This window comes from Synechococcus sp. L2F (assembly GCF_024345695.1).
Taxonomy (GTDB): domain Bacteria; phylum Cyanobacteriota; class Cyanobacteriia; order PCC-6307; family Cyanobiaceae; genus MW101C3.
Genome location: NZ_JAGQBP010000001.1, coordinates 722,870 through 777,745, shown reverse-complemented (window position 1 = coordinate 777,745; position 54,876 = coordinate 722,870). Strand labels below are relative to the sequence as shown.

57 protein-coding genes and 1 tRNA gene (1 of these 58 running past the window's edge) are annotated in these 54,876 nt (G+C 68.7%); 39 read left to right on the top strand and 19 right to left on the bottom strand.

Translation table 11 applies throughout. The features are described from left to right. Positions 1-13: 13 nt before the first annotated feature. Positions 14-1,243: a lycopene beta cyclase gene (gene crtL, locus KBZ19_RS03880; RefSeq protein ID WP_255100047.1), complete on the bottom strand. Its 1,230-nt coding sequence runs from the start codon at positions 1,241-1,243 to the stop codon at positions 14-16. Further along, complete coding sequence (gene gyrA, locus KBZ19_RS03875; protein WP_255099831.1) at positions 1,240-3,927, bottom strand: DNA gyrase subunit A; 2,688 nt, start codon at positions 3,925-3,927, stop codon at positions 1,240-1,242. The genes crtL and gyrA overlap by 4 nt, the downstream gene beginning before the upstream one ends. A gap of 96 nt (positions 3,928-4,023) precedes the next feature. On the opposite strand from gyrA, the gene KBZ19_RS03870 reads away from it, so the two are divergent. The 7 genes from KBZ19_RS03870 to rsmD all read left to right on the top strand — a co-directional run bounded on the left by KBZ19_RS03870 (position 4,024) and on the right by rsmD (position 10,506). Then, complete coding sequence (locus KBZ19_RS03870) at positions 4,024-5,178, top strand: homocysteine biosynthesis protein (RefSeq protein WP_255099830.1); 1,155 nt, start codon at positions 4,024-4,026, stop codon at positions 5,176-5,178. A 108-nt stretch (positions 5,179-5,286) separates the two neighbouring features. Continuing rightward, entirely contained in the window at positions 5,287-6,123 is an 837-nt protein-coding gene (locus tag KBZ19_RS03865; RefSeq protein ID WP_255099829.1) for a CAAD domain-containing protein, read from the top strand. A gap of 85 nt (positions 6,124-6,208) precedes the next feature. Further along, on the top strand, positions 6,209-7,372 hold the full coding sequence (locus KBZ19_RS03860; protein ID WP_094510264.1) for a GuaB3 family IMP dehydrogenase-related protein: 1,164 nt from the start codon (positions 6,209-6,211) through the stop codon (positions 7,370-7,372). 246 nt (positions 7,373-7,618) lie between these two features. After that, the gene (gene trxA, locus KBZ19_RS03855; RefSeq protein WP_094510265.1) at positions 7,619-7,942 is read left to right on the top strand and encodes a thioredoxin; all 324 of its coding nucleotides are present in this window, start codon (positions 7,619-7,621) and stop codon (positions 7,940-7,942) included. A 26-nt stretch (positions 7,943-7,968) separates the two neighbouring features. Then, the gene (locus tag KBZ19_RS03850; RefSeq protein WP_255099828.1) at positions 7,969-9,123 is read left to right on the top strand and encodes an LOG family protein; all 1,155 of its coding nucleotides are present in this window, start codon (positions 7,969-7,971) and stop codon (positions 9,121-9,123) included. Positions 9,124-9,259: 136 nt separating this feature from the next. Continuing rightward, positions 9,260-9,889 (top strand): imidazole glycerol phosphate synthase subunit HisH, encoded by a 630-nt coding sequence (gene hisH, locus KBZ19_RS03845; protein ID WP_255099826.1) that lies wholly within the window; start codon positions 9,260-9,262, stop codon positions 9,887-9,889. Then, the gene (gene rsmD, locus KBZ19_RS03840) at positions 9,886-10,506 is read left to right on the top strand and encodes a 16S rRNA (guanine(966)-N(2))-methyltransferase RsmD (RefSeq protein WP_255099825.1); all 621 of its coding nucleotides are present in this window, start codon (positions 9,886-9,888) and stop codon (positions 10,504-10,506) included. Before hisH ends, rsmD begins: the two co-directional genes overlap by 4 nt. A gap of 138 nt (positions 10,507-10,644) precedes the next feature. On the opposite strand, the gene petG is transcribed toward rsmD, so the two are convergent. Beyond that, a complete protein-coding gene (gene petG / locus KBZ19_RS03835; protein ID WP_006041770.1) occupies positions 10,645-10,758 on the bottom strand; it encodes a cytochrome b6-f complex subunit V in 114 nt (37 codons plus the stop codon). Positions 10,759-10,832: 74 nt separating this feature from the next. Here petG and KBZ19_RS03830 point away from each other — a divergent pair, with 74 nt between their 5' ends. From KBZ19_RS03830 to KBZ19_RS03765, 14 genes are all read left to right on the top strand, one after another. Beyond that, positions 10,833-11,240 carry a cytochrome c gene (locus KBZ19_RS03830; RefSeq protein ID WP_233132697.1) on the top strand — a complete coding sequence of 136 codons (408 nt, stop codon included), beginning with the start codon at positions 10,833-10,835 and terminating at the stop codon, positions 11,238-11,240. Further along, positions 11,237-12,109, top strand: a complete 873-nt coding sequence (locus KBZ19_RS03825) for an RNA methyltransferase (protein ID WP_255099824.1) — start codon at positions 11,237-11,239, stop codon at positions 12,107-12,109. The genes KBZ19_RS03830 and KBZ19_RS03825 overlap by 4 nt, the downstream gene beginning before the upstream one ends. A 27-nt stretch (positions 12,110-12,136) precedes the next feature. Next, positions 12,137-13,222 (top strand): serine hydrolase, encoded by a 1,086-nt coding sequence (locus KBZ19_RS03820; RefSeq protein WP_255100046.1) that lies wholly within the window; start codon positions 12,137-12,139, stop codon positions 13,220-13,222. Continuing rightward, entirely contained in the window at positions 13,219-14,814 is a 1,596-nt protein-coding gene (locus tag KBZ19_RS03815; RefSeq protein WP_255099823.1) for a DUF3370 domain-containing protein, read from the top strand. The genes KBZ19_RS03820 and KBZ19_RS03815 overlap by 4 nt, the downstream gene beginning before the upstream one ends. Beyond that, the gene (gene bchI, locus KBZ19_RS03810) at positions 14,811-15,899 is read left to right on the top strand and encodes a magnesium chelatase ATPase subunit I (protein ID WP_094510271.1); all 1,089 of its coding nucleotides are present in this window, start codon (positions 14,811-14,813) and stop codon (positions 15,897-15,899) included. The genes KBZ19_RS03815 and bchI overlap by 4 nt, the downstream gene beginning before the upstream one ends. A gap of 45 nt (positions 15,900-15,944) precedes the next feature. Continuing rightward, positions 15,945-16,406 carry a crossover junction endodeoxyribonuclease RuvC gene (ruvC, locus tag KBZ19_RS03805; RefSeq protein WP_094510272.1) on the top strand — a complete coding sequence of 154 codons (462 nt, stop codon included), beginning with the start codon at positions 15,945-15,947 and terminating at the stop codon, positions 16,404-16,406. Then, positions 16,403-17,065: a 5-formyltetrahydrofolate cyclo-ligase gene (locus KBZ19_RS03800; RefSeq protein ID WP_255099821.1), complete on the top strand. Its 663-nt coding sequence runs from the start codon at positions 16,403-16,405 to the stop codon at positions 17,063-17,065. Before ruvC ends, KBZ19_RS03800 begins: the two co-directional genes overlap by 4 nt. A 129-nt stretch (positions 17,066-17,194) precedes the next feature. Further along, a complete protein-coding gene (locus KBZ19_RS03795; RefSeq protein ID WP_255100045.1) occupies positions 17,195-17,413 on the top strand; it encodes a hypothetical protein in 219 nt (72 codons plus the stop codon). A gap of 70 nt (positions 17,414-17,483) precedes the next feature. Continuing rightward, complete coding sequence (locus KBZ19_RS03790; RefSeq protein WP_255099820.1) at positions 17,484-17,990, top strand: hypothetical protein; 507 nt, start codon at positions 17,484-17,486, stop codon at positions 17,988-17,990. Further along, positions 17,987-18,442 carry a SufE family protein gene (locus KBZ19_RS03785; protein ID WP_255099819.1) on the top strand — a complete coding sequence of 152 codons (456 nt, stop codon included), beginning with the start codon at positions 17,987-17,989 and terminating at the stop codon, positions 18,440-18,442. The genes KBZ19_RS03790 and KBZ19_RS03785 overlap by 4 nt, the downstream gene beginning before the upstream one ends. Before the next feature lie 79 nt (positions 18,443-18,521). Beyond that, positions 18,522-19,826: a homoserine dehydrogenase gene (locus KBZ19_RS03780; RefSeq protein ID WP_255099818.1), complete on the top strand. Its 1,305-nt coding sequence runs from the start codon at positions 18,522-18,524 to the stop codon at positions 19,824-19,826. Positions 19,827-19,972: 146 nt separating this feature from the next. Further along, on the top strand, positions 19,973-20,284 hold the full coding sequence (locus KBZ19_RS03775; protein WP_399220085.1) for a hypothetical protein: 312 nt from the start codon (positions 19,973-19,975) through the stop codon (positions 20,282-20,284). Continuing rightward, positions 20,265-21,905 carry an ABC transporter substrate-binding protein gene (locus tag KBZ19_RS03770; RefSeq protein ID WP_399220084.1) on the top strand — a complete coding sequence of 547 codons (1,641 nt, stop codon included), beginning with the start codon at positions 20,265-20,267 and terminating at the stop codon, positions 21,903-21,905. The genes KBZ19_RS03775 and KBZ19_RS03770 overlap by 20 nt, the downstream gene beginning before the upstream one ends. After that, complete coding sequence (locus tag KBZ19_RS03765) at positions 21,902-22,921, top strand: ABC transporter permease (protein WP_255099817.1); 1,020 nt, start codon at positions 21,902-21,904, stop codon at positions 22,919-22,921. The genes KBZ19_RS03770 and KBZ19_RS03765 overlap by 4 nt, the downstream gene beginning before the upstream one ends. 95 nt (positions 22,922-23,016) lie before the next feature. Here KBZ19_RS03765 and KBZ19_RS03760 read toward each other — a convergent pair whose 3' ends face one another. Further along, complete coding sequence (locus KBZ19_RS03760; RefSeq protein WP_255099816.1) at positions 23,017-24,567, bottom strand: alpha/beta hydrolase; 1,551 nt, start codon at positions 24,565-24,567, stop codon at positions 23,017-23,019. Positions 24,568-24,665: 98 nt separating this feature from the next. Between KBZ19_RS03760 and KBZ19_RS03755 the strand changes: the two genes are divergently transcribed. Further along, positions 24,666-25,829: an MFS transporter gene (locus KBZ19_RS03755; protein ID WP_255099815.1), complete on the top strand. Its 1,164-nt coding sequence runs from the start codon at positions 24,666-24,668 to the stop codon at positions 25,827-25,829. Here KBZ19_RS03755 and KBZ19_RS03750 read toward each other — a convergent pair. Continuing rightward, positions 25,785-26,123, bottom strand: coding sequence for a hypothetical protein (locus KBZ19_RS03750; RefSeq protein ID WP_255099813.1), 339 nt, complete (start codon positions 26,121-26,123; stop codon positions 25,785-25,787). The genes KBZ19_RS03755 and KBZ19_RS03750 overlap by 45 nt on opposite strands. A gap of 133 nt (positions 26,124-26,256) precedes the next feature. Continuing rightward, positions 26,257-27,348: a redox-regulated ATPase YchF gene (ychF, locus tag KBZ19_RS03745; RefSeq protein ID WP_094510279.1), complete on the bottom strand. Its 1,092-nt coding sequence runs from the start codon at positions 27,346-27,348 to the stop codon at positions 26,257-26,259. A gap of 208 nt (positions 27,349-27,556) precedes the next feature. On the opposite strand from ychF, the gene KBZ19_RS03740 reads away from it, so the two are divergent. Next, on the top strand, positions 27,557-28,633 hold the full coding sequence (locus KBZ19_RS03740; protein ID WP_315856314.1) for an efflux RND transporter periplasmic adaptor subunit: 1,077 nt from the start codon (positions 27,557-27,559) through the stop codon (positions 28,631-28,633). A gap of 46 nt (positions 28,634-28,679) precedes the next feature. On the opposite strand, the gene wecB is transcribed toward KBZ19_RS03740, so the two are convergent. Beyond that, entirely contained in the window at positions 28,680-29,810 is a 1,131-nt protein-coding gene (wecB, locus tag KBZ19_RS03735; RefSeq protein WP_255099812.1) for a non-hydrolyzing UDP-N-acetylglucosamine 2-epimerase, read from the bottom strand. A gap of 128 nt (positions 29,811-29,938) precedes the next feature. On the opposite strand from wecB, the gene KBZ19_RS03730 reads away from it, so the two are divergent. Then, positions 29,939-31,108: a type IV pilus twitching motility protein PilT gene (locus KBZ19_RS03730; protein ID WP_255099811.1), complete on the top strand. Its 1,170-nt coding sequence runs from the start codon at positions 29,939-29,941 to the stop codon at positions 31,106-31,108. Between the two features lie 41 nt (positions 31,109-31,149). Here the strand turns inward: KBZ19_RS03730 and KBZ19_RS03725 are convergent, their stop codons facing one another. Both KBZ19_RS03725 and tsaD read right to left on the bottom strand, forming a co-directional pair. Continuing rightward, positions 31,150-31,389, bottom strand: a complete 240-nt coding sequence (locus KBZ19_RS03725) for a hypothetical protein (RefSeq protein WP_094510282.1) — start codon at positions 31,387-31,389, stop codon at positions 31,150-31,152. 38 nt (positions 31,390-31,427) lie between these two features. Beyond that, entirely contained in the window at positions 31,428-32,525 is a 1,098-nt protein-coding gene (gene tsaD / locus KBZ19_RS03720) for a tRNA (adenosine(37)-N6)-threonylcarbamoyltransferase complex transferase subunit TsaD (RefSeq protein WP_255099810.1), read from the bottom strand. Between the two features lie 76 nt (positions 32,526-32,601). On the opposite strand from tsaD, the gene KBZ19_RS03715 reads away from it, so the two are divergent. After that, the gene (locus tag KBZ19_RS03715; protein ID WP_094510284.1) at positions 32,602-33,081 is read left to right on the top strand and encodes a Photosystem I reaction center subunit III; all 480 of its coding nucleotides are present in this window, start codon (positions 32,602-32,604) and stop codon (positions 33,079-33,081) included. Between the two features lie 49 nt (positions 33,082-33,130). Next, entirely contained in the window at positions 33,131-33,247 is a 117-nt protein-coding gene (gene psaJ / locus KBZ19_RS03710; RefSeq protein ID WP_011935127.1) for a photosystem I reaction center subunit IX, read from the top strand. A 92-nt stretch (positions 33,248-33,339) separates the two neighbouring features. On the opposite strand, the gene gmk is transcribed toward psaJ, so the two are convergent. Continuing rightward, the gene (gene gmk / locus KBZ19_RS03705) at positions 33,340-33,924 is read right to left on the bottom strand and encodes a guanylate kinase (RefSeq protein WP_255099809.1); all 585 of its coding nucleotides are present in this window, start codon (positions 33,922-33,924) and stop codon (positions 33,340-33,342) included. A gap of 104 nt (positions 33,925-34,028) precedes the next feature. Between gmk and KBZ19_RS03700 the strand changes: the two genes are divergently transcribed. Continuing rightward, positions 34,029-35,741, top strand: a complete 1,713-nt coding sequence (locus tag KBZ19_RS03700; protein WP_255099808.1) for an NFACT family protein — start codon at positions 34,029-34,031, stop codon at positions 35,739-35,741. Beyond that, on the top strand, positions 35,738-36,526 hold the full coding sequence (tatC, locus tag KBZ19_RS03695) for a twin-arginine translocase subunit TatC (RefSeq protein ID WP_255099807.1): 789 nt from the start codon (positions 35,738-35,740) through the stop codon (positions 36,524-36,526). The genes KBZ19_RS03700 and tatC overlap by 4 nt, the downstream gene beginning before the upstream one ends. Positions 36,527-36,534: 8 nt before the next feature. Here tatC and KBZ19_RS03690 read toward each other — a convergent pair whose 3' ends face one another. Continuing rightward, positions 36,535-36,936 carry a DUF3067 family protein gene (locus KBZ19_RS03690; RefSeq protein WP_094510445.1) on the bottom strand — a complete coding sequence of 134 codons (402 nt, stop codon included), beginning with the start codon at positions 36,934-36,936 and terminating at the stop codon, positions 36,535-36,537. Between the two features lie 99 nt (positions 36,937-37,035). Here KBZ19_RS03690 and petC point away from each other — a divergent pair, with 99 nt between their 5' ends. The 4 genes from petC to cobM all read left to right on the top strand — a co-directional run bounded on the left by petC (position 37,036) and on the right by cobM (position 40,345). Next, positions 37,036-37,572, top strand: a complete 537-nt coding sequence (petC, locus tag KBZ19_RS03685) for a cytochrome b6-f complex iron-sulfur subunit (RefSeq protein WP_094510288.1) — start codon at positions 37,036-37,038, stop codon at positions 37,570-37,572. A gap of 44 nt (positions 37,573-37,616) precedes the next feature. Further along, positions 37,617-38,549, top strand: coding sequence for a cytochrome f (petA, locus tag KBZ19_RS03680; RefSeq protein ID WP_255099804.1), 933 nt, complete (start codon positions 37,617-37,619; stop codon positions 38,547-38,549). A 63-nt stretch (positions 38,550-38,612) separates the two neighbouring features. After that, entirely contained in the window at positions 38,613-39,476 is an 864-nt protein-coding gene (gene lgt / locus KBZ19_RS03675; protein ID WP_255100043.1) for a prolipoprotein diacylglyceryl transferase, read from the top strand. Further along, entirely contained in the window at positions 39,473-40,345 is an 873-nt protein-coding gene (gene cobM, locus KBZ19_RS03670; protein ID WP_255099803.1) for a precorrin-4 C(11)-methyltransferase, read from the top strand. The genes lgt and cobM overlap by 4 nt, the downstream gene beginning before the upstream one ends. On the opposite strand, the gene KBZ19_RS03665 is transcribed toward cobM, so the two are convergent. Both KBZ19_RS03665 and KBZ19_RS03660 read right to left on the bottom strand, forming a co-directional pair. Then, a complete protein-coding gene (locus KBZ19_RS03665; protein WP_255099802.1) occupies positions 40,288-41,784 on the bottom strand; it encodes an FAD-dependent oxidoreductase in 1,497 nt (498 codons plus the stop codon). The two genes, cobM and KBZ19_RS03665, sit on opposite strands and share 58 nt — an antisense overlap. A 79-nt stretch (positions 41,785-41,863) precedes the next feature. Beyond that, the gene (locus tag KBZ19_RS03660) at positions 41,864-42,730 is read right to left on the bottom strand and encodes a DMT family transporter (RefSeq protein WP_255099801.1); all 867 of its coding nucleotides are present in this window, start codon (positions 42,728-42,730) and stop codon (positions 41,864-41,866) included. A gap of 80 nt (positions 42,731-42,810) precedes the next feature. Between KBZ19_RS03660 and KBZ19_RS03655 the strand changes: the two genes are divergently transcribed. Beyond that, positions 42,811-42,882: transfer RNA gene (locus KBZ19_RS03655), tRNA-Val, on the top strand. Between the two features lie 74 nt (positions 42,883-42,956). Here the strand turns inward: KBZ19_RS03655 and KBZ19_RS03650 are convergent. Continuing rightward, on the bottom strand, positions 42,957-43,376 hold the full coding sequence (locus tag KBZ19_RS03650) for a tellurite resistance TerB family protein (RefSeq protein ID WP_255099800.1): 420 nt from the start codon (positions 43,374-43,376) through the stop codon (positions 42,957-42,959). A gap of 171 nt (positions 43,377-43,547) precedes the next feature. Further along, positions 43,548-45,248, bottom strand: coding sequence for a Ppx/GppA phosphatase family protein (locus KBZ19_RS03645; protein WP_255099799.1), 1,701 nt, complete (start codon positions 45,246-45,248; stop codon positions 43,548-43,550). A 75-nt stretch (positions 45,249-45,323) separates the two neighbouring features. On the opposite strand from KBZ19_RS03645, the gene KBZ19_RS03640 reads away from it, so the two are divergent. Both KBZ19_RS03640 and KBZ19_RS03635 read left to right on the top strand, forming a co-directional pair. Beyond that, on the top strand, positions 45,324-46,205 hold the full coding sequence (locus KBZ19_RS03640; RefSeq protein ID WP_255099798.1) for a 4-hydroxybenzoate polyprenyltransferase: 882 nt from the start codon (positions 45,324-45,326) through the stop codon (positions 46,203-46,205). Next, positions 46,202-47,161 carry an LD-carboxypeptidase gene (locus KBZ19_RS03635; RefSeq protein ID WP_255099796.1) on the top strand — a complete coding sequence of 320 codons (960 nt, stop codon included), beginning with the start codon at positions 46,202-46,204 and terminating at the stop codon, positions 47,159-47,161. Before KBZ19_RS03640 ends, KBZ19_RS03635 begins: the two co-directional genes overlap by 4 nt. Here the strand turns inward: KBZ19_RS03635 and ispD are convergent. Further along, positions 47,145-47,831 carry a 2-C-methyl-D-erythritol 4-phosphate cytidylyltransferase gene (ispD, locus tag KBZ19_RS03630; protein ID WP_255099795.1) on the bottom strand — a complete coding sequence of 229 codons (687 nt, stop codon included), beginning with the start codon at positions 47,829-47,831 and terminating at the stop codon, positions 47,145-47,147. The genes KBZ19_RS03635 and ispD overlap by 17 nt on opposite strands. Positions 47,832-47,907: 76 nt before the next feature. On the opposite strand from ispD, the gene KBZ19_RS03625 reads away from it, so the two are divergent. From KBZ19_RS03625 to fabG, 3 genes are read left to right on the top strand one after another with little or no spacing between them, the layout of a single operon-like run. Beyond that, the gene (locus KBZ19_RS03625; RefSeq protein ID WP_255099794.1) at positions 47,908-48,789 is read left to right on the top strand and encodes a glycosyltransferase family 9 protein; all 882 of its coding nucleotides are present in this window, start codon (positions 47,908-47,910) and stop codon (positions 48,787-48,789) included. 39 nt (positions 48,790-48,828) lie between these two features. Continuing rightward, positions 48,829-49,959 carry a TrkA family potassium uptake protein gene (locus KBZ19_RS03620; protein ID WP_094510298.1) on the top strand — a complete coding sequence of 377 codons (1,131 nt, stop codon included), beginning with the start codon at positions 48,829-48,831 and terminating at the stop codon, positions 49,957-49,959. 46 nt (positions 49,960-50,005) lie between these two features. Next, positions 50,006-50,764: a 3-oxoacyl-[acyl-carrier-protein] reductase gene (gene fabG, locus KBZ19_RS03615; RefSeq protein WP_198948193.1), complete on the top strand. Its 759-nt coding sequence runs from the start codon at positions 50,006-50,008 to the stop codon at positions 50,762-50,764. Positions 50,765-50,779: 15 nt separating this feature from the next. On the opposite strand, the gene KBZ19_RS03610 is transcribed toward fabG, so the two are convergent. After that, entirely contained in the window at positions 50,780-51,019 is a 240-nt protein-coding gene (locus KBZ19_RS03610; RefSeq protein WP_144036866.1) for a hypothetical protein, read from the bottom strand. A 159-nt stretch (positions 51,020-51,178) separates the two neighbouring features. On the opposite strand from KBZ19_RS03610, the gene groL reads away from it, so the two are divergent. After that, entirely contained in the window at positions 51,179-52,843 is a 1,665-nt protein-coding gene (groL, locus tag KBZ19_RS03605) for a chaperonin GroEL (protein WP_255099791.1), read from the top strand. Positions 52,844-52,880: 37 nt separating this feature from the next. Here the strand turns inward: groL and KBZ19_RS03600 are convergent, their stop codons facing one another. Together KBZ19_RS03600 and KBZ19_RS03595 are read right to left on the bottom strand one after the other, a co-directional pair. After that, positions 52,881-53,630, bottom strand: coding sequence for an N-acetylmannosamine-6-phosphate 2-epimerase (locus KBZ19_RS03600; RefSeq protein WP_255099790.1), 750 nt, complete (start codon positions 53,628-53,630; stop codon positions 52,881-52,883). Positions 53,631-53,687: 57 nt separating this feature from the next. After that, positions 53,688-54,876 carry the 3' portion of a hypothetical protein gene (locus tag KBZ19_RS03595; RefSeq protein WP_255099789.1) on the bottom strand. Its footprint extends 752 nt past the window's final position, so only the last 1,189 of its 1,941 coding nucleotides appear in the window; its start codon lies beyond the right edge, outside the window; it ends in the stop codon at positions 53,688-53,690.

Genomic DNA, 54,876 nt, shown 5'->3' with positions numbered 1-54,876 from the left:
CAGCCCAGCAGTTTCAGCCCGCCAGCGCCCGCCAGGCCAGGGCCAGCTCCTTGCCCTGCGGCAGCATCAGGCCGAGCCGAACATCGCTGGGGGCCTGCCCGAACAGGCCCAGCATCGCCTGCACCAGCTGCGGCACGGTGAGGGTGTTGGCCAGAAAACCGGTCCACTGCGGCTGGGGCAGATGGAAGAAGGTGTCGAAGAAGTGGCAGAGCTCCGCGTGCGAGAAGCGCATCAGCTTTTCGAGCCCGAAACGGTAGATCGCCTGCTTGCGCACCAGCTCGGCAGACCAGAGCGTCTGCCAGGCCTGCTGCGCCACTTCGCGTGAGGAGGTGGTGTGGTTGGCCAGGCCGGCGGCAATCGCGGCCGCCAGGCAGGGGGCGCGGCGCAGCAGCCCCCCCACCATGTAGCCCGAGGCGGGGTGCACCATGCTGGCGGCCCCACCGAAACCCACCACCTGCTGGGTCAGATCCGGCAGCGGCAGAGTCATCGGGAACAGGCAACGCTCCGTTTCCCGCACCTGCTCCACCCTGATGCCCCGGTGGGCCAGCCGTTGGTGCAGACGCCGCTCCAGCAGGTCGAACGAGAGCGGCGGGGCGAGGGCGAGGGAGGTTTCCTCCACGAAGAACTCCCCCTGCCCCAGGTCCATCGCGTAGAGGAAGGTGGGCGGCTCCAGCCGCTCCTCTGCCTTGAGGTGATCGTTGCGGTAATCCATCAGCACGAACTGCCCTTCCGCCACAGGGTCGGCGGAGAAGCGGCCCACGAGGCCGAAGGCGGCCTGCTGGGCGACCGGGCCGCGCTCGGGGCGGCGGACGAACACCGGCGCATGGCCACTGGCATCCACCACCAGCCGGGCCGTCAGGCTGGTGCCCTCGGCGGTGGTGACCGCCGAGCTGTGGGACTCATGGCGGATGGCCGTCGCCTGGCCGCGATGCCAGCGGAGTTGTCCGGCGCAGGCCTCGAGCCAGTGCCGCTGCAGCCGCTGGCGATCGAAGAGGCCGTAGTCGTGATGCAGGGCCAGGGGGCCCGCCCCGAAATCGGCCACGCAATCCGACCAGCGATGCCCGAGCAGATCGCCGAGGCCGAGGGCATCGAGTTCCCGGCCCCAGATGCCATAGGTGTTCTGCCAGGGGCTGAGCGGATCGGTGGCGACCAGGGCCTCCACCTCCAGCCCCTGGCGGCACAGTTCGGCGCCGATGGCCAGAGCGGCCGGGCCGGAGCCGATCAGCAGGACGTCGGCGCTCAGCTGTCTCCCTCGCCGGTCAGTTCCGCGGCTTCATCGGTGCGTTCCATGGGTTCGCCGGTGGGCGCCACGCTTTCGGCGGTGAGGGCCAGGGTGTCGCTGACAGGCTCCAGCGTTTCGCTGCCGTCGTCTTCGGCGGCAGGCGGCACCAGCACCACTTCCGTGAGCCGGTCGCCGGCATCGAGCCGCTGCAGCTTCACCCCCGTGGCGGCGCGGGACTGCTGCGGAATGGCGTCGGAGGGCATCCGCACGATCACCCCCTTTTCGCTGACCAGCATCAGCTCTTCGCCGGAGCCGAGCACCTTGAGGCCCACGAGTACATCACCATCGCGACGGAACTTGATCGCGCGCAGCCCCAGACCGGCGCGCCGCTGCAGGCGGAACTGGTTCACCGGGACCCGCTTGCCCAGGCCACTGGCGGAGGCCACCAGCACCCAGGGTCCTTCGCTCACCGCCACTTCGGCGTCGGCATCCCCATCGGCTTCGTCGCCGTCCTCCTCCGCGCTGCTGCTGGCGATGCGGTCGGCCAGCTCGGCCGGCAGCACATCCATGCTCACCAGTTCGTCGCCGGCGCGCAGTGCCATCGCCCGCACGCCGCGGGCGGTGCGGCCCAGCGGACGCAGTTCCCCGTCGGTGAGGCGGAAGTGGATCGTCATGCCCCTGAGCGAGCCGATCAGCACGCTGTCGCCCGGCAGGGCCAGACGCACCCAGCGCAGGGCGTCGCCTTCCTCCAGCCCGATCGCGATCAAGCCATTGGATCGGATGTTGGCGAAGGCCGAAAGACGGGTGCGCTTGATATAGCCGCCGCTGGTGAGCATCAGCAGCTGCACGTTGTCTTCGAAGGCGCTGACCGCGAGCAGCGTGGTGATCTGCTCTTCCCGTGGAATCGGCAGCAACTGCACCACGGGGGTTCCCTTGGCAGCGCGGCTGCCCACCGGGATGCGATAGGCGGGCACGGCATACACCACGCCCCGGTCGCTGAACAGCAGCAGGGTGTCATGGTCGTTGCAACTGATGAACAGCCGCACCGCTTCTTCTCCCTGACTGCGGGTGCCGGCCTTGCCACGGGTGCCGCGGCTGGTGGCCTCGAATTCGCTCACCGGCATGCGCTTGAGGTAGCCGTTCTCGGTGAGTAACACCACCGAGCGCTCATTGGCGATCAGGTCGATGTCCTCGAGGCCGCCTTCGAGATCGAGGATCTCGGTGCGACGGGGGGAGTCGTAGCGGGCACGGATCTTGCCGATCTCCTCCCGGATCAGGCCCAGCACCCGTTCACGCCGGCCAAGGATGTCCTTGTAGTCGGTGATCTTGGCCACCAGATCCTCGTGCTCGAGCCGGATCTTGTCGGCTTCCAGCGCGGTGAGCCGGCGCAGCTGCATCTGCAGGATGGCGTCCGCCTGGATCTCGCTGAGGCCGTGGCGCTCCTGCAGCTGTTGCCGTGCTGTGGCGGTGTCGGCGGCGGCGCGGATCAGGGCGATGATCGGATCGAGCTGCTCGAGCGCCAGCAGCAGGCCCAGTAGGATGTGGTCGCGCTCTTCGGCCTTGCGCAGCAGATAACGGGTGCGCCGCTCGATCGTTTCGATGCGGAAATCGAGGAACACCTGCAGCATCCGCCGCAGGGTGAGCAGGATCGGCTCCCCATTCACCAGCGCCAGCATGTGAGCGGAGAAATTGCACTGCAGCGGCGTGAGCTTGAACAGGTTGTTCAACACCACCTGCGGATAGGCATCACGCCGCAGTTCGATCACGATGCGCATGCCATCGCGATCGCTTTCGTCGCGGATGTCGGAGATTCCTTCGAGCTTCTTGTCGTTCACCATCTCGGCGATGCGCTCGATCATCGCCGCCTTGTTGGTTTGATAAGGAAGCTCAGTGATGATCACCGCATCCCGATCTGGCCGACCGGGGACTTCAAGTGTTTCGATCGCCGCGACACCGCGCATGGTGATCGATCCTCGGCCTGTGAGATAGGTTTCACGGATTCCGCTGCGGCCGAGAATCTGGCCGCCGGTGGGGAAATCCGGGCCGGGAATGATCGCCATCAGCGAGCGATCGTCCACCTCGGGATTGTCGATCAGGGCCAGCAGCCCATCGATCAATTCCGTGAGGTTGTGGGGCGGAATGTTGGTGGCCATGCCCACCGCGATCCCTGAGGACCCATTGAGCAGCAGATGAGGAACCCGCGCCGGCATCACGGTGGGTTCCTGCTGTGATCCATCGAAGTTGTCGATGAAATCGACCGTTTCCGCCTCGATGTCCTCCAGCAGGCTGTCAGTGGTGAGGGCCTGCAGCCGCGATTCCGTGTACCGCATGGCCGCCGGTGGGTCGTTGTCGACCGAACCGAAGTTGCCGTGCCCATCAATCAGGGGCATGCGCATGGAGAAGTCCTGGGCCATGCGCACCAGGGCGTCGTACACGGCGGTGTCGCCGTGGGGGTGGTATTTGCCGAGCACTTCGCCCACCACACGGGCGCATTTCCGGTAAGGCCTGTCGCTGGTGAGGCCGAGTTCGTACATCGCATAGAGAATGCGTCGATGCACCGGCTTGAGGCCATCGCGGGCATCGGGCAACGCCCGACCCACGATCACGCTCATCGCATACTCCAGATAGGAGCGCGACATTTCGTTTCGCAGGTCGGTTTGGATGATCCGCCCGTCGGACTCGCCGGGTCCTGTTGGGTCCGCCATCTCTCACCACTTATCCGTGAGCCACTTTAATCGAGGCCCAGCCGCCTTGTTCGGTTCCGGTTTCCAACGCCCTCCTCAGCCTTGATCCGGCCGCCGATGTCCCTGGCTCCCCGCAGCGAAGCCGATCTCCAGCAGCGCCAGCGCAGCGGTGATCTGCGCGTGCTTGCTGCCGCCGATTTCCGGGTGCTGGTGGCGACAGGCGGCCTGGAAGCGGCCTACGCCGCCACCGACGTGGTGGTGGCCGCCAATGCGGAGTTCACCGACCAGGCCACGTTGCAGCTCAGCCTCGGGCCGGTGGATCCGCCTCTGCGCATCCGTGAGGCCCGGCTCGACGGGGTGCTCGCCCAGGGGGCGGGTGGCACCGCGGGCCTGTGTCTGCCGATCGGCGGCGGGCTGGGCGAACCGCTGCGCCAGGGGGGCGCCCAGGTGCTGGACGCCCTGCTGGCCGGCCTTGAACTGGAGCTGACACTCACCGGTGAGGCCACCGCCTCCCACCCGCGCCGTGAATACCGGGGCCGCCTCTCGCTGGAGCGCCTGGGCGGCGCACGCCTGCTCCTGCATCGCGCCATCGCCGAAAACGGGGTGGTGGCGGTGAGCAGCGCAGAGGGGGTGGTGCGGAGCCCGTACGGACCCTTGCTCGGTCCCTACGGCAACGCCCTGTACAGCAGTTCGGGCAGCAGCAGCATCGGGCTCACCATGCCCTCACTGGCCTGGCTCGGTCCGGGCTCGCCCGTGCTGGTGGCGGGGGCGGTGGGCTGGGTGATCGGGGCCGGCCATGGGCATCAGCCCGGAACGCGGCGGCTGCCCAGCGGGCATGCGCGCACTCCCGGGGCGGTCGCGGCCGTGAGCGTCGACCTGCACGGGCTGCGGCCCGAATGGATCCGCGCCTGTTTCTTCGAGGGACACGGCAGTGCCCTGATGGTGCCGATCGCCGTTCCCGTGCCCCTGCTCGATCTCGCCGTGGCCCGCCGGGCGTCGATCGGCGACGACCATCTGGAAGCGCCCGTGCTTGATTTCTCGATCCCGCGCCGTATTCGCCCCGGGTTCGGTTTTGTGCCCTACAGCCACTTGCTGGCGGGCAAGATCCAGGTGGATGGTCGCCGCATCCCCTGCGCGCCGGCCCACAGCCCGCGCCTGGCCCGGGAGATCGGCACCTGCCTGATCGAGCTGCTGCGGCAGGGACGCTTCCCGCTGCGCGGCCCGCTGGAGCCGCTGTCGGCGCGCCCGGGCCTGATCCCTCTGGAGGGCTGATCGCCCTGCCAGGGGCTGCTGTGCCGGCCTGCTGCAACGGTCTGCCGAAGCGAGGCCTCGCCCTGCCGGAAGCGCCGTAGGCTCCCGGTGCGGTTTTTCTGGCAGTCGATGACCGAGCCTTCCGCTTCCTCCAACGCGCCGTTCCTTCCCGGTGAGCAACCGTCGGCGCACGAGCCCGTCGGGGAGGTCGCCGCTCCCATGCCCACCAGCGGGGAGCACGGCGTTGCCGACCCCGCTGATCTGCCCCCAGCCGACCCCGCCGCTGTCGTTGGCGCGGATGCTGATGCCGCGCCCATGTGGCACTCGGCCCCGGAGCCGATGCTGCAGCCTGAACCGCTGACCCAGCCTGTGGCGGCAGTGGAAGCTGAAGTCTCGCCTCTCCTGCCCACGGGCGCGCCCGTGGATTCGGAGGTTGGCTCCCAGCCGGCTCCGGTTGATGCGTCGCCAGCTGCAGACCCGGTGAACGCTGCCGCGTTTGCTGCAGCACCTACTGGAGCAGGTGGCCAAGCCTCTGCCGAACCGCCTGCCACGCCCGCCGAGCTCCTGCCGGAGCCCACACCAGCCCCCACCCCTGAACCCGCTGTGGCGGCCACCGTGCATGTGCCGGCCGCACCGGACACCGCTGAGGGCGGTGGCGAATGGGACCTGCTGCTGGCCAAGCTGCGCGAATGGATCGGCAGCGGACGCCTCCAGCAGATGCTGGTGCAGTACCAGGGGCCCTTGCGTGCGGTTGCTCTGGCGCTTGCCCTGGTGCTGGTGCTGCGCCTCTACGGCGCCGTGATCGGCGCGATCGACAGCCTGCCCCTGCTGCCGGGTCTGCTGGAGCTGGCCGGGGTGATCTGGCTGAGCCGCTTTGCGGCCACCCGCCTGGTGCGCAGCAGCGACCGTCAGGAACTGATCGCGTCGCTGGAGCAGCGTTGGCGGGCATTCCGCGGCAACGACTGAGGCCGCCCGTCGGGCTGGGCCGTGCCGGATCTGGAGGCTGACAGGCCTGTTGATAGCTTGGCCCGACTGCGACGACCATCCACCGGTGACCATTCAGTTAGGCGGGAAGCGCACCGTCCGTCGTGCCTACGGGATCGACGAGATCGCTCTGGTTCCCGGAGGTCGCACGGTCGACCCGGAGGTCACCGACAGCCGCTGGAGCCTCGGAGGCATCGACCGTGAGATTCCGATCATCGCCAGCGCGATGGACGGGGTGGTGGATGTGGCGATGGCCGTTGAGCTCTCCCGCCTCGGCTCACTGGGGGTGCTCAACCTCGAAGGCGTCCAGACCCGCTACGAAGACCCCAACCCTGCGCTCGACCGCATTGCGGCGGTGGGCAAAGAGGATTTCGTTCCCCTGATGCAGGAGCTGTACAGCCAGCCCGTGCAGGAAGAGTTGATCCGTCGGCGCATCGCCGAGATCCGCGAACAGGGCGGTATCGCCGCAGTCAGTGCCACCCCTGCGGCAGCGCTGCGCTTCGGCAAGGCTGTGGCGGAAGCCGGTGCTGATCTCTTCTTCGTGCAGGCCACGGTGGTGTCCACCGAGCACATCGGCCCGGAGGGCCGCGAGCGGCTCGATCTCGCCACCCTCTGCCGCGACATGGGCGTGCCGGTGGTGATCGGCAACTGCGTCACCTACGACGTGGCCCTGGAGCTGATGCGCGCCGGTGCCGCCGGGGTGCTGGTGGGCATCGGCCCCGGTGCCGCCTGCACCTCCCGCGGGGTGCTCGGGGTGGGCATCCCCCAGGCCACCGCTGTCGCCGACTGCGCCGCCGCCCGCGACGATTACGAGCGGGAAACCGGGCGCCGTGTGCCGGTGATCGCCGACGGCGGCATCGTCACGGGCGGCGACATCTGCAAGTGCATCGCCTGCGGAGCCGATGCCGTGATGATCGGCTCGCCGATCGCGAGGGCGGCCGAAGCACCGGGCCGCGGCTTCCATTGGGGCATGGCCACACCGAGCCCGGTGCTGCCCCGCGGCACCCGCATCAGCGTCGGCACCACGGGCAGCCTCGAGAAGATCCTGCGTGGCCCCGCCAGCCTCGATGACGGCACCCAGAATCTGCTGGGCGCGCTCAAGACATCGATGGGCACCCTGGGCGCCCGCACCCTGCGTGAGATGCAGCAGGTGGAGGTGGTGGTCGCCCCTTCCCTGCTCACCGAAGGCAAGGTGTACCAGAAGGCCCAGCAGCTGGGCATGGGCAAGTAGAGCCCTTTTAGAGCCCTTTCGCATTGCCCGATTCGCTGCGGACTTTCCGGCGGTTTTCCAGCAATGAGACGCCGCTGGACAGGCCGAGACGGGGGCTAGTCTCGTGCCGTGGGGGCTACGGCTCGCACACTCCTCACACCACCCCGCCCGGCGCGTCCGGGCATTTTCTCTTCCAACGTTCGGTGGCGGTTCCGGGAATGATGCCAAGGCCGTTGCTACATTGGCAAAACCTTGTCCCTCCCTCGAATGTCCAGCGCCACTGCCGTCACCGACGCCTCTTTTGAGCTGGATGTGCTCAAGAGTGATGTGCCCGTGCTGGTGGACTTCTGGGCTCCCTGGTGTGGTCCCTGCCGCATGGTCGCCCCGATCGTCGATGAAATCGCCAAGGAATTCGAGGGCCGTATCAAGGTCTTCAAGCTCAACACCGACGAAAACCCCAACGTCGCCAGCCAGTACGGCATTCGCAGCATTCCCACCCTGATGGTCTTCAAGGGTGGTGTGAAAGTCGACACCGTCGTTGGTGCCGTGCCGAAGAACACCCTCTCCGGCACCATCACCAAATACCTCTGAGTTCTCCCCTCGCCCCTCCCGGCGTGTTGTCGCAGCCTGCCTCCGCCGCCACGCCGGATCCACGTCCTTCGCTCTCCACGGCGGCGGAACGCTCAGTCGGCTCCATTCCGCCGCCCTTCAGTGTCGGCCAGCCAGAGGCAGAGAGAGCGTGGGAGCATCAAGCCCCAGAGCTCAGCAACCACCCCCAGCGGCTGCTGATCGATCGGTCGATCGCCACCTTGATGCGGATCGCCGGTAGCGGCGCCGATGGGGAAGATTGGGGGCTGATCAGTGGCACGCTTCAGGACATCCAGCAGGCGCTGCAGATGTTCGAGCAGCACCGGCGCACCCGCAAGGTCACGGTCTTCGGCTCAGCCCGCACCGTCCCGGGCACCGCTTGCTACAGGCTCAGCGAAGAATTGGCCGGCCGTGCCATCGCGGCAGGTTTCGATGTGATCACCGGCGCTGGTGCCGGTGTGATGGAGGCGGCCAATCGTGGTGCCGGCAGCGAGCACGGTTTCGGCCTGAACGTGCAGTTGCCGTTCGAGCAGCAGCCCAATCCCTACATCGCCGGTCGTAGCGATCGCCTGGTCGACTTCCGCTACTTCTTCACCCGCAAGCTTTTCTTCCTGCGCGAGTGCGATGCGCTGGTGGTGCTGCCGGGAGGTTTCGGCACGCTTGATGAATTGTTCGAGTCGCTGACGCTCATCCAGACCGGCCGCATTGCTCCGATTCCCGTGGTGCTGCTGGCCCCTCCCGGTGATCCCTTCTGGACCAACTGGCAGCACACGGTCCGCCACGACCTGATCGATCGTGGGCTGGTGAGTGAGGCGGATGCTGCCCTCTTCTGCGAAGCCAGCAGCGCCGCCGAGGCAATGGCGCAGATTTGCCGCTTCTACCGCGTGTTTCATACAGCCAGGCTGGTGGATGATCGCCTTGAGCTGCTGCTGCACGCCCCGCTCACGCCTGCGCAGCTGGCCGTGCTGAACCAGCGTTTCGCCGATCTGGTGGACAGCGGGCAGATCGAGCACGATGAAGTCTGCGATCTTTCCGATCAGCTCCGCCCTTCGCTGCGCTTCGATTTCAACGACCGCAAGGTGGGCCGGCTCTATCAGCTGATCGAGCATCTCAACGGTCTCGACATTCAGGGCGCGCCGGAACCGCACCACCCAGAACAACGTCGCTGTACCTTCACTTCCTGATGGCCCTTCTTCTCTTTCTTCCTCCCCCAGTTCTTCTGCCGGGGGCACATCGGCTGCTGACTGATCCCCTGCAGCTTCTGCTGCTCAGGACACAGCTGCCGGCGTTTCGCTCGCCTTCACCGGAGAGTCCGCTGCCATGAGCCGGATCGGATTGATCGATTACGGCATGGGCAACCTCCATTCCGTGCGCCGCGCGATCGAGCGCCTCGGTGCCGAGGTGGTGCCCGTGCAGGACGCTGCCGCGATGCAGGCCTGCCATGCCTTGATCCTGCCGGGCGTGGGCGCGTTCGACCCCGCCATGCAGCGGCTGGAGCAGGCGGATCTGATCGAACCGCTCAAAGGTTGGTGTGGCTCCGGTGGACGCCTGCTGGGGATCTGCCTGGGGCTGCAGTTGCTGTTCGAGAGCAGTGAGGAGGGGGAGCGCGAGGGCCTGGGTCTGCTGGCCGGACGGGTGCGGGCCCTGCCGCGCACGCCCGATCACCCGATTCCTCACATGGGCTGGGCGCCGCTGCTGCCGGGCGCGCCATCACCGCTGCTGCCAGCGGACCAGCCGCCTGCCTGGGTCTACTTCGTGCATTCCTTCGCCGCCGATCCCTCGGAGGCCGCCTGCATCACCGCCCAGGTGGACTACGGCGATGCCCGGGTCACGGCCGCGGTCTGGCAGCAGAACGTGGCGGCCTGTCAGTTCCACCCGGAGAAATCCGGGCCGGTGGGTCAGCGTCTATTGCGCCGCTGGCTGGGCTGGGTGGAGAACGCCGCCGCATGACCCTGCGGATCAGTGGCGGCCGCCGGCTGATCAGCCCAGCGGGCTTGGCGGCCAGACCCACCACCTCGCGGGTGCGGCTGGCGGTGATGAATCTGCTCAGCGCCAGGCTGGAGGGGGCGCGCTGGCTCGATCTCTGCTGCGGCAGTGGGGTGATGAGCTGCGAGGCGCTGCAGCGCGGTGTGGCGGCGGTGGTGGCGGTGGATCAGGACCGGGCGATGGCGGCCACGGCCCGGACCAACCTGGAAACGGTGCGTGCGGGGCTGAGGCGGCCGGTGACGGTGGAGGTGCTCTGCCGGCCGTTGCCGCGCTGGCTGGAGGGTGGTGGCGCCTGCCGTACGGCTGGCGGGCCGTTCGATCTGATCTATGTGGATCCGCCCTACGGCGCGGGGCTGCACCAGCCGATCGCGGCAGCCGTGCTTCAGCACAGTTGGATGGCCGCTGGCGGGTTGTTGGTCTGGGAGTGCGGTAGCGGCCGTGTGCCTGAAGCACCGCCCGGCTGGGAGCTGAGCCAGCAACGCCGCTACGGCAGCTCGGAAGTGGTGGTGCTGAGGCCCCTTAGCCAGCAAGAGAGCCCCGCAGAATCCTCAATGGAACAGGGTCCAGCGGAGCGCCTTTGAGGGGCTGCGAGTGGTGGCCTGGGAGTCCCGGACCCGCTGGCCTCCTGAGCCAGTGGTCTGATCACCTGCTGGCCTCATGACCAGCTTGAAGGATGTTCAGGACGCCCCAGTCGCTTGGTTCAGGCAAGCAGCGCCGGTTCAGCCGCCGAGGGCGCTGCCACGGCGGTACTGGTTCCAGGCCGCCACGAACAACCCCAACAGGGTGACGGGAATCAGGCCCAGCACGATGCCGCAGAGCAGGGGTTCGATCATGGAGAGCCAGCCACACAGAAGTGACGCAATTGTTTCACGTCTGCGGCAGTGTGGTGGGAGCAGCGTGGCGTTCCTTGACAGGTGATCTGACCCCGACAACGGCTCCTGAGGGGGCAGCGGAGGCCACCTTTCGCCGTCAGGGTCTGATCACAGCGATGGCGCTGATGGCGGCTGCTGCCTGCGCGCTGCTGGCCCTGGGGCTGCTCCCCTCCATCCAGGGCGACCCCTACACCCGCCAGACCCTGGATCTGGTCGGCTCGGCCGATCGCGGCAGCCGGCTGTTCCTGATCAACTGCGCCGGTTGTCATGGCATTGCCGGCCAGGGGCTGGTGGGCCCGAGCCTGCATGGCGTCACCCAGCGCAAGAACGACCGCCGGCTCGTGCAGCAGGTGGTGAGCGGCCGCACTCCGCCCATGCCCCGTTTTCAGCCTGATCCCCAGGCCATGGCCGACCTGATCGCCCATCTCCACGCACTGGCGTGACGGCCCCTGCGCCCGCTCCCTGCCCACCGGTGGTGGTGTTGGTGGAACCTGCTGGGCCTCTGAATGTGGGCAGCGCTGCCCGCCTCTGCGCCAATTTCGGCATCGTCGAGCTGCGCCTGGTGGCGCCCCGCTGCGATCACCTCGGCGATGAAGCCCGCCGCATGGCCGTGCATGCCCAGCCGCTGCTGGAGCGGGCCGTTGTGTTTCCCGCTCTGGCCGCCGCCATCGCCGATTGTCGCCGCGTCGTGGCCGCCAGTGGCCGGCCGGAGGCGGCACCGGTGGCCGTGGTGGACCCGCCCGAGGCTTTTGCCTGGCTGGCGGCGGGTGACGGAGAAGGCGATGGCGACGGGGCCTCAAGTGCGGCCCGCGGCCCCGGCGGCTCCCGTGGTCCCGACAGCCCTGGCCGCCCCCACAGCCCTGCGGATGCCCCTGGCCCGGCGACGGTGCCGAAGGTGGCTGCCCTCGTGTTCGGCCGCGAAGACCGGGGACTGAGCAATGACGAACTCCTGCAGGCCGGACGGGTGCTGCGCATCGCCGCCGATCCCGGCTACACCTCGCTCAACCTGTCCCATGCGCTGGCCATCGTGTTGCACGAGTGGCACCGGTTCCACGCCCGCCCGCCTGGTCCAGGCCCCGGGCCCATCACGGTGCTGCCCACACCGGCGCGCCGCGCCGACTTGGAGGCTGCGCTGGCTGATGCCCAGGCGCTACTGCTGGAGGTGGGCTTTCTGCTGCCGCACACGGCCCATGCCCGCATGGCCAAGGTGCGAGGCCTGCTGCAGCGGGCCCAGCTCGATGCCGATGAAGTGGCCATGGTGCGCGGCATGGTCCGGCAGCTGCGCTGGGCCACCGATCGCCGGACCCCTTAACGTCCTGCCAACCCTTTTCGTTTGTCTGTGCGCTCGGGCCGCCCCCCCCGATCCGGATCCACCGGCTGGTTCCAGCCCCTGGCTCTGGTGCTGCGATTGCTGGTGATGGGCGTCGGTCTCGGCGTCATCACTGGCACGGTGCTGAAACAGCTCGCCCCCCGGATGGCCCAAGGGGCGATGGACACGCCGCGCATGGGAGCTGCCACCACGCCGGTGTCGCCCCTGCAGCAGGGCATCCCGCTGGGCAGTTTCGAACCGCGCAAGGAGCTCACGGCTCTCAGCACCCGCTGGAAGGCCCTGGCGGCGGCCCAGAAGGACCTCAAGGTGGGAGGGTTCCTGCTGGTGCTTGATGACGGCCGCTTCGCCCAGCTGAATCCCGATACGCCCCTGCCTGCCGCCAGCTCGATCAAGACCCCGATCCTGCTGGCGGCGCTTGAGGACCTCGACCGCGGCAAGTTGCGCTGGGGCGAACCCCTGCCACTCACCAAGGAGGTGGTGGGCGGTGGTGCCGGCTGGATGGCCAATCGTCCGCTCGGCACCCGTTTCCCCTTCTACGAAGCGGCCACCGAGATGATCCGCGTCAGCGATAACAGCGCCACCAACCTGCTGATCAAACGGGTGGGCGGGAAGCTGGCCATCAATGCCCGCTTCCAGGCGCTTGGCCTTCCTGCCACCGTGGTGAACAACTGGCTTCCCGATCTGGAGGGCACCAACACCACGAGCCCCCACGACCTCGCCCGTTCCATCGCCCTGGTGGATACCGGCGCCAAGCTCAGTCCACGGGCACGGGATCACTTCCGCACGATTCTGGGCACCTCACGCACCAATACCCTCCTGCCCGCCGGGGTGCTCAAGGGGATCGGTGGCGATTCCAGCGACCCCGACAGCGAACTGCTCGCCCGCGGCATCACCGTGCTCAACAAGACCGGCGACATCGGCATCGCCTACTCCGATGCCGGACTGATCGAACTGCCCAACGGTCAGCGGGCCGTGGCGGCCTTCATGGTCAAGGGCCCTTTCAACGATCCCCGCTCCACCGATCTGATCCGGGCGATGGCCGCGGCCATGAGCGAAACCCTGATCGGCCGTTCCCCTGCTCCCACCCCGCGATGAATCCGCAAGCTCCCCGCAACCGCCGCTGTCGGTGGCTGAGCTCCCTGCTGCCAGCTGTTGCCGGTGGCGTCCTGGCGCTGGGCGCGAGTGGCGGGGCCGCCGCCGCCGATCCGCTGACCACTCTGGCAGCCACTCCCGCGGCCAAGCCGGCAGCGAATCCAGCGGCCGCTGCGGGGCCCACCAAGCCAGCTGCGGCGCCTGCCCCTGCTCCCGCCCCCGCTGCGGCTCCCACCACCGTGCTGCGGCCCCAGCAGGTGCGGCCGCTGCCCGGAAAGCTGGATCAGGTGCCGTTGATCAATGACAACAACCCCGAGCTGATCACGGCGCCCGGCATCCTGCTCTCCACCTTCGATGGGGCCGCCACCCTGGGCGGACAGCCTCTCGGTGTGCCGGCGGCTCACCTCAACCGTCCCCTGAAGGGCCGCTTCGACCTGTTCAGCCACCACGTCTACGCAGGGCGGCCCGAAACCGTGGATTCCACCCTCTGGCTGGGGGTGGTGGCGGCACCCAGCGGCCCGCGGCCGGTGCGGCTGCAGTTGATCAGCGGTTCCACGGCGCTGTCGCAGGCCACCGACCCGAAGCAGGCGGACGCCCCCTTCCTGCCCCTGCCGGCTCTGGTTCCCCACGACGGCACCTCCGCGTTTTCCGGCCCGGGCAGCCGGGTGGCGGCTGAACTGCTGCAGCAGCGCCGCAGCCCTGAGATTCCGGCCCAATGGCAGCTGCCGGCCGGAGAACTCACCACCCTGGTGGCAGTGCCGATCCCGGTGCGCGGCCTCGACCCCCTGCTCAACGGCCGCAACCTGCAGCTGCGGCTGGTGAGCGACGGGCCGGTGCAGGTCGCCACCCTGGCCGCTTTCGGCGGTGACCAGCCCCCATCGGACGCCACCTGGCTGGAGCTGTTGCGGGGCGGGCTCAGCCCCAAGGAGCACCAGCCCACTCCGCGCGGCGCCAAGGGGCGGATCATCTATTCACGGGTCAGTGGCGTGCAGCTGGGCAGCCGTTGGACCGGCACGCTCACCGATCCCGGCAGCCCGGTGCTGTCGGTGCGCAGCGCCCCGGTGTCGTGGCCGATCGCCGGGCTGGAGCTGGGCACCCTTGGCACCGGCCAGGTGCAGACCGCCGAGCTCGATCCCTTCTATCCCGGCACTGCCTGGGCCGCCCACGGCAACTACGGCGTCGAGTACGACCTGCGCCTGCCGCTGCGGAACGACAGCGACCAGCCGAGCGTGCTTTCGCTGGCGCTGGAGTCGCCCCGCAAGACGGACAAGCCGCTGGGGGGGTTGAGCTTCAACGCCACCGAGGCCCGGCCGGTGATGTTCCGCGGCACCGTGGAGGTGAGTGGCCTCGACGATCCTCAGGGCCGGCGGATGGGCCGGCGCTGGTTCCACCTGGTGCAGCGCCAGGGGCAGCAGGGGCCTGAGCTGGGCCGCGTTCGGCTCCAACCTGGAGAGCGGCGGGAGCTGCGCGTGCGCTTGGTCTACCCGGCTGATGCCACCCCACCCCAGGTGCTCACCCTGCTGCCGGTGCCCGCCGCTCCGGCGGAAACCTCAGCTGTGAAACAATCCGAACCCGTGCCGAGCTGTCGTCCGTGAGTCAGACCCGCAAGCGCAGGGTGTTCCCCTTCACCGCCATCGTCGGCCAGGAGGAGATGAAGCTCGCCCTGCTGCTGAACGTGATCGATCCCCGCATCGGCGGCGTGATGATCATGGGCGACCGGGGCACGGGCAAGTCGACCACCATCCGCGCTCTGGCCGATCTGCTGCCAGCCATCCCGGTGGTGGCCGGCGACCCCTACAACAGCTCTCCCACCGACCCCGACCTGCAGAGCAGCGAGGTGCGCGCGCGGGCCGAATCCGGCGAGACCCTGCCGGTGGAACCTCGCCAGGTGCCGATGGTGGACCTGCCGCTGGGTGCCACCGAAGACCGTCTCTGCGGCACGATCGACATCGAGAAAGCCCTCAGCGAGGGCATCCGGGCGTTTGAGCCGGGCCTGCTGGCCAAGGCCAACCGCGGTCTGCTCTACGTCGATGAGGTGAACCTGCTCGACGACCACCTGGTGGACGTGCTGCTCGACTCGGCCGCCTCGGGCTGGAACACGGTGGAACGGGAAGGCGTGAGCGTGCGGCACCCGGCGCGTTTCGTGCTGATCGGCTCCGGCAACCCGGAGGAAGGGGAGCTGCGGCCCCAGCTGCTTGATCGCTTCGGCATGAGCGTGGAGGTGCGCACCGTGCGCGATCCCGAGCTGCGCGTGCAGGTGGTCGACCAACGCACCGGCTTTGATGCCGACCCCGAGGCCTTCAGTGCCCAGGTGCAGGACGTTCAGGAGGCCCTGCAGGCCAGGGTGGTGGAGGCCCAGAACCGGTTGCCGTCGGTGGTGATCGACGACGACCTGCGGGTGCGCATCTCGGCGGTGTGCGGCGAACTGGATGTGGATGGTCTGCGCGGCGACATCGTCACCAACCGGGCGGCCCGGGCCCTGGCCGCCTTTGAGCACCGCAACGAGGTCACCGACGACGATGTGGCCCGGGTGGTGGCCTGCTGCCTGCGCCATCGCCTGCGCAAGGATCCACTCGAGCAGATCGACACAGGCGATCGGGTGATCAAGGTGTTCTGCAAGGTGTTTGAGCGGCCTGAGCCAAGCGACCGCAACGGTTTCGAACTGGCCCTGGCGGCCTGAGCCTGTCGGCTGCTCAACTCCCGCAGGGCGCGGATAATTCGCCCCATGCGCATCCTCGGTATCGATCCTGGTCTCGCCCGTGTCGGCTACGGCGTGATCGAGTCCGGCCCGCCCCAGCGGATGCTCGACTGCGGCATGATCCAGACCCTTCCCGGCCGCTCTGATGGCGCGCGGATGGTTGAGATCGCCCGTGACCTGCGCTGGCTGGTGCGGCGCTGGCGCCCGGAGCTGGCGTCGGTGGAGAAATTCTTCTTCTACCGCTCCAGCACCACGATCTCGGTGGTGCAGGCCCGGGGCGTGGTGATCATGACCCTGGCGCGGCTGCAGGTGCCGGTGGTGGAGTTTCCGCCGATGCAGGTGAAGCTGGCGCTCACCGGTTCGGGCCATGCCGGCAAGGAGGAGGTGCTCGACGCCGTGATGCGCGAACTGTCGCTGGATCACCCCCCACGCCCCGACGACGCTGCCGATGCCCTAGCTGTGGCGCTCACTGGCTGGTTTCAGCGGTGAAGCAGCCCGCTGCCGGTGATGCTTCTCCCGCTGACGCTGTGGCCGGTGGGGCAGGTGCCGACAAGGCAGCCCTGCGGAGCCACTGGCGGCAGCAGCGCTTGGCCCTGCTGATGGAGGCGCACCCTGCCCTGCAACAACAGGCCGTTGCGGCGCTGGCTCCCTGGCTGGATCGCCCGCAGCGGTTGGGGCTCTACTGGCCCCTCCGCGGCGAAGCTGACCTGAGGCCGCTTCAGGAGCTGGGATCGGCTTCGCTCGCCCTGCCGGGGGTGCGGCCGGCAGCGGGCCTGGAAGGAGACCCGGCCGCAGGAGCGTCGGGGAGGGGCGCCGCCGCACTTCATTACGTCGCCTGGAACCCGGGCGCGCTGCTGCTCCCTGATCACTGCGGCATCCCGGCCCCACAGGGGCCCAGCCTCGAGCCCAGCGCCCTGGGCCTGCTGCTGGTGCCGGCGCTGGCCTTCGACCGCCGCGGCTTCCGGCTGGGTTCGGGCGGCGGCTGGTACGACCGCTTGCGGCAGCACCCGGCCTGGCGCTCCGTGCCGGCTGTGATCGTGGCGCCCTACGGCTGTCTGGTGGAGGCCCTGCCCACCGACCCCTGGGACATTCCCTTCGACGGATGGCTGAGCGAGCGGGGCCTGGAATGGTTGCAACCTGTTGAGTGATGACCACCCCAGCCCGCCTGACGGGGCTGCATTTGCCAGGATCCCCGCAGTTGAAGCCTTCCTGTGGTGCTCTCCTCGGATTCGTCCGCTCAACCGCCAATGGGCCTGATGCAGCCTGCGGTGGCCCGGATGGATGCCGATGGCACCAGTGGTCGGCGCCTTTCCCCAGCGCTGCGCGCCGGAACCGCCGCAGCGGCAGGCCGCACCGTGGCCGATCGCGTGATGGCCGCCGAGCTCGGTCACCGCTCCGAGCCCAGCGAGGCCCTCTCGATGATGGTGAGCTCGATGGTGCGGATGGTGCAGGCGGGCAAGGCCCATGCCGCCGGCAACCGCTGGTCGGCCTCCTGAACCCCACTTACGCTGGAATGCCTGGCCCTCCTGAAGCGCGGCCGGCCCTCCGCTGTTTGCTCAATCGCCCGTGACCTCCTGCCAACGCCTGGTCGTGCCATGCCTGGGAGCGGTGGCCCTGGCCCTGCTGCCGGTGGCAGCCCGGGCCCATGCCATCGAGAGCAGCCTCGATCAGCTCCGCTCCCTCAACGACTCCCTGCTGCTGGAGAGCCGCTTCTCCTCCGGTGAACCAGCGGCCGGAGCACAGGTGCGCGTGGTGCCGCCAGGAGGCGGCACGCCGGTGACGGTGGGCCAGCTGGATGCCGACGGCAAGCTGTCCTTCGTGCTGCCGAGCGGCGCCGATGGCACGTGGGAGCTCCAGGTCGACGACGGCCCCGGCCATCGCGACTTCCTCGACCTGACGGTGAAGAGCGGCCGCCCTCTGATCGACAGCCTCAGCGGCCGCCCGGCCGAGCCGACGGCGCCCTGGACCTCCCCCTGGCTGGTCGGCACCGTGGTGCTGGGCGGCCTCGGCAGCGTCGGCGGGGTGATCGCCGGTCTGAGCGCCTGGTCCGCTGCGCGCCGTCGCCTTCGATGAGCGCCGGCACCGAAGCGCTCGATCGGATCGTTGAGCGACTGCGCGGCACCACTGACCCCAAGCGCCGCTACGCCTACGTGCTCTGGCTGGCCCAGAAGCTGGAGCCGCTGCCGGATGAGTTCCGCGTCGACCCCTTCAAGGTGAAGGGCTGCGTGTCGCAGGTGTACGTGGTGGGCGAGCTTCAGCAGGGGCGGCTGCACTGGCGTGGGGATTCCGATGCCCAGATCACCAAAGGGCTGCTGGCCCTGCTGATCGAAGCGCTCGAAGGCCTGACGCCTGAGCAGGCTGCCTCCGTTGATCCTGCCTTTCTGGCGGACACGGGCCTGCAGGCCAGCCTCACCCCATCGCGGGCCAACGGCTTCCTCAACATCTTCAAGATGATGCAGGCCCAGGCCCGCAGTCTTGCCGGCGGCGAGTCCAGCGCCGGTGCGGCTTCCGGCGCCGCCTCCTGATGACCAGCGGCGCCGGCCTGCAGGAGCAGCCGCGCTGCAGCCAGGTTTCTAGGCTCGGACGTTTCCAGGCGAGACAGGCATGACCATCGGCATCGGCTTGCTGGGTCTGGGCACGGTGGGAGCGGGCGTAGCCGCCATCCTGTCCGCCCCGGCGGGTCGCCATCCGCTGGTGGACCAGCTGCGGCTGCAACGGGTGGCTGTCAGGGATCTGAGCCGCCCGCGCCCGCTGGAGCTGGATCCGGCCCTGCTCACCACCGACCCCGAAGCGGTGGTGCAGGATCCGGCCGTCGACATCGTGGTGGAGGTGATGGGCGGACTCGAACCCGCCCGCAGCCTGATCCTCAGCGCCATCGCCGCCGGGAAATCGGTGGTCACGGCCAACAAGGCGGTGATCGCCCGCCACGGCCAGGAGATCGCCGCGGCGGCCGCCGCGCGGGGCGTGTACGTGCTGATCGAGGCCGCGGTGGGCGGCGGCATTCCGATCATCGAGCCGCTGAAGCAGTCGCTGGGTGCCAACCGCATCCAGCGGGTGAGCGGCATCATCAACGGCACCACCAACTACATCCTCACCCGCATGGCGGATGAGGGGGCCCTTTACGGCACGGTGCTGGCCGATGCCCAGGCCCTCGGCTACGCCGAAGCCGACCCGGCCGCCGATGTGGAGGGCGGCGATGCCGCCGACAAGATCGCCATCCTGGCGGGACTGGCCTACGGCGGCGGCGTCGAACGCTCCGCCATCCCTACGGAAGGCATCAGCGGCCTGCAGGCCAGAGATGTGAGCTACGCCGACCAGCTGGGATTCCGCGTCAAGTTGCTGGCGGTGGCGCAGAGCGAGGGCACCGATCCCGACGGCACCGAGCAGCTCGATGTGCGGGTGCATCCCACCCTGGTGCCGAAGGATCACCCACTGGCGGGGGTCAACGGCGTCAACAACGCCATCCTCGTGGAGGGGGATCCGGTGGGGCGGGTGATGTTCTACGGGCCTGGTGCCGGGGCCGGGCCCACCGCTTCGGCTGTGGTGGCCGACATCCTCAACATCGCCGGCATCCGCCAGGTGGGCGGCCCTTCCGCCGGGCTTGATCCGCTGCTGGCGGCCGGCAGTTGGCGCCGTTGCCGCCTGGTGGATCCCGCCGTCACCCGCCACCGCAACTACCTGCGCCTGCAGACCACCGACCAGGCGGGCGTGATCGGGCGGATCGGCAGTTGCTTCGGCCAGGAGGAGGTGTCGATCCAGTCGATCGTGCAGTTCCAGGCCTCCGGCGGGGAGGCTGAGATCGTGGTGATCACCCATGACGTGCAGGAGGCCCGTTTCCGTGCGGCGCTCACGGCGATCGCCGCCCTGCCCGACGTCAAGGCGGTGGCGGCCTGCCTGCGAACCCTCTGAGGCAATGATCCGCAAACCCTCTGCCGGGACATGCTGAGCGGCCTCACCTGATGGGAGTGATCAGCAGCACCGATCCTTCGGTCGCGATCCCCTCACCGGGATTTCTTAAGGTTCATAGCGAACGCCTTCCCCTCTCCAGCCCCGAAATGCTGTCGACACACGCCCCCACCACGGGCGACCCGCAGCGCCGTCAGGCCCCATCCCCCCTCGCCACCCCCCTCCCTACGGACACCCCTTCAATCCGCACCAGCCCGATGAGCCTCCACCAGGGTGATTGCATTCACCTCGCCTCGGATTCGAACCTGTACCAGGTGATCGCCGTGGATCCGCCCCACGACCGCTGCTGGGTGCGCCGCTGGCCCTTGGCGCGGGGGGGCTCCCCAGTGTTCGAGGTGTCCTTGCAGCAGGTTCACAACAGGCCGCCTTCCCTGGCCCTGAATGGCCAGCCGAGCCTTTGAATGGCCGCAGCGAGCGTCACCGCCCCCCATCGCCCCCTTTCCTGATCTGAAGCGCTGGCTGACGCTTCCCCTGGTGGGAATGCTGAGCCTGGGCCTGCTGTCCGCCTGCCAGCCCGTCCGTCCGGTGGACCGGCTGGTGGTGGCGGGGCGCAGCCGCATTGATTCGGTGGATCCGGCCGCCACCTTCAGCATCGGCGCGATGCAACTGCTGAGCGCTCTGGGCGATCCCCTCTACGCGATCAGCCCCGACGGCGAGCTGCAGCCGCGCCTGGCCGTGGCGCCGCCCCGGCTCAGCGCCGATCGCCTCACCGCCTGGGTGACGCTGCGTCAGGGCGTGCGCTTCCACGACGGCAGCCGCTTCGATGCCGCCGCCATGGTGTTCACGCTGGAGCGCTTCCTGGCGATCGGCAAGCTGAGTTACCTGCTGGGCGACCGGATCGTCTCGGTGCGGGCCAGTGGGCCCTACGAACTGGAGCTGCGCCTGCGGCGCCCGTTCACGGCCCTGCCCCAGCTGCTCACGGCGGTGAATCTCACGCCGCTGTCCCCCACGGCCTACCGGGCCCACGGCCGCCGCTTTCTGAACGAGCGCTTCGTGGGCACCGGGCCCTACCGGCTCACCTTCTTCAACGATCAGCAGCAGCGGCTGGAGCCCTTCGCCGACTACTGGGGGCCGAAGCCAGCCAATGGCGGCATCGATCTGGTGAACCTGAGCAACTCCACCGCCCTCTACGGCGCCCTTCGCAGCGGTGAGGTGGATGTGCTGCTCTCCACCAGCCTGGAGGGCGACCAGCAGCTGTCGCTGCATCGTCTGGCCGAGGCCGGCGCCCTGCGCGAAGGCAGGGGGCCGGCCCTGGAGATCGGCTATCTCACGCTGCTCAGCGACCAGCCGCCCCTGAAGGATCCACGCCTGCGCCGCGCCCTGGCGTTCGGCCTCGATCGGGAGCTGATCAGCCAGCGGGTCAGCCACGGGCTGCGCCCGTCCCTGCGGGAGCTGGTGCCCCCGACGATCCCCGGCTCCGATCCGCAGGCCTGGCCTGCCTTCGATCCGGCCCAGGCCCGCGCGCTGTTTCGCCAGGCCGGCTACTGCAGCGGCCGGCGGTTGAGCGTGCCCCTCACCTTCCGCTCCAACATCCCCTCCGACCGCCTGTTCGCGCTCACCTGGAAGGAGCAGCTGGCCCGTGACCTCGGCGACTGCGTGCAGCTGGAGATCAGCGGGATGGAATCCACCACGGCCTACCGGCAGCTCGGCGAGGGCGCCTTCACGGCGATCCTGCTGGAGTGGATGGGCGATTTCCCCGATGCCGACAACTACCTGATTCCCCTGTTGGGGTGCGAGCAGGCAGAGGGCAACCGCTGCCTCAAGGGGGCCAGCGCCGCCAGCGGCAGCTTCTGGACCCAGCCGGGTCTTGAGCAGGATCTCAAGCGCAGTGAAAGCCTGGAGGGCGAGGAGCGCGTCGCCCTGCTGCGCCGCCTGCAGCAACAGGTGGCCCAGGCTTCCCCCTACATCCCGGTCTGGCTGGTGGCCCCGCGCGCCTGGGCCCGCCCCAACCTGCAGACGCCCCGCTTCGATGGGGCCGGCCGGGTGGTGTTCAGCCGGCTGCAGAAGGAGCGCCACCCATGAGCCGCCGTTCCCAGCTGTTGCGCTACGGCGCCAGCCGCCTGCTGCTTGGCCCGGTGATGCTCTGGCTGATCGCCTCCCTGGTGTTCCTGCTGCTGCGGCTGGCGCCGGGTGACCCGATCGATGCCCTGCTCGGCATCCGCGCTCCGGAGGAGGCCCGCGCCGCCCTGCGCCAGCAACTCGGGCTTGATCTGCCGCTGCTCACCCAGTACGGCCAGTTCCTGCTGGGTTTGCTGCGCGGGGATCTGGGCGCCTCGCTCACCAATCAGACACCGGTGGCCCAGGTGATCGGCCAGAGCCTGCCGGCCAGCCTGGAGCTGGGCGTGTGCGCGCTGTTGATCGCCGCCGTGCTGGGCCTGGCGGTGGGGTTCTCCGGCATCGCCCGTCCCGACGGCAAGCTCGATCTGGCCGGCCGCCTCTACGGCATCGGCACCTACGCCCTGCCGCCGTTCTGGGCGGCGATGGTGGTGCAGCTGGTGTTCGCCGTCTGGCTCGGCTGGTTGCCGGTGGGTGGGCGCTTCCCGGTCACGCTGCTGCCGCCCACCGGCTCCGGCTTCTACCTGTTCGACAGCCTGCGGGCCGGCAACTGGCAGCAGTTCAGCGGCACGGTGCGGCATCTGGTGCTGCCCGCCACCACGCTCGGCGTGCTGCTCAGCGGCATCTTCGATAACGCGCTGCGGCTCAACCTGCGCCGGGCGCTCCGCTCCGACTACGTGGAAGCGGCCCGCAGCCGCGGCCTGAGCGAACCAAGGGTCGTGCTGCGCCACGCCCTGCCGAATGCCCTGTTGCCCGTGCTCACGATCACCGGGATCACCGTGGCCTCCCTGATCGGTGGCGCCCTGCTGATTGAGGTCACCTATTCGTGGCCGGGCATCGCCTTCCGGTTGCAGGAAGCGATCGCCCAGCGGGATTACCCCCTGGTGCAGGGGATCGTGGTGGTGGTGGCGGCGCTGGTGGTGGTGGTGAGCGTGGTGGTGGATCTGCTGGTGGCCCTGCTGGATCCGCGGATTCGGTTCTGACGCTTGCTGCTGAAGCCGGTGCTGAACGCTGCCGCTGGTGCCTTTTTGCGCCCTGCTGTGGGAGCGGATGGTCTGCCCCGTCCCGCTGTTGCCGTTCAGCCGTCGAGGCGCCGGTGCCAGTGGCGGGCTGCCTCCCGGTCCAGCACGTAGGCCCGCACGGTGCCCTGCAGGCGCTGCTGGCTGGCCAGGACAGCGGACCCGTCGAGGGAGCCGAGGAAGTCGGCGGTGAGGTTGAGCAGCAGCTCCTGCACCTGATGCGGTTCCACACCGACCAGCTCCTCGCCTAGCTGCAGCAGCGCGGGGTTGTCGTCACCGAGGCGCACCACCGAGAAGTGGCTGCCTCCCTCCACCATCACCAGCCGGCTGCGGGGGTTGTGCTGCTGCAGGAACAGCTCCAGCTGCTCGCCCACCGGCGGCGTGACCAGATCAAGGCCGCCACCCACCATCAGCAGCGGCGTGCCGTTGAGGCGATCGAGGCCGCGGCCTGGCCAGAGCAGGCTTCCGAAGGGATTGAAGCTCACCACCGCCGCCACCGGGTCGCGCCCGTCGCCGCTGCCCACCTTCGGCAAGGGCACCTCCGGCAGCTGGCATTGCAACAGCCGCGAGAGGTTGTTGAGCGGGATCCCTCTCATCGCCTGCTTGCAGCGCTGGTCGAGGCCTGCCACGGGCCGGGCGCCTCCGGCCATCAGAGCCGACAGCCCACCGAGCGAATGGCCCAGCAGCACCGCGGAGGAGCCCAGGGGCGGCAGCCGGCCGTCCTGCTCGGCTTTCAGCACCGCCTCCACATCCGCCAGGCGGGCGGGGAGCGTCTCGGCGCCGGGGGGCGGGCGCTGCCCATCGAGCAGTTGCCGCACGACGTGTTCGTCGCTGCTGGGGTCATCGATCAGCAGCACCGGGTAGCCGCGCTCCGCCAGCCCGCGGGCCAGCCAGTTCAGCTGGGCGCCGCTGCTGCCCAGCCCCGGCATCACCAGCAAGTAGGTGCCACGAGCGGGCCCCACCGCCTCCCACAGCTCGATCTTGAGGGGGTCGGGCCGGTGGGTCACCGCCAGTTCCAGCAGGCGGGGCATGGGAACGGCGCCGGTGGGCTGCAGGGCCGGCGCCCGTGCGGTGCTGGGGGTGGCGGTCAGGGGCAGTCGCAGCTGACGCAACTGCCTCAGGGCCTGGCCCTGCAGTTCCACCTGCCGGCGCCATTGCTGCGCCAGCTTCAGCACCTCATCCACCTCCAGGGTGAGCCGGGGGGTGGGCACGGCCCGCAGCAGGCTCAGCGGGGTGACCGGTTCAGGGCGCTGTAGCAGGCCGCGGAGTGTGTTCACCAGCAGAGGGCCGCTGCCGCTCTGGTCGGTACTCAGCAGTGCCCCCATCTCCTCGACCACCTGCCGACCCGCCCAGCTCTGGATCAACTGCAGAGCCAGGTCGCGCTCCTCCAGGATCGGCGTGAGCAACAGGCGGCGCAGATCCTCGCGGCTGCGGGGGTCGAGCAACTCGAACCACACGCCCAGGTCGTTGCCCCGGGAGCCGGGATCACGGCTCCAAGCCTCCAGCTGGCCGATGTCGATCGGCAGCGAGAACCCGTCGAGCCGAACGATCAGTTGATCTGCGGCCTTGGCCGGACTGCCCCCCCCGACCAGCAGACTGGTGAGAAGCACGAACAGCGGTCGGAACCGGTTTGACACGACGTCGCGCAGGGGCAAGCGGCCTCGGCTGGTTCCTCCAGTTTCCCGCGCCCCTGCAGCAATTGTGCTGGATGCGGCTGCTGAGCGGCCTTGGCGGCGGCGGCGTGATCTATCTCACCGCTGTGGTGTTCCACAACGCCGGCTTCTCCGCCACCGCGGTCGGGCAGGGGCTGGCGGCAGCCGCATTGGCCGGTACGGCCGGTCGCTTGCTCTGCGGCTGGTGGCTCGACCGCGGCCGCTCCTGCAATGGCCCGATCGTGCTGGCTGCCTTGATCTCGGTGCTGGCCGACGCGCGCCTGTACAGCGCCACCAGCTTTCCCGCCTACGTGAGCGGGCAGATGCTGATCGGACTGGCCCTCGGGCTCTGGTGGCCCGCGATCGAGCTTGCCGTGACCCAGAGCTGCGCGCCGTTGCCCTCCAGCCGCGCCTTCGCGTTGGTGCGCACCGCTGATGCGCTTGGTATCGCCACCGGCGTGCTTCTGGGCTCTGGGCTGGCGGCCCTTGGCCGCTTGCGGGGCATCTTCCTCGTCGACATCGCCTGCATGGTCGTGCTACTGAGCCTGCTGCTGCGCCGGCCGCTGCCGCCGGCACCAGTCCGCAGTGCCGACATCCGACTCGATTCCTGGCAGGGATGGGTGCGGCCCCTGCTGCCCCTGCTGGCGATGACGGTGCTGTCCACCGGCATGGTGGCCCTGCTGCAGGGCGCCCTGCCCCTGGATCTGGTGCGCGGCGGGCTGGCCCGCCCCCCCCTGCCGGAGAGCACTGGTGCCCTGCTGCTGGCGCTGCAGCTGGGGCTCCTGCTGGCCCTGCAATGGCCGCTGGGGCGCTGGCTGTCAGAGCGTTCGGTGGCCTTCGGGCTCGGACTGAGCCTGCTGGGCTTCGCGCTCGGTAGCTCCCTGCTGGCCTTCTCCAGCCTGGGCTGGCACAGCCTCACGGTGCTGCTGCTGGCCCAGCTGCCGCTGGCGGCGGCTGTGGCCGCCTTTCTGCCCACGGCCACCGAAGCGGTGGTGGAGATCACGCCCCCCGCCCATCAAGGCATGGCCATGGCGTTGTTCTCGCAGTGTTTTGCGCTGAGTGCCTTCTTAGCGCCGCAGGTGGCGGGCCTGTTCCTCGATCAGCAGCGGCATGGGGGCGGCCTCTGGCTGGCGATGGCGGCGCTCTGCCTGCTGGGCCTCACCCTGGTGCGTCCCTTAGCCCGCGTCCACCCCCACGCCAGCCCCTCCAGTGTGATCTGAGGCCCCGGCCCCGCCAGGGGCGGGCCGGGAGATCCAGCCCTGCTGCTCGTGAGGCAGGGGCTCGGTGCCGTACTCCCAGTCGTCGTAGTCGGGGTCGTTGCGGATGCGCTGGTGCAGTTCCTTCTGAATGTCGAAGTTGTGTGCGCCGGGATTGCGCGCACCGGTGGCGGATCCCGCACCTCGGTCAGGGGTCGCCGCGGTGGCGCTCGTGACCTCGGCCAGCGGCGGCTCAGCGGCAGGCCGATTTGCAGGCGCTGCCGCGCTGCCAGCAGAGGGCTCCTGGGAGGGGTTCATCAGGCTTCGCCTCGTCGGACACCATTCTCGCCGAAGGCGGCCGCCGCCCCGGTCACGGAAGCCAAAGAGGAGGGCGGCTCAATGCTCTGCGCCTGCCTCAGCCGCCGAAGCGTCTGCTGAAGTTGAAACCGCTTCAGACGTTGAACAGGAACTCCATCACGTCGCCTTCGGCCACCACGTACTCCTTGCCCTCGCTGCGCAGCCAGCCTCGGTTGCGTGCTTCCGACAGGGAGCCCGCTTCAATCAACTGCGCGTAGGCCACGGTCTGGGCGCGGATGAAGCCCCGTTCGAAATCGGTGTGGATCACGCCGGCGGCCTGAGGCGCGGTCATGCCGGCTGTGATTGTCCAGGCCCTGGTTTCCTTTTCGCCGGTGGTGAAGTAGGTGCGCAGGCCGAGCAGCTGATAGGTGGCGCGGATCAGGCTCTGCAACCCGCCCTCGCTCACCCCCAGCCCGTCGAGATAGTCGGCGCGCTCGGCTTCGCCGAGTTCAACGAGTTCCGCCTCCACCTGCGCCGAAATCCGCACCACCTCAGCCCCTTCACGCTGGGCAAGGGCCACCACGGCCTCGCTGTGGCCGTTGCCTGCCGCCAGGTCGTCTTCCGACACGTTGGTGGCGTAGATGATCGGCTTGAGGGTGAGCAGGCCGAGCGGACGGATCGTCTCGCGCTCGTCGGCGCCGAGGGCAACCCCGCGTGCCGGTGCGCCGGCTTCCAGCGCAGCGGCGATGCGGCCCAGCACCTCATCTTCTGCCTGGGCTTCCTTGCTGGTGCGAGCCTGCTTCTTGAGCCGTTCCCGCCGCTTCTCCACCTGGGTGAGGTCAGCGAGAGCCAGTTCCAGATTGATGATCTCGGCGTCCTGGGCGGGATCCACCTGACCAGCCACGTGGATCACGTCGTCGTCCTCAAAGCAGCGCACCACGTGCACGATCGCGTCCACCTCGCGGATGTTGGCGAGGAACTTGTTGCCGAGCCCTTCGCCCTGGCTGGCGCCCTTCACCAGGCCGGCGATGTCGACGAACTCCACCCGGGTGGGCACGATCTCGCGGGAACTGGAAACGTCTGAGAGCATTTTCAGGCGCCCGTCGGGCACCGCCACGGAGCCCACGTTCGGCTCGATCGTGCAGAACGGAAAGTTGGCGGCCTGGGCCTGGGCGTTGGCCACCAGGGCATTGAAGAGGGTGGATTTGCCCACGTTGGGCAGCCCCACGATTCCGGCTTTAAGCATGGGGCTAAATCTAAACGGCGCCCCCCGGGCCTCCCATGGCCACGTTTTTCGCCGCGACCATCAAGACTGGTTACAGCGACCGCTGACCGTCATTCCCCGCTCCGACCTTCGCCCTGCGCCGGTGCTGACACCGCCCCAGGAACAACCGGTCCCGGCCGCCCCTCGCCGGCCCGGTCCCAAAAAGCGGCGCTGGCCTCTCTGGGCAGGGGTGGCCGCGGCAGTGCTCGTGATCGGCGGTGTGGCCCTCTGGCAGCGCCAGCGCAGCACCACCCAGCAGCAGCAGTCGCTGGCCGCCTATGTGGTGAAGGCCGAGCGCGGCAGCCTGCCGGGCATCGTCACCTCCAGCGGGGAGCTGGAAGCGGCCCGCAGCGTCAACGTCAGCCCCAAGCGGGGCGGCGTGCTCGCCGACCTGTTCGTGGATGAGGGCGATCTCGTGCAGGCTGGCCAGCCGATCGCTCTGATGGACAGCGGTGACCTTCGCGATCGGGAGAATGAACTGCTGGCCCAAGAGCGGCAGGCGGCCGCCGAGTACGCCCGCAGCCGCTCGGAGTTCGAACGTCGCCAGAAGCTGTATCAGCAGGGCGCGATCAGTCAGGACGACATCGTCAGCTTCCGCACCCGCATGCTCACCAGCAAGGCGGCCCTTGATGCGGCCCGGCAGCGCAACGCTCAGCGGGACGTTGAACGCGGCGAGCTCACGATCCGCGCCCCCTTCAATGGTGTGATCACCCAGCGGTTCGCCGACCCCGGAGCCTTCGTCACCCCCACCACCTCCGCCTCCGCTAACGCGGGCGCGTCCAGTTCATCGGTGGTGGAGCTCGCCCGCGGCCTGGAGGCGGTGGCCAAGGTGCCGGAAAGCGACATCGGCCGCATCCGCCTCGGCCAGATCGCCACCGTGCGGGTGGATGCCTTCCCGGACCGCCGCTTCACCGCGCGCGTGCGCCAGATCGCCCCCCGTGCGGTGAAGATCAACAACGTCACCTCCTTCGATGTGAAGCTGCTGTTCACCGATCCCCACAGCGAGCTGCGGATCGGCATGACCGCCGACATCGACTTCAAGACCGGCACCCTGCCGGCTCAGACCCTTGTGCCCACTGTGGCAGTGGTCACCGAGGAAGGGCGGCCTGGGGTGCTGCTGGTGGGCAAGAACAACCAGCCCACCTTCCAGCCGGTGACGCTCGGCTCCAGCAGCGGCCGAAACACCCAGATCCTCTCCGGCCTCAAACCGGGTACCCAGGTGTTCATCGATCTGCCTCCCTGGGCAAAGAAACGCCCCGGCAGCTGAATCACGCTCCGATCAGGCCCACTGCCAGCTCAGGCCAGTGGCCAGCTCAGTTACGTTCTGCCAGGAAGGCACGGCAGGCCGCCACGATCCTGCCGCTCGCCTGGCCGTCCCCGAAGGGGTTGTGAGCCATGGCCATGGCCGCGTAGGCGGCAGGGTCGTCGAGCAGGCGCCCGGCTTCCGTGGCGATCGCTGCCGCATCGGTGCCGATCAGGCGCGCCGTGCCCGCAGACACCGCTTCCGGACGTTCCGTGGTGCGCCGCAGCACCAGCACCGGTTTGCCCAGGGCTGGGGCCTCTTCCTGCAGGCCGCCGGAGTCGGTGAGCAGCAGCGTGCAACCGCGGATCGCTCCCACCAGCTCGTCGTAATCGAGCGGCTCGGTGAGAAAGGCCCGCGGGTGATCGCCCAGCATCTGCTGCAGGGGTTCCCGAACGGTGGGGTTGCGGTGCAGCGGAAGGAGCAGGGCGGTGTCGGGGTGTTGCTCCAGCAGTCGCAGGAAGCCATCACCGATGGCGAGCAGACGCTCTCCCCAGTTCTCCCGGCGGTGCACGGTGGCCAGGATCACCCGCTGCTGGGTCCAGTCGAGGCCAGGAAGCTGCAGCAGCGGCGCCTGCTTCGCCATCAGCAGCAGCGCATCGATCACAGTGTTGCCCGTGACCAGCACCCGGCCCACCACCCCGGAGGCCAGCAGGTTCGCCTCCGACACCGAGGTGGGGGCGAAGTGCAGTTGGCCGATCTGGGAAATCAGCCGGCGGTTGGCTTCCTCGGGGAAGGGGTCAAGCAGGTTGTCAGTGCGCAGGCCGGCTTCCACGTGCCCCACGGGGATCTGCTGGTAGAACGCCGCCAGAGCCGAAGCGAAGGCGGTGGTGGTGTCGCCCTGGACGAGCACCAGATCCGGCCGGTGCTCAGTGAAGTCCTGCTCCAGCCCCATCAGGGCGGCACAGGTCACGTGGGTGAGCGTCTGGCGGGGCGTCATCAAGGCCAGGTCGCGATCAGCGGTGAGGCTGAAGAGCTCCATCACCTGCGCCACCATTTCCCGATGTTGGCCGGTGAGCACAACCCGGGTGCGAAAGCCTTCGGCTTGTTGGAAGGCGCGGATCACCGGTGCCAGCTTGATCGCTTCGGGCCTGGTTCCCAGCACGATGCTGACGAGCGGAGCGGTGGTGATCAAAGAGCCCATGCGGGGGTGTCGATCCTAAGGAGAGCCGGTGTCGCATTCACGTGGCGGAGCATCCCCGTACCGATCAGCAGCTGCATGTGAACTCAGGCGAGTACTTGCCCCAAAATGGCTGCAATGCTGTCCAGCCGATGACCAGTTCCCTGTTTCCCCCTAGCTCGGTGCCTGCGCCCGACTCCCACCCCGCCGGCGTGGATGGTGTAGATCCGGCCCCAGCGCCACCACGGCCATCCGTGGCTACGCCCTGCACACTGGAGGAGGTGGTGCGCGTGGCTTTTGAGGCCAAGTGCTCAGATGTGCACCTCGGCGTCGGTGAGGAACCGCGGCTGCGCTTTCGCGGCGATATGCAGATGACCGGTTGGCCGATCATCACGAACCAACGGTTCTCGGAGTGGCTGAATGAGATTCTCTCTCAGGAGGATCGTCAGGCTTTTCGCAGCGATAAGGAATTCGACGGATCACATTCTTTCGGTTTCGTGAGGGTGCGGATCAACCTCTTTGAATCGCTTCTTGGTCCAGCCATGGTGCTGCGGCTTATCCCCTTTGAGGTCCCCACACTGGAATCCCTTGGGTTTCCGGATGTCTTTAAGCATCTTCTCAAGTACACCAAGGGCCTGATCCTGATGACAGGCCCCACGGGCTGCGGCAAATCCACCACTCTAGCCGCAATGATCAATTGGATGAATTCAACTCAGTCGAAGCACATCCTCACCATTGAGGATCCAGTTGAATTCGTTCATGTCAGCAAATCCTGTCTGGTGCGGCAGCGTGAGATCGGCCACCACACAAAGTTGTTCTCCACTGCTCTGCGGGCGGCATTGCGGGAAGATCCTGATGTGTTGCTGATCGGGGAGATTCGCGACCAGGAAACCCTCTCCACTGCCTTGGAGGCTGCTCAGACCGGCCACTTGGTCTTCGGCACGCTCCACACTAACTCCGCCGTAAAAACCGTTGAGCGGATGCTGGGTATGTTCCCGTCCGAAGAACAAAAATCAATCCGCACAAGTGTGGCCGAATCGTTGTTGGCGGTGATCTCGCAGGGGCTGCTCAAAACGATTGAAGGTGGCCGAATCGCTTACCACGACATCTTCATCAACACCGATGCCTGCCGGGATTACCTCCTTCGCGGCGAATTCGACGAGGTGGAGGAAATCATGAAACGCAGTTCGTTTGAAGGCATGAAAACATTGAACCAGTCCCTTCTTGAGCTGGTAGTGGCAGGCAAAGTGAGTGCGGATGAGGCGTTGGCCGTGAGCCTCAAGCGTGGTGAGCTCTCCCAGGCCCTACGAGGCCGCGAATAGGGCGGAGTCCACTGGCAAAACGTTTGTTGACTTGGCCTGGTTCAGTGGGCCCTGGCCAGGCGGAGAAGCAGCAGGGTGGCGATACCCAGCGAGAGCCCGAGCATGGCCAGGCGGCCATTCCAGATCTCGGCTTGGGGGGTGAAGCCCCGGCGCCAGGCGTTCAGCTCTTCCGGCCCCACTTCAACGGGCTGGCTGGAGCCGAGCCCCTCAGCAGCGGCTGGTGATGCTGCAAGAGAGCTGTTCGGCAGCAGTGCATTCTCTGTGGTGTCAGCTGAAGCCATCCACCCCCTTAACAACGGGTTCGGCCACCATAAAGGGATCAAAAGCAAGGCTGTTGCTCGTAGAGCGCGTCGCTTTGCTGCAATGGCAGGCGGGCCGCCACACCCAGGGCCGTGCTGCTGCTGGATCCGGCGGCAAGCCGCTGGGCTGCTGCCACGCCGATCATGGCGGCGTTGTCGGTGCAATAGGCAAGTGGTGCCCGGCGCCAGTGCAGCCCCAGCGCGCCGCAGCGTTCCTCCAGCCGCTGGCGCAGGCGTTGGTTGGCGGCCACCCCGCCCACCAGCACCAGGGTGCCGAGTCCCTCGTCGCGGGCGCAGCGGCAACTGCGCTCCACCAGCACGTCGACCACGGCCAGTTCGAAGCTGGCGGCCACATCAGCCAGATCCTGCGGAGCCAATTCCCCAATTGAAGGCGGATCCGCCGGCCCCGCGGCACCGGTGCCGGCGCGCAGCGACTGCACAAGGCGGAGTACGGCCGTCTTCAGCCCGCTGAAGCTGAAGTCGTAGGGGTGGTAGCCCCCTTCCGGCCTCGACACGCGCCCTTTCGGCAGTGGAAAGCGCAGGGGATCCCCCAGCGCTCCGGCCGCCTGGATCGCCGGACCGCCGGGATACCCCAGCCCAAGCAGCCGTGCCACTTTGTCGAAGGCCTCGCCGGCCGCGTCGTCGTGGCTGCGGCCCAGCCGCCGGTAGTGGCCGGCGCCGTCGACGCGGATCAGCTCGGTGTGGCCGCCGCTCACCAACAGCACCAGGAACGGACCCTCCGGCAGGGGGTCTCCCAGGTGGACGGAACAGAGATGGCCTTCGAGGTGGTGCACCCCCACGAAGGGACGATCGTGCAGCCGCGCCAGCGTGCGGGCTGTGACCGAGCCCACCAGCAGGGCCCCCACCAGGCCCGGCGCCACGGTGGCGGCGATGCCGTCGAGGTCGGCGAAGCCGAGGCCGGATTCGGCCATCACACTGGCGATCAACTGGGGCAGCGCCTCCACGTGCCGCCGCGAGGCAATCTCGGGCACCACGCCTCCCCAGCGGGCATGTTCGGCGATCTGGGAAGCCACGGCACTGGCGAGCACCTGCTCGCCGCGCACCACGGCCGCCGCTGACTCGTCACAACTTGTTTCGACGGCCAGAACGGTGTTCAAGTGCCTCCATGGCCTCCCTTACTCTCCGCAAGTGACATCCTGCCCGCTGGCAGGCCTTTCCCCGGATCCGGATACGATGCGCCGCCTTTTCGCCGTTCTGATTTCCGCCCTGCTGATCTTCGGCTTCGCCCCTGTGGCCCATGCCGATGTGGCCGGGCTCACCCCCTGCTCCGAAAGCCCCCGCTTTCAGCAGCGTGCCGCCGCCGCTGCCACTCCGCAGGCCAAAGCCCGCTTCGAGATGTACAGCCAGGCCGTGTGTGGCACCGATGGCCTGCCCCACCTGATCGTTGATGGCCGCTGGAGCCATGCCGGCGACTTCATGATCCCTGGCATCGCCTTCCTCTACATCGCCGGTTGCATCGGCTGGGCCGGTCGCGTGTACCTGCAGGCCATCCGTGGCAGCAAGGACGCCACCATGCGCGAGATCCAGATCGATGTGCCCCTTGCCCTGAAGAGCACCATCGCTGCAGCCACCTGGCCTCTGGCGGCCTTCAGCGAATTCACCAGCGGCAAGCTGCTGGAATCCGATTCCAAGGTCACCGTTTCACCGCGCTGAATCTCGGTTCAGTCGCCCCACCCCTCTGTTCTCCATCCGGAGCACGCCCATGAAGAAATTCCTCACCACAGCCCCTGTTTTCGCTGCGATCTGGTTCACCGTCACCGCCGGAATCATGATCGAATTCAATCGCTTCTTCCCGGATCTTCTCTTCCATCCCCTTTGATCCGCTGGCTTCCAGCCGGAGGCTCTGAACGTCAAAAGCGGCCGTAAAGGCCGCTTTTTTGTGACTTGCACGTTGTGGCTGGCGCTGGAGCTTCAGCTGCCGGCCAGTTGCAGCAGGGCTTCCAGCTCGCCGATGGCGGTCTCCAGGTCGCCGTTCATCACCACGGCGTCGAACTCAGCGGCGGCGGCCAGTTCCTCCCGGGCCCGGCGCAGGCGCCGTTCGATCGCGCTGTCGTCGTCGGTGCCGCGGCCGCGGATGCGCCGCTCCAGTTCCTCCAGCGACGGAGGTTCGATGAACACCTGGAATCCCTGCGGGAAGCTGCGCCGCACCTGGCGGGCCCCCTCCAGTTCGATTTCCAGCAGCACCGGTTGCCCCTGGGCCAGATGCTCGCTGACGGGCGCCCGTGGCGTGCCGTAAAGGTTGCCGGCGAATTCCGCCCACTCCAGCAGCCCTTCGGCAGCCACCTGCTGCTCGAACTGCTCCCGGCTCATGAAGAAGTAGTGCTCCCCGTCCTGTTCGCCGCTGCGGGGCGCGCGCGTGGTGGCGGACACAGACAGCCAGATCTGCGGATGGCGCCGGCGCAGCGCGGCCACGAGCGTGCCCTTGCCCACGCCGCTGGGGCCGGTGATCACCGTGAGTTGTCCCGGACCCGCCGCTGCTGCCTTTGTTGCTGCCATTGCCACTGCCGCTGCCTCCGCCATCAGGCCCTCGCACGTGAGCCAGCAGAGTAAGGGGCTTCCCTGTCCACGCGGTTCCCTTGACCTCCCGGACGCTCCAACCCATGGACGTCACCACCTTGCGGGCGGTGCTTGCCGAGCTGCGGCCGCAGCTGTTGCCCAGCCGCTTCGAGAAGGCCCAGCAGCCCAGCGCCCACAACCTCCAACTCGGCTTTCGCGCGCTTGATGGTCGTCACTGGCTGGAGCTGAGCTGGTGGGCGGATGCGCCGCGCCTGCTGCCGATCGACCCTCCCGCCCGGCGCGGTGAGGGCAGCACTCTGGCCCAGCAACTGCAGCACGGCCTGGGCGGCCTGGCGCTGGTGGCGATCGATCAGCACGGCTGGGAACGGGTGGTGGAGCTCGGCTTTGCCCCCCGCCCCGGTGAGGCGATCTGCCGCACGCTGGTGGTGGAGCTGATGGGCCGCCACAGCAACCTCTTTCTCCTGGATGGCCAGCGTCGGGTGGTGGCCCTGGGCCGCCAGGTGAAGCCGAACGAATCCCGGCTGAGGCCGATTGCCAGCGGCGACACCTACAGCCCGCCGCCGCCCCTGCAGGCCGATCCCCCCGATGCCGGCGAAGCTCTGTGGCACTGGCGTCGGCGCCTGCAGCTCCTGCCGCTGCCGCTGGGCAAGGCGCTGCTGCAGAGCTACCAGGGGATCAGTCCTGCCCTGGCCCTGCAGTTGGCCGGCGATCATCCCGACACATCCACGGCGCTGCTGAAGCTGCCGGTGGAGCAGCTCAGCGAGCTGCAGTGGAGTGCCCTCTGGGTGGCCTGGCAGCAATGGCTGGGCGACCTGGCGGCGGACCGCTTTGGCTTCGTCACCGGTGGAGCCACCGCCTACCGCTGCTGGGGCGCCGAGCTGGCCGGCCCGGTGGGGCGCCCGCTGGCGCAGCTCTACGACCGGCAGCTCACAGCCCAGGCCTTCCAGCTGCGCCACGATCAGCTGCAGCGGCGCCTGTTCACGGCCCGGGATCGCCAGAGTGCCCAGCGAGCCGAGCAGCAGGCGTTGCTGGAGCAGGCCGCCGGCTGCGACCAGTTGCGGCGGCAGGCGGATGCCCTGCTCTGTCTGGCCGACCCCAGCCGCGAGCAGGTGGCTGAGGCACAGGCTCTCTATAAGAAGGCGCGCCGCCTGCAGCGCTCCTCCGCCGTGATCACCACCCTGCTGGAGCGTCACGACCAGCAGCTGGAGCGCATTGAGGCCAGCCTGGCCTTTCTGGAGCTGCACCGGCCCGAGGAGACCACCCCCCATGCCCTGCGCGGGGCGCTGGAGGATCTCGCCGCCCTCGAAGACGACGTGGAGGAACTGCTCAGCGTCGGCGGCCGCGAGCGGGACAAGGGACGAAGCAAGGCGCGCGCCCGGCGGCAGCCCCTTCCATGCCAACCGCTGGAGTTCCTCACTGCCGGAGGGCTGCGCGTGCAGGTGGGCCGCAACCATCGCCAGAACGAATGGATCAGCCTGCGGCAGGCGCGGCGCGGTGATCTCTGGTTCCATGCCCAGGAGTGCCCGGGCAGCCACGTGATGCTCAAGAGCTCGGAAGCTCCCGCCACCGACGCCGACCTGCAGGCGGCGGCCGATCTGGCCGCCCGCTTCAGCCGTGCCCGCGGCAATGCCCGTGTGCCCGTGGTGATGGTGCCCAGCGACCAGCTGCAGCGCATTGCCGGAGCCGGACCCGGCACCGTGCGCCACCGGGGTGGTGAGGTGCTCTGGGGCGATCCCGGCCGCGGCGCCACCCTGTGCAGTCGCTCCTTAGGCTCAGCTCCAGCGCCTGCGCCATGAGCGACTCCCCCCTCCCCGCACCTCCCCCACCGATCCGGGTGCCACCGGCGGATGAGTTTCCCGCCGAGGTGGAGATGAGCCTTGTGGACCACCTCGAGGAGTTGCGGCGGCGGGTACTGCGCAGCCTGCTGGCGGTGGTCGTGGCGGCCGGCGGCTGTCTGCTGCTGGTGAAACCGCTCGTTCGGCTGCTGGAACTGCCCGCCGTGGGCATGCGCTTCCTCCAGCTCGCCCCGGGTGAATTCCTGTTTGTGTCGATCAAGGTGGCCGGCTATGCCGGCCTCACGCTGGCGCTGCCCTACGTGCTCTACGAGGCGCTGGCCTTCGTCTTGCCGGGTCTCACGCGCCGGGAGCGGCGACTGGTGGCGCCGGCCGTGGCGGGGTCGGCGGTGCTGTTCGCCGCAGGGCTTGCCTTCGCCTGGTGGGCGCTGGTGCCGGCGGCGCTGCGGTTCCTGGTCAGCTACGGCGCGGATGTGGTCGAGCCGATCTGGTCGATCGAGCGCTACCTCGATTTCGTGCTGCTGCTGATGGTGGCCACTGGCCTGGCCTTTCAGCTGCCGGTGCTGCAACTGCTGCTGGGTGCCTTCGGCCTGATCCGCTCCGACGCCATGTTGAAAGCCTGGCGCTGGGTGGTGCTGGTGGCGGCCCTGGCCGGCGCCGTGCTCACTCCTTCCACCGACCCCGTCACGATGCTGCTGCTCACCGGCTCGATCACGGCCCTGTTCCTGGTGGGTGTGGCCCTGGTGGCCCTCACCGAGCGGCTCCGGCCTGCGGCCAGCGGCGCCTGAGGCCAGGTTCAGAGCAGGAATTCACTGCTGCGCCCGCCCTCGGCCGGCTCCAGGGTGAGGCTCATCGCCCGTCCCAGTCGGGGTTTGTCGCGGGTGGTGGTGAGCCACTGGCGCACCTGATCGGCCACCCCGAGGCCGTTGAGCAGCTCGATCAGCTCCTGCAGCTTGGCCTCATAGCCCTCGGCATCGAGCGGAAAGGACTGCTGCTCCAGGTAGGCCCACATCACCTGCAGGTAGAGGCGGCCGCGCCGCTGTACCAGCTGGAGGTCGTAGGACGCGTGCCAGCGCTCACGCAGCACCTGCAGCACTTCATCGAGCCGGAGGGGGGCGAAGCGGCCGCTGGAGCCGGGCTCAGCAGCCGGATCAGGCAGGGACACGGCGGCGAGGGTGAGGACACTCCACAACAGCATGTTGCGCCGCAGGCGCAAGCTGCGTCCTGGCAAAACGTGACGGCCAGGGCAACGTCCATAATGGGCGCCTCGTTGCTTCGGCACCCAGGAACGTTCCGTATGACCCAGATCCCAGTGAGCGATGTGCCCGGAATGGGCCGTCGTCAGTTCATGAATCTGCTGACTTTCGGCTCCGTCACTGGTGTCGCACTGGGTGCTCTCTACCCCGTCGCCCGCTACTTCATTCCCCCCCGGCCCGCCGGCGGTGGCGGTGGCACCACCGCCAAGGATGAACTGGGCAACAACGTCACCGCCTCGGGCTGGCTCAGCACCCACAAGGAGGGAGACCGCAGCCTCGTGCAGGGCCTGAAAGGTGACCCCACCTACCTGCTGGTGGAAGGTCCCGACGCCATCGGCAGCTACGGCATCAACGCCATCTGCACCCACCTGGGTTGCGTGGTGCCCTGGAACAGCGGTGCCAACAAATTCATCTGCCCCTGCCACGGGAGCCAGTACGACCCCACCGGCAAGGTGGTGCGTGGTCCTGCTCCGTTGTCGCTTGCCCTGGCCAACGTCTCCGTCGAAAGCGACAACGTTTTCCTGAGCACATGGACCGACACCGATTTCCGCACCGGTGAAAAGCCCTGGTGGGCCTGATCGTCCGACCGTCCATCTCCTCCCGTCGCCCGTCCGCCCACCCCATGCGCCGCACCCTTTCCCTGCTGCTCTCCACCGTCCTGGCTTCGGCCGCCCTCTTCCTGGCGCCTTCTGCCTCCTGGGCCTACCCCTTCTGGGCCCAGCAGAACTACGAGAGCCCCCGCGAAGCCACCGGCAAGCTCGTCTGTGCCAACTGCCACCTCGCCAAGCTGCCCACCCAGGTGGAAGTGCCCCAGGCCGTGATGCCTGACACCGTGTTCAAGGCGGTGGTGAAGATCCCCTACGACACCAGCGTTCAGCAGGTGGCCGCCGATGGCAGCCGCACGGGCCTCAACGTGGGTGCGGTGCTCATGCTCCCCGATGGCTTCACCCTTGCTCCCGCTGATCGTCTCAGCGACGAGCTGAAAGAGGAAACCGCCGGGGTCTACGTGACCCAGTACAGCGACGACAAGCCCAACATCCTGCTGGTGGGCCCCCTGCCGGGTGATCAGCACCAGGAGATCGTCTTCCCGATCCTCTCCCCCGATCCCGCCACCGACAGCGCCATCCACTTCGGCAAGTATTCGGTGCACGTGGGTGGCAACCGCGGCCGCGGCCAGGTGTACCCCACCGGTGAGAAGAGCAACAACGGCGTTTTCACCGCTCCTGCCGCCGGCACCGTGAGTGCCATCACCGCCGGTGAGAACGGCGCCAGCGTCGTGGAGATCCGCACCGCCGACGGCACCACCGTGAATGAAACCATTCCGGCTGGCCCTGCCCTTGCTGTGGCTGTGGGCGATGACGTGGTGCTCAACGGACCCCTTTCGGAAGATCCCAATGTGGGCGGCTTCGGTCAGCTGGATTCCGAGATCGTGCTGCAGAACCCTGTGCGCATCTACGGCATGCTCGCTTTCTTCGCCGCCGTTGCTCTCGCCCAGATCATGCTGGTGCTGAAGAAGAAGCAGGTGGAGAAAGTGCAGGCTGCCGAAGGCGTCTGAGGCTGACCCCCATCTGCTGAGCCGTTTCCCTTGGCGCTTCTTCCCCCAGCCCTGCCGACGGCGATGTTCACTTCACCGGGGCCCCTGCTGTTCCAGCTGGGGCCTTTCTCCCTGCGCTGGTATGGCCTGCTGATTGCCGTGGCGGTGCTGCTCGGCCTGATGCTCTCCACCAGGCTGGGCCGGCGGCGTGGCATCGAGCCGGCCATGATTGCCGACCTTCTGCCGATTCTGGTCCTGGCTGCTGTGCTCGGTGCCCGCCTCTACTACGTGGTGTTGGAGTGGCGCCAGTATCAGCTCAACTGGCTGGATGCCCTGGCTATCTGGCAGGGGGGCATTGCCATCCATGGCGCCCTGATCGGCGGCTCACTGGCGGTGGTGGTCTACTGCCGCTGGCGCAAGCTCGCCTTCTGGAATCTGCTCGATGTGCTCGTTCCCTCGGTGGCCCTGGGCCAGGCGATCGGCCGCTGGGGCAACTTCTTCAACTCCGAAGCTTTCGGCCTGCCCACGGATCTCCCCTGGCGGCTGTTCATTCCAGCGGTGAACAGGCCGGCCACCTTCATCGACGAGCAGTTCTTCCACCCCACCTTTCTCTACGAATCGCTCTGGAACCTGGCGGTGGTGGCGTTGCTGCTCACCTTGTTCCAGCTTGGTTCGCGGGGCCGCATCGCGTTGCCTGCCGGGGCGCTCAGCTGCATTTACCTGATCAGCTACAGCCTGGGCCGCTTCTGGATCGAAGGACTGCGCATCGATCCGCTCTGCCTGTTCTCCACCCCGCCCTTCTGCGAAGGCGGTCTGCGCATGGCGCAGCTGATGAGCCTGCTGCTGATCGCGGCCGGATCGATCGGCCTGATCTGCTTCTACCGCGGAGCCCGTCGCCTTCAGAGCGAGTCTGGCCCCAGCGAACCTTTCCAGGGCACCAACCCTTGACCACTTTCCCCAGCCAGCCGGAAGCCACCCCGTCGGAACCGGCGGCGGTCACGATCGTGGGAGCAGGGCCCGGCGCCCCTGATCTGCTCACGCTGCGGGCAGCCCGTGCCATCGAAGCGGCCGAGGTGCTCGTCTGGACCGATTCCCTGGTGTCGCCCCAGATCGCAGCCCTGGCCCCGGCGAGCGCTGAACGGATCCGCACCAGCACCCTCACCCTCGAGCAGGTGCTGGAGGTGCTGATCGAGCGGGCCCGCGCCGGCAAGCGGGTGGTGCGACTCCACGATGGCGACCCCTGCCTCTACGGGGCACTGGCGGAGCAGGTCAGCAGGCTCACCGAGGCGGGCCTGGTGGTGGAGGTGGTCCCGGGTCTCAGCGCCTATCAGGCCACGGCGGCAGCGCTGCAGGCTGAGCTCACCATCCCTGGCCTGGTGCAGACGATCGTGCTCAGCCGGGCTTCCGGACGCACCGGCGTGCCGGAGAAGGAATCCCTGGAACGCCTGGCGGCCCTGGGGGCCTCCCTCTGCCTGTATCTCAGCGCACGCCATGTGGAAGAGGTGCAGGAGGTGCTGCTGGCGCACTACGCCGCCGACACCCCGGTGGCGATCGGCTACCGCGTCAGCTGGCCCGACCAGTGGATCACTGTGGTGCCCCTGAGCGAGATGGCAGAAACGAGCCGCCAACGCCAGCTGATCCGCACCACCCTCTACGTAGTAAGCCCTGCTCTCGACGCCCCCCAGCAGGCCCGCTCGCGTTTGTACTCCTCCTCCCACACCCATCTGTTTCGCCCCGGTGGGAAGGGACTGCCTGTCGATCAGGCCGCCAGCGACTGCGGGCAGCTGGCTGAATCCTCCCCCGCGTCCTTGCCGTAGAGCTCGGCCTCAAAGCGGTCGCGGGCGAAGCGGCAGCCGCTGCGCGCCACGATCGCCTCGAGATCCAGTGCTGCCACCCCCAGGCAGCAGGTGCCTCCCGGCGATGGCGTCACGTTGAACACCAGCCCGGGCCTGGCTTCGATCCTCACCTCCCCGAGCATCAGCTTGCGGGCCTGCTTGTCGATCAGCTGGGGGCGCACCCCTCCATAGCCTTCGGCGAAGCTCAGGTCGTTGAGCGCCATGCCGGGAACGATCTTGCGCACATCGCGCAGAAACAGCCGTCGCCGCAGCCAGGGCACCTCGAACAGCAGGTTGCGCACGATGTAGGCACGGATGTCGCTGTTGCCGAGCAGTTGCCACAACACCGCCAGCACGGCCAGATCGAGCCTGAGCACCTCAAGGAATTCGAAGAACGAGCCGAGCCGGTAGCGCTCGAGCAGGGGCAGCAGCAGCGCGGTGGGGCCGAAGCGCGTCTGGCCGGGAGCTCCCACATCGGGGTCCCCGTGCAGGGCGGCGAAGGGCAGCTTGTCGTTCTGCACCGTGTAGACCTTGCCGTTCAACAACTCGGGGGTGAAGTAGAAGCTGCCGGCCACCGGCAGGCAGGAGTAGCGCAGTCCGTGGCCCATGCGCTGGGCCATCAGCAGGCTGTGGGCGCCGGCATTCACCACCACATGCCGCGCCCGCCAGAGCTGGCGGCCCGCCGCCTTGCTCTGCGTCTCCACCAGAAACGTCTCGCCCTCGGGGGTGATCGTCTCCACGCTGGTGCCGAGGGCCAGGTCGATGCAGCGCGCGCTCCCCTCCACAGCGGCGTGGGCCTGGCGCACGAACGCGGCCGAGAGCGCTTCGTAGTCGACGGCGGTGGCGGCCTCGCGGATGCCGATCGCCACCAGTTCCTCGCTGCGTGGCACGCCATTCACCAGCGCCACCGCTGGCTCCCAGGCGGCGATGTCCTCTTTCTCCAGCAGCTGCATCGCCGGAAAGTGAGGCGAAAACAGTTCAAAGCGCTGGCGCAGGCTGGCGCATTCCCGCTCGCCCACCCCCAGCACCATTTTCGGGGTGCGGAACAGGCAACGCTCACGCTCCTCGCCCTCCAGCAGGTCGCCGAAGCGCACGACCATCTCAGCCGTGCGCTTCACCCGCAGCGCCTTCTCCAGGGTGTAATTGGTCTCGATGTCGCCGCAGTGGATCGTCTGGCTGTTGCTGGTGGCCTTGGAGTTCACCTGGGCCAGCTGCTCATAGCGCTCGATCAGCGCCAGCCGGGGCAGGTCGGTGTAGCGGGCGAGCTCGAAGAGCAAGGCCGTGCCACAGACCCCGCCACCCACCACCAGCACGTCCACCTCCCGCGGCGTCGAAGCCTTGGCGGCCTCGGTTCCCTGCCCCGCAGGCTGGGGGGAGGTTGAGGCCGGGGCGGACGCACGGATCGGAGAGACAGAAGACACGCGGTAGCGGCGAAACAGAGGGTGCGCAGGCCATGTTCGCCGATCCTGTGCAGGCGGGCGTGGCCATTGGCGGAGCGCTTCAACGGGCTGCATTGAGCACCGCAATGGCGCCGGCGAGCATCAATGCGGCGGCGGGCAGCCGCAGCCCGCCCCGCGGCTCGTCCAGCAGCGTGACGCCCACCGTGGCGCTCATCAGCGTGCTCAGGCGCTTGATGGCGATCACATGCACCACGGCGGTCTGGCGCAGCGCCTCCATCTGGCAGACCATGCCCACCGCCCCGGTGAGACCGCAGAGCAACACCAACAACAGCAGCCCCTCAGAGGTCGCTGCCGCAGCCAGCCGTGTGGTGCTCCCTCCTGATCCGGTGAGCTCGGGGGCCAGCAGCGGTACAGCGACCACCAGGTTGAACAGCACCACCCAGGTGAGCGAGCCGCCAGCGTTCACCCCCACCTTGTCGAAGGCGGCGCCGAGGCCCCACAGCACGGCCACCACCAGCATCGAGCGTGCCCCCGGACTGCTCAGCAGGGGCAGACCACCACCCGTGCCGCGGCCCAGCAGCAGGGCTCCCAGCACCAGCAGCGCCACACCCGCCAGGGCTGCCGGTGCTGGCCGCTCCCCCAGCAGCCACCAGCCGCTGAACAGCAGCACCAGGGGCGAGAGGTTGATCAGGGGCAGCACCAGGCTGAGGTCGCCGCGGGCGAGGGCGCGCCCGTAGGCCCAGAAGGCCAGGGCGTTCACCAGCCCCCCGGCAGCCAGGGCCAGCAGCAGACGGGTGCCGTCGCTGGGCCAGCCGCCTGGGGCCAGCAGCAGCCATGGCAGGGTCAGGGCGGCACTGATCAGGCAGCTGAGGCCCATCACCCGCGCCGCCGTCCAGCCGCTGCGCTGCAGCAGGCGGCGGACGGCCAGATCGCGGCCGCTTTCGCAGCAGGCCGTGAGCAGGGCCAAGGCGGGCCAGGGAAGCAGCAAAGGAAGCGGGGGAAGGACAGGCTGGGTGGCGCCGCCCGTGTTTTAAGATCCAGGGGTGCGGGCGATTAGCACAGCGGTAGCGCACTTCCTTCACACGGAAGGGGTCACTGGTTCGAGTCCAGTATCGCCCATAACTTCTCCACTATTTCCTTACTCAATTCTCCGGAAACTTTCAATTGTTTCGGTCCGGGAGAGGCCAGCTCAGTCAAGCCAGCACTGGATTTCCCACCAGGCTGGCGTGCAACAGATCCATCACCTGGAGGATCTGGTCGTGTTGGGCGGCGGGGATGGTGAGGTGGCTGGCCAGATCCTCGAGGATCCGCTGTTCCTCGGCCACCAACTCGCCGTCGGAGCGCATGATCTCGGCAGCCACGGTGAAGGCCGTGAGTCGCTGCCGCGGATCCAGCACGGCGGAGGCATGCTCCATGAGCTGGCGGGAGCCTTCCAGGCGCAGCTGGGCCAGCAGGCGGTCGAACAGCTGGATCATTTCAGCGTCCGACATATGGCGGAAGGGTTCGCGGTAATCGAGCGCATGGCGCAGAGCACGCGTGCCTGCCTTGGTGAGCACCCCATCCCAGGACACGGCCGCCAGCGCCACGGCCACGAAGGCGGTGGGTGAATCCATTGGTTGCATTGCGTTCATCACGTCCTGTGCTGGGAGCTGCGCCATGGCCTTCAGCGGAGTCATGGCGGTGATCGAAGCCAACGCCATTGCGGCCGCTCAGGCAGGCCTCCATCTGTCATGGCGAACGGCTGGGGCCTGTGGTGTGAGCTCCGCTACCAAGCGCCACCAAGCTCAGGATTCCACCACAAGCCGCAGGCCGGCGGCTTCCGCCAGCGGCTCCCGGCAGGCCGCCAGGCTCCAGCGCTCCAGGCTGAGATCCTGGGTCGGATCGGCGGAGATCAGGCCGATGCGCAGCTCGCCGCCACGGCAGCGGATGCGCAGGTCGTCCACGGCCGGCACGGGCCGCCGATCGAGCGAAGTGGCCAGCCGCAGCAGCAGCGCCATCGCATTCACCGTGCGCCGCTGGTCACGGCCGGGGATCTGCAGCCAGGCCTCGTGGCGCTTCTTCGGCAGGCTCTTGCGGTGGTAGCGGGCGATCGCCGCCACCATCAACTGCTCGCTTTCGGAATAGCCCAGCAGGTCGCAGTGCCGGATCAGATACCAGCTGTGCTTGTGATAAGCGCTGATGTTGATGTGCTGGCCGCAGCTGTGCAGCAGGGCGGCGGCCCAGAGCAGTGCCCGCCCGTTGCCGGCGTCGTCGTGCAGCACGCCGCGGGTCTTGTCGTAGAGCAGCAGGGCCTGCTTGGCCACGTGTTCGGCGCGGCGCTGGTCGACCCGGTAACGCCGGGCCAGATCGAGCACGGTGCGCTGCCGGATGCCGCTCTGGTAGGCGAAGCGGTCCACGATCAGGTCGTGGCGCAGCATCCAGTCGACGATCAGGCCCTCGCGCAGGGCCCGCTCACTGATCACCAGTTCCCGCACCTGCAGCATCGCCATCGCCTGCTGCAGCACCAGGGCCCCCGGCACGATGATCTCGGCCCGGCGTTCATTGATCGGTGGCAGCGCCTTGCGTTGCTCCAGGGTCAGCGTGGCCAGCTGGTTCACCTGGGCGTCGATGCGCTCCCGGCTCACCCGGTAGCCCTGCAGCCGCGTCGGCGGGCGCTCCTCGCTGGCGGCACAGAGCGCGGCCAGGGCCAGGGCCGTGCCGCTCGTGGCCACCATCACCGGTCGCTCCCCCCGCCGTAGCCGCCGCTTCACCCGGTCCACCGCCGGCTCCAGTGAGCCCTGGATGAAGGCCCGCAGAAAACTGAGCCGTTCCGGCGTCACCGGATCCTGGGTGATGAAATCCCGCTGCAGCCGCACCGCACCCAGCCGCGTGCTGGTGAGCTCCCTGGCATCACGGCCGTCGGCCAGGATCAGCTCCGTCGATCCCCCGCCGATGTCGAGGATGAGGTGGGGGTCATCGCCGAAGGCCATGCCCGAGAGCACGCCCAGGTAGATCAGCCGGGCTTCCTCAGGGCCGCTCACCAGCTCCACATCAAGGCCGAGCTGCTCCTGCACCGCCTGCACGAACTGGCGGCCGTTGGGGGCCTCTCGCACGGCACTCGTGGCGGCAGTGAGGATCTGCTCCACCCCGTGGCTGGTGGCGAGCTCGCGGCAGTGACGCAGGGCCAGGAAGGCGCGCTCGATCGCCGCCGTGCTGAGGTCGCCCGTTTCCGGATCGCGCTCGCCCAGGCGGGTGGTGGATTTTTCCGCCTGCACCACGCGGAAGGTGCGCAACACCGGATCGACGGCGGCGATCAGCAGGTGGATGGAATTGGTGCCGATGTCGATGGCCGCCACGTGGCGCAGACCAGACCCTTCCGGGCGCTGCTCGGCGGCCTGCGGCAGGGCCTCCAGATCGGCCGGCTGAGCCGGCGCCTCTGTCTGAGCCGAGTCAGTCGCTGAGGCGCTCAGCGTCGCCGCTGCGGGAGAAGGATCGGAACGGGCCATCAGCCGTCGGAACCGGCGCAGTCGGCGTCACTTTGCCATTGCAGGGCCGGTGAACCCCGGTTCTACGCTCCCTCCATGCACATCCTCGGAGCCCTGCGGGGGTGGATCGAGTTGCTGCGCTGGCACAAGCCCAGCGGTCGACTGATCCTGCTCATTCCGGCCGGCTGGGCCCTCTGGCTGCTGCCGCAGGGTCCGCCTCTCCCCTCGCTGGTGGCCTTGATCGTGGTGGGAGGCCTGGCGGTGAGCGGCGCGGGCTGCGTTGCCAACGACCTCTGGGACCGCCGCATCGATCCGCTGGTGGAGCGCACCCGCACCCGGCCCCTGGCCAGCGGCCGGGTGCGGGTGGCCAGTGCCGTGCTGCTGCTGCTGCTGTGCCTGCTGCTGGCCCTGGCGGTGGTGCTGTTGCTGCCACTGCCCGGGCGGCAACTGTCGCTGCAGCTGGCGCTGCTAGCCCTGCCGCCGGTCCTGCTTTATCCCTCCGCCAAGCGCTGGTTCCCCTTCCCCCAGCTGGTGCTCGCCCTGTGCTGGGGCTTCGCGGTGCTGATCCCCTGGGCCGCCGCCAGCGGCAACCTGGCCGGCGGCTGGCCGCTGCTGCTGGTCTGGCTGGCCACCCTGCTGTGGACCTTCGGCTTCGACACCGTCTACGCCATGTCGGACCGCAGCGATGACGCGGCGCTCGGCATCCGCAGCAGTGCGCTCACCCTGGGTGCGGCCGCCCCCGGCGCCGTGGCCCTCTGCTATGGGCTCACGTCGCTGCTGCTGGCCGCCGCTGCCGCGCTGCAGACAGTGAGCTGGCCCTTCTGGCTGCTGTGGGCTGCCGCCTCGCTGGGCATGCAGAGCGAAGCCTGGCGCCTGCGGGGCACGCCGCCGCGCTCCCGCTTCGCGCAGCACTTCAGCCGCCAGGTGCTGCTGGGCGGGGTGTTCTGGTTGGCCTTGGTGGTCGGGAGGCTGCCGTGAGCGCCGCCGGCCCGCTGCCAGCCCTGCGGCGCGGTGATCACGTGCGGCTGGTGGCGGCCAGCTCCGCCCTGGCTGAGCTGGGCCGCCTCCAGCAGGGGGTGGCGGTGCTGCAGAGCTGGGGCCTCACGGTGGAGATGCCCTTCGATCCCGCCCGTCGCTGGGGCTATCTGGCCGGCCACGACCAGCAGCGCCGCGCCGATCTGCAGCCGGCGCCGCTGCTGGCCTGCGTGCGGGGCGGCTGGGGCGCCGCCCGCCTGCTGGAGCAGCCCCTGCCGGAGGCCGACGGCTGGCTGCTGGGTTTTTCTGATGTGACCTCCCTGCTCTGGGCCCGCCAGGCCCGTGGCCAGGCGGGCGGGGTGCATGGGCCGCTGGTCACCACCCTGGCGGCTGAACCCGATTGGAGCCGCGAGCGCCTGCGGGCGCTGTTGTTCGGCGAGCCCGTGCCCCCCCTGACCGGGGACACCTGGTGTGCGGGGGTGGCGCAGGGTCCGTTGCTGGTGGGCAACCTCACGGTGGCCACCCACCTGCTCGGCACGCCCCACCTGCCGGACCTCGACGGCGCCATCCTCGTGCTCGAGGACGTGGGCGAAGCGCCTTACCGGATCGAGCGCATGCTCACCCACTGGCGCCTGTGCGGCGCCCTGCAGCGATTGGCGGGCATCGGTTTCGGCAGTTTCGAGGCATGTGAAGACCCCGAGAGCGAGACGCCGGCGGCGGGGGTGGCGCAGGCTCAGGCACTGCAAGACATGGAACCGCAAGCCATGGGCCCTGACCTTCAGAGGCTCCAGGCTGCGTCCCAGCGCTTCAGCCTCGAGCAGGTGTTGCGGGAACGCACCGCCGACCTCGGCATTCCCGTGCTGGCGGGCCTGCCGCTGGGGCATGCGCCCGGCAATGGGGCCCTGCCGCTGGGCGTACGCGCGCGGCTGGGTGACGGCGCGCTCAGCCTGCTGCCCTAGTGGCAAGCACCGCCGCAGCAATGGTGAGATCGAAGGGGGTGGTGAGCTTGATGTTCGAGGGGGGGGCCTCGATCACGCCCACCGGCCAGCCCAGCCGCTCGAACAGGGCCGCGTCATCGGTGACGCTCCAGCCCGCCTGCTCCGCCTGGGCATGGGCCTGGCGCAGCCGCTCAAGAGGAAAGCCCTGGGGGGTCTGGGCTGCCCATAGCTCGCTGCGGTCGGAGGTGGAGAGAATGACCTGCTGCCCGTCCACCCGCTTGATCGTGTCGGTGACGGGGGTGGCGGCGATCACGGCCTCGCCGGCGTGCACGCGCGCGGCACAGCGGCGGATCAGCTCCGGTTCCACCAGGCAGCGGGCTCCGTCGTGGATGAGCACGGCGCCTGCAGCGGCGGGCAGGGCCGCCAGCCCGCGGCTCACCGATTCCTGGCGTGTGTCGCCCCCTTCGATCCAGCGCACGGGGCGATCGGGCTGCGCCGCCGCGATCATCGCCTCCACATCCGCCTGATCCACGGGTTGGCCCACCACCCCGATCCACTGGATCGCCTCACAGGCCAGCACCGCGTCCAGGGTCCAGGCGAGCACGGCGCGCCCGGCCACGGGGAGCAGCAACTTGTTGCGCTGCGACCCCATACGCCTGCCGCTGCCGGCCGCGGCGATCAGCAAATGCACAAGCGGCTCCCGAACACATCGAAATCGGATCAGATTCATACAATCAGCCCGCCCGAAACCCGATCGCTGCCGCCTGATGCGAGTTCTGTTTTTGATCCCGGGCAGCGGCGCCACCCAACTTCAGGCCATGCCGGCGGTGGCCGCCACCGCCAGCCAGCTGGGGGCCACCGTTCAGGTGGCCTGCCCCCCGGCCCAGGTGTCCATCTGGAAGCTGCTGCCGGCCGTGGAGAAGGTGCTCCCTTACAGCTTTGACACCGGCGTCAGCCTGGCGGACTGGGCCAACCTGCTCGGCGCCGTGCGCGAGCCCGATTTCCAGCTCTGCCTCAACCTCGCCTCCGGCTGGCCGATCGATCTGCTGCTTTCCCTCACTCACATCCCCACCCGCATCGCCGCCGGCGGCTTCTCCGCGACCGTGCGGGTGCCTGCCCCAGGCACGGCCGGATCCGTCAACGGCAGCCAGTCGCCCACCGGCGGCTGGCCCAACCAGCAGTACGAGAGCTGGCTGCGCCCGCTGGAGATCCCGCTCGATGCTGAGGTCTTCCGTCTGCGGCTTAAGCCAAAGGCGCTGGAAGCCGCTGCCGCCGCCCTGCCGGCGGGGGATGGTCCACTGCTGCTGCTGGCGCCCAGGCCGGCGGCCGCCGCTGCCGACTGGCCTGCTGCCCACTGGCAGGCGTTGCCGGAGGCGATCCGCTCCCGCCTCCCCAACCTGCGCGTGGTGACGCCCCCGGCTGGGGCCACGCCGCAGGAGCTGGCGGCCCAGGTGGCTGCCGTGGATGTGGTGCTCAGCAGCGACCCGGTCATCACCGAACTGGCCCTGCTCACGGCCACGCCGTTGGTGGCGCTGGGTCGCAGCAGCGACAGCCTGCCGCCGCGTCAGGGGGTAAAAGGGGTCGGTATCCCTGGATCCCTGGATCAGCTGAGCGTTGCCGAGGTGCTGTTGGCGTTGGGGATGGCTTGATCCTGCGGTCATGGTCCGGCAGGCTCCTCCTGGTGCGTCATGATCCCTGCCCCTCGACGCCGCCGCCGCTCGGCTCCTTCCACCGCTTCCCGGCGGCCCTGGCGCACCCCCGTGCTGGCGCTGTCGCTGCTGATCAACCTCACGGCCGTCGGCTACAGGCTCACCGAAGGCTGGGACTGGGGTGATTGCTACTGGATGGTGGTGGTCACGCTCAGCACCATGGGCTGGAGCGACGGAACCACGCAGCCTCTCTCCACGGCGGGCCGCGTCGTCACCACCCTGGCGATCGTGGGCGGGCTGGTGGTGGTGCAGGTGACCATCCAGAGCCTGCTGGGGCTGAGCGAATCGGGCTACTTCCGCCGGCTGCGCGAACGACGTTTCAAGAACTGGCTGAGCATGATGGAAAACCATGTGATCCTTTGCGGCTACGGCCGTATCGGCCGCGAGATCGCCGATCAGCTCGTCTCCGAAGGCGTGCCGCTGGTGGTGGTGGAGATGGACACTGCCCAGAAGGAGGCCGCCGAGGAGCGGGGGCTGCCCGTGCTCCAGGCCGATGCCACCCTGGACGAAACCTTGGTGGAGGCCGGCATTCATCACTGCCGCAGCCTGGTGGCCGCCCTGCCGAACAACGCCGCCAATCTGTATGTGGTGCTCAGCGCCCGCGGCATCGCCCCCCGCTGCCGCCTGATCGCGCGCTCTGACAGCGAGGAAGCGGCCCGCAAGCTGCGGCTGGCCGGAGCGGATCAGGTGGTGAGTCCTTATGTGGCGGGCGGGCGCACGATGGCTGCCACCGCCCTGCGTCCGCTGGCGGTGGGCTTCATGGAGCTGCTGGCCGGCTCCGATTGCGAGGTGGAGGAGTTCCAGCTCACCGACGATCCCCAGCGCATGGTCTCCATCAACGGCCGCAGCCTGGCGGAACTGCAGCTGGGCCGCCAGACCGGCGTGCTGGTGCTCGCGATCCGTCAGCCGGCCCCTGCCGAGCCGGTGATCAGCTACTACCGCGGCGTGGCCTACCGGGAGGATCAGCCCCGCCTGATCGCCAACCCGGGCAGTGATCTGCGCCTGGCGCCAGGGCAGCTGCTGGTGGTGCTGGGCAGCAAGGAGCAGCTGGCCCGCTTCGGGAAGCTGCTGGGGCCGGCACTGGTGAGCATGGACGCCATGGAGCGGTAGGCCTGGCGAGGCGGCCGCATACGATCGCCGCCATCGCCAGCTTCCGATGCCCGTGTCCACCGCCGCTCCCCTGGCCGATCAGGTCGCCCTGGTGACCGGTGCCAGCCGTGGGATCGGCCGTGCCATCGCCCTGGAGCTCGCTGCGGCCGGCGCCGAGGTGGTGGTGAACTACGCCGCTTCGGCCACGGCCGCCGAGGCCGTGGTGGAAGCGATCACTGCCGCCGGTGGCCGGGCCTATGCCCTGGCGGCCGATGTGTCGGTGGAAGAGCAGGTGGACGCGCTGGTGAAAGCCGTGCTGGAACGCAGCGGCCGGCTGGATGTGCTGGTCAACAACGCCGGCATCACCCGCGATGGCCTGCTGCTGCGCATGAAGACCAGCGACTGGCAGAGCGTGATCGATCTGAACCTCACCGGCGTGTTCCTGTGCACCCGTGCCGTGAGCCGCTCCATGCTCAAGGCCCGCAGCGGCCGCATCATCAACATCACCTCGGTGGTGGGTCTGGTGGGCAATCCCGGCCAGGCCAACTACAGCGCCGCCAAGGCCGGCGTGATCGGCTTCACCCGCAGCACCGCAGCGGAGTTCGCCAGCCGGGGCATCACCGTCAACGCCGTCGCCCCCGGCTTCATCGCCACCGACATGACTAGCGAGCTCAACCAGGAGCCGATCCTGGCCGCCATCCCGCTCGGACGCATGGGCCAGCCGGAGGAGGTGGCCGGGGCTGTGCGTTTCCTTGCCGCCGATCCCGCCGCTGCCTACATCACCGGCCAGGTGCTGCAGGTGGATGGCGGCATGGTGATGGGCTGAGCGGGCCGGGGAGGTTTAGCTCTCGATCGGTTGCACGAGCTCATCGCGCAGCCGGCGGATCCGCTGCAGCAGGCGCAGCCGGCGGCTGCGGGCGGTGATGGTGAGAAACAGGCGGATCGGCACGTACACCAGGGCCATCAGCAGCCCTAGCCCGGCGATCAGCAGGAAGGCCATGGCGCTTGTGCCTGCCATGGTCGGGTCCGAGGTCACGTCGCTGAGTGCGTCAGCGAGGCTGGTGCTGAGGGAGTCCTCCATGCCCCGACCCTATCGGGGGTCAGCCGCCGTTGCCCGTGCCATGGGAATGTGCAAACGCATTCGGCTTTCCCCACCGCAGCCATCCCGCTGGCCACAGGGCGCTATGGGAATCTGAACGCACTTCCAGGGCTTGCCCCAGGCGCGCCTCTTTCCACGCCCATGGCCAAACTGATCAGCTTTTCGGATGCTTCCCGCACCTCCCTTGAAAAGGGTGTGAACGCCCTGGCCAATGCGGTGAAGGTCACCATCGGCCCCCGGGGGCGCAATGTGGTGCTCGAGAAGAAGTTCGGCGCCCCCGACATCGTCAATGACGGCGTGACGATCGCCAAGGAGATCGAGCTCGAGGATCCTTTCGAGAACATCGGCGCCAAGCTGATCCAGCAGGTGGCCAGCAAGACCAAGGACCAGGCCGGAGACGGCACCACCACCGCCACCGTTCTCGCCCAGGCGCTCGTTCATGACGGCCTGATGAACGTGGCTGCCGGTGCCAATCCCGTCGGCCTGCGCCGCGGGATGGAAAAAGCCCTGGCCCGGGTGGTGGAGGGCATCCAGACCCGCGCCATCCCGGTGGCCGGTGAAGCGATCCGTCAGGTGGCCACGGTGAGCTCCGGTGGCGATGAGGAAGTGGGCCGCATGGTGGCCGAAGCCATGCAGCTGGTCACCACTGATGGGGTGATCACAGTCGAGGAATCGCGCTCGCTGGCCACCGAACTGGAGGTCACCGAAGGGATGGCCTTTGATCGCGGCTATTCCTCTCCCTATTTCGTCACCGATGGTGAGCGCCAGGTGTGCGAATTCGAGAACGCCCTGCTGCTGGTCACCGACCGCAAAATCAGTGCGATCACCGATCTCGTGCCGGTGCTGGAGGCCGTCTCGCGCGCCGGCGCCCCGCTGGTGATCCTTGCGGAAGAGGTGGAAGGTGAAGCCCTGGCCACCCTCGTGGTCAATAAGACCCGCGGTGTGCTGCAGGTGGCGGCGGTGCGGGCCCCCTCCTTCGGCGATCGCCGCAAGGCCGCCCTGCAGGACATCGCCGTGCTCACCGGCGCCACGCTGATCAGCGAAGACCGCTCCATGTCGCTCGACAAAGCGACACTCGCCGATCTGGGCCGCGTGCGCCGGATCACGATCAGCAAGGACTCCACCACGATCGTGGGCACCGAAGATCACCGCGACGCCGTGGCTGAGCGGGTGGCCTCGATCCGCCGTGAACTGTCCGCCACCGACTCCGACTACGACCGCGAGAAGCTGAGCGAGCGCATCGCCAAGCTGGCCGGTGGCGTGGCGGTGATCAAGGTGGGGGCCCCCACCGAAACGGAGCTGCGCCACCGCAAGCTGCGCATCGAAGATGCCCTCAATGCCACCCGGGCGGCGGTGGAGGAGGGGATCGTGCCCGGCGGCGGCAGCACCTTGATGGAGCTGGCTGCTGAACTCGAAGGCTGGATCGCCGGGCTCCAGGGCGACGAGCGCACCGGCGCCGAGATCCTCTGCCGTGCCCTCTCCGCTCCCCTGCGTCAGATCGCCGCGAACGCCGGTGCCAACGGCGATGTGGTGGTGGCCGATGTGCTGCGGCTGGGCAAGGGCTACAACGCGCTCACCGGTGCCTACGAAGATCTGATGACGGCCGGCATCCTCGATGCCGCCAAGGTGGTGCGACTGGCCCTGCAGGATGCGGTGTCGATCGCTGCGCTGCTGATCACCACAGAAGTGGTCATCGCCGACAAGCCCGAACCTCCCGCCCCTGCCGGTGGTGGCGGTATGGAGGGAATGGGCGGCATGGGAGGAATGGGTGGCATGGGCGGCATGGGCATGCCCGGCATGATGTGAGCCCTGCTCCCTGAGAGCTCAGCAGCAGCTCAGCCGTTCAGCGGCTCAGCTGCTGCACGTAGGCGGCCACCTGAAGATCCACGCCGGTGATGGCGGTCCCCACCACCACCGCGTCGGCTCCCCGCTGCAGCGCCTGTTGCGCCTGCTCCGCACTGGCGATGCCGCCTTCACAGATCAGCGTGGTGGTGGCCGGCAGGGCAGAGCGCAGCGGCCCCAGCAGATCCCAGGCCGGCGGCCGCAGCCCTGCCGTGCTCTCCGTGTAGCCGTACAGGGTGGTACCCACCCAGCGGCAGCCGAGGGCCGCGGCCTGCACCCCGTTGGCCACGCTGTCCACATCGGCCATCAGCGGTGCGCCAAGCTCCGTCGTGGCCCGCTCGATCAGCTCGGCCAGTGGCTGTCCGCCCGGCCGTCGCCGTTCGGTGGCATCGATTGCCACCACATCGGCTCCTGCTGCCCACACGGCCAGGAGTTCTTCCCAGCCGGGCGTGATGTACACCGGGCTGCCTGGGAAGCTGCGCTTCCACAACCCCACGATCAGCGCCTGCGGGCAGCGGCGCCGCACGGCACCGATGTGCTCGGGGCTTTCCAGGCGCACGCCGATGGCCCCGTTGGCCAGGCTGGCCTCCGCCATGGCGGCGATCACCTGCGGATCCCGCAGCGGCGAGCCTTCAGGCGCCTGCACCGAAACGATCAACCCACCCTGCACGGCCGCCCTCTCCAGCCGCTCCGCAGGTGTGACGCCGGTGATGGCAGAAGGGGCCCCGAGGGGCGTAGAGGCAGGGGGCATGGTGGGAGCTGAAATGGGGCAAGGGGCCGGTGGCCGCAGCCCAGACTGACGGCCGCGTCAGCTGCTGCGGGTGTCCTCTGAGGAGGAGTCATCCGGCAGCCAGGAGCGCAGCGAGGCCAGACCGGGATGGGAAGGAGCGGGGGCCGGCCGGCCGGCGATGGCAGCCGCAGCCCGCTCGCGCAGGGGCGGGGTGCGGCCCTGGGGCGTGAGCTCCGGGGCGATCTCCGTGGCGCTGCGGCGGGCTGGGCCGGCAGGGCGGTCCGGTTCCAGCGGCGGACGTTGTCCTGTTGGCGAGGTGCTGGCGGGAGCGGAGCCACGGGCCTGGCCGCTGCCCCGGGGCTGGAACGTGTCGCCGAACTGAGCAGGGCCGCGGGCCGCAGAAGTGGTGCTGGTTGAAGCGTTGTCGCTGGCGGAAACTGTCTCGCTGCCTGACTCCGTGTTGCGGTCGCTGTCCATGGTCTGGAAGGTGCTCACCACTTCTTCCACGCAGACGCGGACCAGGTGTTTCACCCGGGCCAGTGGGCGCTGCCAGATCGGAGCCTGCTCGGGTTCGGGGGCTTCCGGCTGTGTGGGGCTGGATTCGGCGGGGAGCGAGGCCACCAGCGCGACAGGCGCCTCAGCACCTTCAGGTTCAGCAGCAGGAGCAACCTCGTGGAGGTCAACAGCGGGAGCAACGGCCACTGGGTCAGCCGCTGGAACGGCAGCAGTGGCTTCGCCCGAAGGGGGCCCGACGGGTTGTGGGGCCGTCACCACAGAGTCGGCTCCGAAGCTGAACACCCCTGCCGCCGCAGGCCGAGCCGGGATGAAGGGAGGAACGGCCGTCCCTGGATCAGAGGAGAACTCCGGGACAGGACGTGGCCACTGGGCTAAGCCATCGAGGGCCTGATCCCCCGGGACTGGAGCAGCGGCAGAGAGTGTCTCTGCGCCAGGGTCATCGGTCACGGGCGCGGCGGTGGAAACGCTCGGAGGCGTTTCGTTTGCGGGAGCAACGGCTTCGATGGAACCGTCTTGGCCCACCAGCTCCCTGGCAGCAAGCTGATTGCTGAGCAGGCCTTCGTTGATGGAGCTCTCGGTGGGCGGGATGTCCGTGAGATGGCTCTCAGCGCCCAGCACCGCACCAGCTCCGATCGCGGAGGGCTCGGCGTTGGAGGCCAGATCGTCCGCAGGTGGTTTGGTGCGTGAGGCCGGTTGCTCCGCTGGGTTCTCAACCAGGGGGATTGAAACGGCGGGAGCTTCAAGCCAGGGA

Bases quoted from the DNA above. Each gene is read 5' to 3' on its own strand.
- gyrA (WP_255099831.1), bottom strand. From the start codon at position 3,927: ATGGCGGACCCAACAGGACCCGGCGAGTCCGACGGGCGGATCATCCAA.
- KBZ19_RS03870 (WP_255099830.1), top strand. From the start codon at position 4,024: ATGTCCCTGGCTCCCCGCAGCGAAGCCGATCTCCAGCAGCGCCAGCGC.
- KBZ19_RS03865 (WP_255099829.1), top strand. From the start codon at position 5,287: ATGACCGAGCCTTCCGCTTCCTCCAACGCGCCGTTCCTTCCCGGTGAG.
- trxA (WP_094510265.1), top strand. From the start codon at position 7,619: ATGTCCAGCGCCACTGCCGTCACCGACGCCTCTTTTGAGCTGGATGTG.
- hisH (WP_255099826.1), top strand. From the start codon at position 9,260: ATGAGCCGGATCGGATTGATCGATTACGGCATGGGCAACCTCCATTCC.
- rsmD (WP_255099825.1), top strand. From the start codon at position 9,886: ATGACCCTGCGGATCAGTGGCGGCCGCCGGCTGATCAGCCCAGCGGGC.
- petG (WP_006041770.1), bottom strand. From the start codon at position 10,758: ATGATCGAACCCCTGCTCTGCGGCATCGTGCTGGGCCTGATTCCCGTC.
- KBZ19_RS03815 (WP_255099823.1), top strand. From the start codon at position 13,219: ATGAATCCGCAAGCTCCCCGCAACCGCCGCTGTCGGTGGCTGAGCTCC.
- ruvC (WP_094510272.1), top strand. From the start codon at position 15,945: ATGCGCATCCTCGGTATCGATCCTGGTCTCGCCCGTGTCGGCTACGGC.
- KBZ19_RS03795 (WP_255100045.1), top strand. From the start codon at position 17,195: ATGGATGCCGATGGCACCAGTGGTCGGCGCCTTTCCCCAGCGCTGCGC.
- KBZ19_RS03785 (WP_255099819.1), top strand. From the start codon at position 17,987: ATGAGCGCCGGCACCGAAGCGCTCGATCGGATCGTTGAGCGACTGCGC.
- KBZ19_RS03780 (WP_255099818.1), top strand. From the start codon at position 18,522: ATGACCATCGGCATCGGCTTGCTGGGTCTGGGCACGGTGGGAGCGGGC.
- KBZ19_RS03775 (WP_399220085.1), top strand. From the start codon at position 19,973: ATGCTGTCGACACACGCCCCCACCACGGGCGACCCGCAGCGCCGTCAG.
- KBZ19_RS03770 (WP_399220084.1), top strand. From the start codon at position 20,265: ATGGCCAGCCGAGCCTTTGAATGGCCGCAGCGAGCGTCACCGCCCCCC.
- KBZ19_RS03765 (WP_255099817.1), top strand. From the start codon at position 21,902: ATGAGCCGCCGTTCCCAGCTGTTGCGCTACGGCGCCAGCCGCCTGCTG.
- KBZ19_RS03755 (WP_255099815.1), top strand. From the start codon at position 24,666: ATGCGGCTGCTGAGCGGCCTTGGCGGCGGCGGCGTGATCTATCTCACC.
- KBZ19_RS03750 (WP_255099813.1), bottom strand. From the start codon at position 26,123: ATGAACCCCTCCCAGGAGCCCTCTGCTGGCAGCGCGGCAGCGCCTGCA.
- ychF (WP_094510279.1), bottom strand. From the start codon at position 27,348: ATGCTTAAAGCCGGAATCGTGGGGCTGCCCAACGTGGGCAAATCCACC.
- wecB (WP_255099812.1), bottom strand. From the start codon at position 29,810: ATGGGCTCTTTGATCACCACCGCTCCGCTCGTCAGCATCGTGCTGGGA.
- KBZ19_RS03730 (WP_255099811.1), top strand. From the start codon at position 29,939: ATGACCAGTTCCCTGTTTCCCCCTAGCTCGGTGCCTGCGCCCGACTCC.
- KBZ19_RS03725 (WP_094510282.1), bottom strand. From the start codon at position 31,389: ATGGCTTCAGCTGACACCACAGAGAATGCACTGCTGCCGAACAGCTCT.
- KBZ19_RS03715 (WP_094510284.1), top strand. From the start codon at position 32,602: ATGCGCCGCCTTTTCGCCGTTCTGATTTCCGCCCTGCTGATCTTCGGC.
- psaJ (WP_011935127.1), top strand. From the start codon at position 33,131: ATGAAGAAATTCCTCACCACAGCCCCTGTTTTCGCTGCGATCTGGTTC.
- gmk (WP_255099809.1), bottom strand. From the start codon at position 33,924: ATGGCAGCAACAAAGGCAGCAGCGGCGGGTCCGGGACAACTCACGGTG.
- KBZ19_RS03700 (WP_255099808.1), top strand. From the start codon at position 34,029: ATGGACGTCACCACCTTGCGGGCGGTGCTTGCCGAGCTGCGGCCGCAG.
- tatC (WP_255099807.1), top strand. From the start codon at position 35,738: ATGAGCGACTCCCCCCTCCCCGCACCTCCCCCACCGATCCGGGTGCCA.
- KBZ19_RS03690 (WP_094510445.1), bottom strand. From the start codon at position 36,936: ATGCTGTTGTGGAGTGTCCTCACCCTCGCCGCCGTGTCCCTGCCTGAT.
- petC (WP_094510288.1), top strand. From the start codon at position 37,036: ATGACCCAGATCCCAGTGAGCGATGTGCCCGGAATGGGCCGTCGTCAG.
- petA (WP_255099804.1), top strand. From the start codon at position 37,617: ATGCGCCGCACCCTTTCCCTGCTGCTCTCCACCGTCCTGGCTTCGGCC.
- lgt (WP_255100043.1), top strand. From the start codon at position 38,613: ATGTTCACTTCACCGGGGCCCCTGCTGTTCCAGCTGGGGCCTTTCTCC.
- KBZ19_RS03650 (WP_255099800.1), bottom strand. From the start codon at position 43,376: ATGGATTCACCCACCGCCTTCGTGGCCGTGGCGCTGGCGGCCGTGTCC.
- KBZ19_RS03645 (WP_255099799.1), bottom strand. From the start codon at position 45,248: ATGGCCCGTTCCGATCCTTCTCCCGCAGCGGCGACGCTGAGCGCCTCA.
- KBZ19_RS03640 (WP_255099798.1), top strand. From the start codon at position 45,324: ATGCACATCCTCGGAGCCCTGCGGGGGTGGATCGAGTTGCTGCGCTGG.
- KBZ19_RS03625 (WP_255099794.1), top strand. From the start codon at position 47,908: ATGCGAGTTCTGTTTTTGATCCCGGGCAGCGGCGCCACCCAACTTCAG.
- KBZ19_RS03620 (WP_094510298.1), top strand. From the start codon at position 48,829: ATGATCCCTGCCCCTCGACGCCGCCGCCGCTCGGCTCCTTCCACCGCT.
- fabG (WP_198948193.1), top strand. From the start codon at position 50,006: ATGCCCGTGTCCACCGCCGCTCCCCTGGCCGATCAGGTCGCCCTGGTG.
- KBZ19_RS03610 (WP_144036866.1), bottom strand. From the start codon at position 51,019: ATGGAGGACTCCCTCAGCACCAGCCTCGCTGACGCACTCAGCGACGTG.
- groL (WP_255099791.1), top strand. From the start codon at position 51,179: ATGGCCAAACTGATCAGCTTTTCGGATGCTTCCCGCACCTCCCTTGAA.
- KBZ19_RS03600 (WP_255099790.1), bottom strand. From the start codon at position 53,630: ATGCCCCCTGCCTCTACGCCCCTCGGGGCCCCTTCTGCCATCACCGGC.